Below are 45,866 nucleotides of genomic sequence, written 5' to 3' on the forward strand. Positions count from 1 at the left end.
AGTAAAAATTGTCGGGGATGAGAGGATTCGAACCTCCGACCTCTGGCACCCCATGCCAGCGCGCTAACCGGGCTGCGCTACATCCCGTTTACATAAAAGAGCCTAGTTTTTTTTGACTAGGCTCTTTTATATTTTATTTTCTAGTCTTTTTTAGTAATCTCCTAAAGTTTGTGGGTTTTGACTTAATGCTGCTTCTAATTGTTCTGCATTAGGTGCTTTACCATGCCAAGCATGTGTATGCATCATAAAGTCAACTCCGTTCCCCATTTCTGTGTACAATAAAATACAAACAGGTTTTCCTTTTCCTGTTAAAGACTGTGCTTCTTTTATTCCTGTAATGATCGCTTCAATATCATTTCCTTTTTCTACTTCTAATACTTGCCATCCAAAAGCTTCAAACTTAGCTCTTAAACTCCCCAAAGACAATACTTCATCAGTTGTACCATCAATTTGTTTAAAGTTTACATCAATTGCAGCTATGTAGTTATCAACACTCTTACTACCTGCATACATAATTGCTTCCCAGTTCTGACCTTCTTGTAATTCTCCATCACCGTGTAGACTGTAAATTAACCTGTCATCTCCGTTTAATTTTTTGGCTTGTGCAGCTCCAATAGCTACACTCATCCCCTGTCCTAAAGATCCAGAGGCAACTCTAATACCTGGCAAACCTTCGTGAGTAGTTGGGTGTCCTTGCAATCTAGAATCTAACAAACGAAACGTAGCCAATTCTGATACTGGAAAATATCCGCTACGAGCTAAAACACTGTAAAATACAGGAGAAATATGACCATTTGATAAAAAGAATAAATCTTCTCCTTTTCCGTCCATTTGAAAATTAGAAGCATCGTACTTCATTATTTCTTGATACAAAACAGTAATGTACTCTGCACATCCTAAAGACCCACCTGGGTGTCCTGAATTCACAGCACTTACCATGCGTACAATATCTCTTCTTACTTGTTGTGTAAAATCTTTTAGCTCTTGAATAGTTGCCATTGTATTAAATTTAGTGCCACAAAAATACAGTTTTATTTATCTGTGACAAATTATTTATTTTATATATCAAAGTTCATTTTGTTGCAAATTCCTTTTTATGAAACCAACGAATCTATCACATTTAAAATTATTTTACATCCTTTTGCTATCTCTTCATCAGAAATGGTTAAAGGAGGGCTTATTCTTACTGCTTTCTTTTCGTACAATAAAAAAAACAACAACAAGCCTTGGTTCATGCATTCTAAAACCAACTGAGTTGCCAAATTATCGTTTTTTACCATAATAGCTAGCATTAAACCTTTTCCTCTAATTTCTTGTATTTCTGGATGGTCTAAGTATTGCCTAAACAACTGTTCTTTTCTTAAGGCTTCTTGCATTAGGTTGGTTTCGGTAATCTCTTTTAATGTGGCCAATGCAGCAGCAGCAATTACAGGATGTCCTCCAAAAGTTGTTATATGTCCTAGTTTGGGTTGATTTTGTAATTTTTCCATCAGTTTAAAATCACTAATAAAAGCTCCAATAGGCATACCTCCGCCTAGTCCTTTACCAGTGATGACAATATCTGGAATACAATCATAGTTTTCAAAGCCAAATAGCTTTCCTGTTCTTCCTATTCCTGATTGAATTTCATCTAAAATTAACAAAGCTCCTACCTCATCACATCGTTTTCGTACTTGGTTTAAAAAACCATTTTTTGGTTCTATAAAGCCTGCTCCTCCCTGAATTGTTTCTAGAATGACTCCTGCTGTATCTTCTGTAATTTTTTGTAAATCGTCTAAATGATTAAAGTTGATAAAAGTAGTTCCAGGAATCAAAGGCCTAAAAGCACTATTTTGTTGTTCTGCTCCGCAGACACTCATTGCTCCTTGTGTATTTCCGTGATAGGCATTTTTAGCCGCAACCATATTTGCTCTTCCTGTAACTCTTTTTGCTAATTTTATAGCTCCTTCTGTAGCTTCTGTTCCAGAGTTTACCAAATAAACCGTATTTAAATTATCGGGAAGCAAATTGCTTAACAAGCTACACAATTCTGTTTGTGGTTGTTGTATAAACTCTCCATACACCATTACATGCATATAGGCATCTACCTGATCTTTAATAGCTTTGCTAACCTTAGGATGGTTGTGTCCTAAACTATTTGCAGAAACACCAGCAATAAAATCTAAATAAGCTTTTCCGTCGGCACCATACACATAAGATCCTTTAGCTTTTACAACCTCTAAAGCTAAAGAATGAGGCGTAGTTTGGGCTTGGTGTTTGTAAAATTGATCTTTAAGCTTAGTCATGAATAAAAATATCTTCTTTTTTCAACGGTTTTTCACTCTCTCGCCAAATAAATCCTTTTAATTTCCCTCTGTCTTTTGGATATTTTGAGGGTGGATATGTTTTTCCTTCTGGCTTTTTTAGAAATAAAATTTCTCGAATTTTATTATCAAATAATGAAAACTCAATGTTACTACACTCTATGTCCATAATGGCACTCAATTCTCCCTTTTCATCACGGGCGTAGTTAATTACAGCTCCATTTCCTTTGGCTAACAAATGAGATAATTTTTGATTGATAAACTTACCATACATGTTCTTTCCTTGAATTTGATTGAAACCTGCACTATCTTTCTGAACAATTAAAGCATTTCTTAAAATTTTTATAGAATCTAATTTATTGGTTTCCAGATTACTAATTAAACGAATACTGTCTCCGGTAATTTGATTGTTAGTAGACCATAACACAGGGTTTTCAAACAATTCTGTAATTCCTTTAGATTGATGAGATACCAAAGAATCGCACTTTCCGCTTAAATCCGATTTAAATATTTTTACATGATGATATACTTTCATCAGCTTATTATTTTCAGGGCCAGTAACCGATAATGTATCTCCGTGAATAAACATAGAATCTTGTTCCACAATAGAAATTGCCACAGGTTTTTTGGTAATAATAATAGAATCTTTTTGACGATACACTTCCCCATAATCTCCCGTAACCACTATATTGTTTACTGTATCAGTAATTACCAAATTCCCCGTTCCCGATGCAAAATCTGTTGCCTGATTGTAAAACAAACTATCTCCTTCTATCTCACTATTTTGATGGTAAATTTTAGAATTTTTTAAAAGATACCCCAAAGACAAACGGGTATCATAAATTCCTCGTTCTGTATACAAATCACTTTCTTTGTTGGTTACTGTTGATGGTCCATACAAATGCGTTCTACCTGTTTGGGTGTAGTAATCCATGTGCCCTGTTTTTAACGTCATATCAGGATTTACTACTTTTACATTTTGTCTGGCAGTTAATTTTTTTTCATTCGCATAATACTCGCCTACAATACTTGTTAGTGTATTTTCTTTGTTTACAATAGTTCCAAAGCAATCGTAATGCATTATTTGTGTGGCACGATTAAAGTGTAGTGTATCTGTGGTTAATATCACATCTTTATCTTTTACAATTACTTTTCCCCAAGACAATCCTTTCTGGGTTTCTCCGTCGTATTGTAAATGATCGCTGTTTTGTGTAAGTGTATCTGCTTGGTTGATAAGCACTTCTCCATAAGCATAGATTCTATTTTCGTTTCTATAAAAAAGTGCTCTTTTACAAGTTAAAATTGCCCCTTGATGTTTTACTCTAACAGCTCCATTTAGCACCGTTGCTCCTGGATATTGTTTTTGATCTGAGTAAGTTTGATCTGCGTGCAGTATTTTTATTTTTTGTGACTGTGCCATACTTGATAATCCTATCAACCATACACAAAAGACACCTACCTTAAAAATTGTTTTCATATACTAGCAAAGATACTTTATTCCCTCTATTTTAGAAATCTTTGTTGCACTATTGCTTTACAAGTACAATGCCAAAGGTATCTACTTATTATTTCCTTTTACAAACGTAAAAAGCTCAGACTTTTATCTGAGCTTTTTACATTTGTTTCTTATTTTGTTACAATATTTACATCAAAATAGTTTGTTTTCTATCGGGTCCTACAGAAACAATAGAAATTTTAATTCCTGTTTCTTGTTCTATAAACGTTACATAATCGTTTAATTCTTGAGGAAACTGATCTTTAGAAGTCATTTCTGTTAAATCAGCTTGCCATCCTTTTAACTCTGTGTAAATCGGTTTTACGTTTTCTGGCTCAATATTATAAGGGAAATGCTTAATAACCTCTCCTTTGTACTCATATGCTGTACATACTTTTAAGGTATCAAAACCTGATAAAACATCGGCTTTCATCATGTTTAGCTGAGTTACACCATTTACTTGACAAGCATATTTTAAAGCGACCATGTCTAACCAACCACATCTTCTAGGACGACCTGTTGTAGCTCCAAACTCGTGCCCTACTTTGGCCATAGTAGCACCGTCTTCGTCAAACAATTCCGTTGGGAAAGGCCCTGAACCTACACGAGTAGTATAAGCTTTAAAAATTCCATAAACTTCTCCTATTTGATTAGGAGCAACCCCCAATCCTGTACAAGCTCCTGCAGCAGTTGTATTAGAAGATGTTACAAATGGGTAGGTTCCAAAATCAACATCTAACAAAGAACCTTGTGCTCCTTCTGCTAAAATCTTTTTATCGGCTTTTATTGCTTGGTGTAAATACTCTTCACTATCAATAAAAGTTAACTCTTTTAGTTTTTCTACACTATTAAAGAAACATGTTCTTAAATCATCCAAGTCATAATCCAACTCTACATCGTAGAATTCAATCATCTTTAAATGTTTTTGAGTCAATTTTTCAAAAATTTCTTTCCAGTTGTCTAACTCTAAATCTCCCACACGCATTCCGTTACGACCTGTTTTGTCCATATACGTAGGGCCAATACCTTTTAAAGTAGATCCAATTTTATCTTTCCCTTTTGCTTTTTCTGAAGCAGCATCAAGCAAACGGTGCGTTGGCAAAATTAAGTGTGCTTTTCTAGAAATTAGTAAAACTTTTTTAAAATCTACATCAAACTTAGACAAGCCTTCTATTTCATTGTTAAAAATTACGGGGTCTATTACTACTCCGTTACCAACAACATTAATTGCTTCTTTGTGAAAAATCCCTGATGGAATGGTATGTAATACGTGTTTGTGTCCATCAAAAATCAAAGTGTGCCCTGCGTTAGGTCCTCCTTGAAAACGAGATATTAAATTGTATTTTTTAGTTAAAACGTCAACTATTTTTCCTTTTCCTTCATCACCCCACTGCAATCCTAATAATAAATCTACCGCCATTTTTAAATAAATGTATAATTCTAATTTTCTTTTCGTTTTCCGTAAAAATACAACGAGTGCTTGTCTATTTCTACGTTAAAAACTTCTTCTATTGTTTTTTTGATGGTCTGAATTCTTGGGTCACAAAACTCAATAACCTCTCCATCCGATAAAATCAAGTGATCATGCTGTTTGTCAAAAAAGCTTTTTTCGTAATGCGCTTGGTTTTGACCAAATTGATGTCTTCTTACCAAACCACATTCCAACAACAACTCTATGGTATTGTACAAAGTAGCCCTACTTACACGGTACTTTTTATTTTTCATATTGATGTACAAAGACTCAATATCAAAATGTTCTTCTAAATCATAAATCTCTTGTAATATGGCAAAACGCTCTGGCGTTTTACGATGTTTGTTATTCTCTAAAAACTTAACAAACACTTCTTTAACAGTTTCCTGATTTTTCTGTTTAGTATCCATACTATGTTGTTTAAAACAGCAAGGTGCAAATTTATAGTTTTATTTTTTATCGATAATAGAAAGATTTGCTTTTTTTTCTAAATTATCCTTTTTACTTGCTTTACTCCTTTTACTCCGTTTAATTGGTTGATTACTTTGCTTAATTTTGTTTTGTTTGGTACTGTAATTGTTACTTTTCCATGAAACAAACTTCCATCACCCGAAATATTAATGTTATTGATATTAATATGGTTGTTATTGGTAATAATCTTGGTTATATTTCCTAGCACTCCTTGTTCATCTTCTCCTTTAATACTTAGCGTTACTTTATATTCTTGCTTGGTAGAATCTACCCAAGTTGCTTTTAAAACACGATATCCGTAATTAGACTGTAAGCTAATGGCATTAGGACAGTTGTTTTTGTGAACTTTAATTCCCTCATTAATGGTAATAAAACCAAACACTTTATCTCCTGGTATAGGAGTACAACATTTGGCAAAAGAGTATTCTAATTTTTCGTTATCGTTTCCAAAAAGTAAGGTATCGTAATTGGTGTTTACTTCTTCTTTTTTTACAACTTTAGAACTGTCTTGCTTGGTTCTTCTAAACAGCTTGGCAAATGTACTGGTACGTTGATTGACGAAATTTCTAATCTGTGTATTATCAATGGTACCCACTCCTACTCTATAAAACAAATCAAAAGTTGTTTTTAGCTTAAAGTAAGACACCATGGCACCTAGGTTTTTGTCGGTAGGTTCAAACTTAAGGTGTTTTAATTTTCGTTTTAATATTTCTCGTCCTTCTTCGGCTACACGTTTTTCTTCTTCTTTTAAAGCAGCTCTAATTCTAGCTCTTGCTCTTGCTGTTACCACAAAGGTTAACCATCTTTCCGATGGTTTTTGGTTTTCGGACGTCATTACCTCTACCTGATCTCCACTATTTAACACACGATCTAAAGGGGTTAATTTTCCGTTTACTTTAACACCTCTACATTTTAGTCCAATATCTGTATGTACACTAAAAGCAAAGTCCAATGCCGAAGATCCTTTGGGTAAAGATTTGATATCTCCTTTTGGAGTAAATACATAAATTTCTTTGGCATAAAGATTCAATTTAAAATCTTCAACAAAATCAACGGCATTGTTTGTAGAGTGATTTTCTAAAGTGTCTTTTAATCTATTTAGCCAATCTTCTAAACCACTTTCGGTTACATTTCCTTGTTTGTATTTAAAATGGGCTGCATATCCTTTTTCGGCAATTTCGTTCATTCGTTTCGATCGGATTTGCACTTCTACCCATCTTCCTTCGGGTCCCATTACTGTAATATGCAAAGCTTCGTATCCCGTTGTTTTGGGTTGAGATATCCAATCTCTTAATCGGCTAGGATTGGGTCTAAAATTATCGGTAACAATTGAGTAAATTTTCCAAGCATCAAATTTTTCATCTTCTTTAGGTTCGTAAATAATTCTGATGGCAAACTTGTCATAAACTTCTTCGTAACGAACTCCTTGCGATCGCATTTTTTTACGAATAGAAAATATAGATTTTGTTCTTCCTTTGATTTCAAAATTAAAACCTTGCGATTTTAAAGACTGACTAATTCTAGATGAAAAATTTTCTATATAATCTGTTTGATTGTCTTTGTTTTCAATTATTTTGGTTTCAATATCCTTATAGACTTCTGGCTCGGTATATTTTAATCCAAGATCTTCTAATTCGGTTTTAATGTTAAACAGCCCTAATCTATGTGCAAGCGGTGCATAGATATACAGCGTTTCCGAAGCAATTCTTACTTGCTTAATTGCAGGCATAGAACCTAAGGTTTGCATGTTGTGAAAACGGTCTGCTATTTTGATTAAAATAACGCGTACATCATCATTTAATGTTAACAGCATTTTTCTAAAATTTTCTGCCTGAATAGAAACCATTTGGTCTTTACTCATTCTAGAAATTTTAGTTAATCCATTTACAATTTTAGCTATTTTATCACCAAACAAACGCTCCATATCTTCTATAGTATAGTCTGTATCTTCTACCACATCGTGCAACAAAGCAGCAGCAATAGATACGGCTCCTAAACCTATTTCTGAAGCAACAATTTTGGCTACAGCAATAGGATGATATATGTAGGGTTCACCTGATTTTCTTCTTTGTTCACTGTGTGCTTCTACAGCAATATCAAACGCTTTTCGAATTAATTTTTTATCATCATCCGACAAGTGTTGATAACTATCTTTTAGCAAGTCTTTGTACCTACGAGTTATTTCTTTGTTTTCTTTTTCAGTATCAACAACGTATCCCATAAATAGTGTGTTTTAAAAAACAAAATTTACTGATCGATTGTATGATACAAGCCATCAGTAAATTGATATGTTCTGTTATTAAATATACGGAATTTCTCTAAGATATTTGTGTTTTTTTCAAATTCAATACTCTTTGTAATAAGGTTGGGTGCGAATAATGAAAAAACACGTTCCATTTATGTGGAGTTAAGTTGCTCAAGCTATTCTTAGACAGTTTTTTAAGCGAACTTATCAAGGGGTTTGCTCCGTAGGTTTCTTTGGCAAAGTCATCTGCCTGGTATTCAAATTTTCTAGATAAAATATTCATCAACAAACTTGTAATTTCTGAAATTGGACTATACAGTACTCCAAAAGCCAACAAACCTATGTGAAAACTGCTATTTGGCACATCAAAAGCATCTGCTAATAATGGATTTCCTAACAACAAACCTAATATGTATAAGGTAACTCCTGTTAGCAATAATGACAAAAGCATATTGTATAAAGTGTGTTTCTTTTTGTAATGCCCTACTTCATGTGCAAAAACTGCTACAATTTCTTCTTCTGTTAAATCATGAATTAACGTATCGTACAAAACAATTCTTTTTTTTGCCCCAAAACCTGTAAAATATGCATTCGCTTTGGTCGATCTTTTAGAACCATCTATTACAAAAATATCCGAAAGTTTAAAACCTTGTGCTTTGGCATATGCTGCTAATTTTTGCCTTAGACTTCCTTCTTCTAGCGGAGTTTGTTTGTTAAACAACGGTACTATTAAATTGGAATAAAACAACGTCATTACTACCGAAAATAGCGTAAAAACTAGCCATGCGTACCACCAAAAATTGTTTTGCATTTGTTGATACAACCATACCACAAGGGAAAGTAAGCCCCCGCCAATTAATAAACTCATCAACAAGCCTTTTAATTTATCTAACCAAAATATTTTGGGTGTACTTTTGTTAAAACCAAAATTTTCCTCAATTACAAACGTGTGATAGTACGAAAATGGAACTTGTAAAATAGAACTTGCCAAGCCTATTATTCCAAAAAAGAGTAAACTTTGCAATAAGCTATGCTCTGTTAGTTGTTTGCTAATTTCATCCACCCAAGCAACTCCATTTAACATAAAAAACATAAGAGTTACCACAAAAGAAAACACTCCCGACAAAGTAGAAAATCTATAATTGGTTTGTTTGTATTTTTGTGATTTTTGATAGGCATCAGCATCGTAAACATCTTGTAATTCTTTTGGAATGGGGTCATTAAAACGTTTTGCATTTGCATAACTAATCCATTCTTCTTTTACATAATTTAGTACCAAAATGGCAATGATGGTATAAAATAAAAAGTCTCCAGTCATTTAGTTAAAATTTCGTTGTCTCTTGGCTTCAAATATCAAAATTCCTGCCGCAACAGATACATTCATAGAATCTATTTTTCCTTGCATAGGAATGATGATTTTTTTATCCGTATGGTTTAACCATTCTTCACTTAATCCTACTGCTTCGGTACCTACTACCAATGCTATTGCTTGGGTAAAGTCTTGATGATGATACGCTTCAGAGTCCTCTTTAAGTGCTGCTGCATACGTTTGAATATTCTGCTTTTTAAGGTATGCTAAAATTTCTTGCGTACTTCCTGTAGCTACTTGGTTGGTAAACAAGCATCCCACACTAGAGCGTATAATATTAGGATTGTACAGATCTGTTTTGGGGTTGGCAATTAGCACTGCATCTATCTTAGCAGCATCAGCCGTACGCAACATAGCTCCTATATTCCCTGGTTTTTCGGGGGCTTCGGCAACCAAAATTAACGGAGTTTTGGTTGCAAATGTCAGAGCATCTAACGCAATGGTTTTGTTTTTTACCACAGCTAAAATTCCTTCCGTAGATCCTCTGTACGCTATTTTTTCGTACACCTCTTTGCTTACTTGTATATAATCTTTTGCAGCTATGCTATCAACCTTAAAATCATCTGGTAATAGAGCCGAATAATAAACCAACTGTTCTATTTGATAACTACTTTCTATGGCAAGTTTAAGCTCTCTTTGCCCCTCTACAATAAAGGTTTGGGTTTGCTTTCTGTATTTAGACTTTTCGGTAAGCAATACCAAGGACTTTACCCAACTGTTTTGTACACTACTTATATGTTTGTGCATGTATTTCGTTTTATTCTGCTACAAAAATACATTTTAAATAGGTATCCATTTAGATTGTTTTTTATTGCCTGCTTAAGGCAATTTGTTTTGGATTAAATCTGAGCAATTAACTTTTCTATTATTTTTTCTACTCCGTTTTCATCATTTGATGTTGTTTCGTAACGGGCTATTTTCTTTACTTCTGGATGTGCATTTTGCATTGCAACACTAAATTTTGCTTTTTTTAGCATTTCCACATCATTCATATAATCTCCAAAAACCAATGTTTCTTCAGAACCAATTCCTAGTTGTTCTTGTATTTTTTCTATGGCATTTCCTTTGTGATTGCTTGGCAAAGCAATATCTAACCAACAAACTCCAGAAACTTTTATTTGCCAATCTTTGGATAAATGTTTTAAGTACGGATAAATATTTTTTTCTGAATTTTCTTGATTGTAAAGTGCTATCTTTAGTAGTTCATCCTTGGGTAATTCATCAAAACTATCTAGCAATTGATACTCGCTATAATATTCAGATACAATAGTTTCTAACTCTTTATTTCCTTTTAGAAAATAAGCTCTGTCTTTACCTGCCAAAACTGCATATGTGCTAGGAATATCTGCAACGATATTTAAAAAATAACGAATGTCTTTAGAATCAAATGCATTTACATACATCAATTGTTCGTGTGCTACTACAAAAGCTCCGTTTTCGGCAACTACAATTAAATCTTTTTTAACTGGTGCTAACTTTTGAACAATGCTATGGTACTGCCTACCGCTAGCTGCTACAAATTGAATGTTTTTTTCTTTTAATTGATGGAATTGTTTAAAAAACAATTCACTTACTTCATGATTGGAATTCAACAGAGTTCCATCCATATCCGAAACCACCAATTTTACATTTGATAAATCCATGTACACATATTTTTTAGTTACAAAGATAGTGGGTTTAACTGGGTTAAAAATACCTCTAAACCAAAACTAAACATAGTTTCATTCAATAACTTTTTGCTTCTTTTTTTATAGTATTCAAAAAGTTATCAACAATAAAAAAAGTTATCAACACTGGTGTCAATTCTTTTTTCTATGCTATTTTCTGTTCAAATCAATAATATCAACTAAATTTGTTTTTCCATGGAACAAACAAAGAACATCGCAGGAAAAAAAGTAGACAAGAGCAAAATTGTCAACTTAGCACAAGGAAAAATCCCTCCACAGGCAGTAGATATGGAGGAAGCTGCTTTGGGAGCTATGATGATTGATAAAAAAGGAATTGATGCGGTTATTGATATTTTGCACGCAGATGCCTTTTACAAAGAACAACATCAGGCCATTTACAGTGCCATACATACTTTGTTTCAAAACTCAGAACCCATCGACTTATTAACAGTTTCCAATCAATTAAAAAAAGATGGAAAACTAAGTTTTGTAGGGGGAGACTTTTACCTTATCGGACTTACACAAAAAGTATCTTCATCTGCACATATAGAGTTTCATGCACGTATTATTTTACAAAAATACATTCAACGACAATTGATTAGTATCAGTAGTGAAATTATAGAAAGTTCGTATGATGAAACAGCAGATGTTTTTGATTTGTTAGATATGGCCGAGACTAAATTTTTTGAAGTAACTCAAGGAAACTTGAAAAAAAGTTCTGAAAAATCGGACTCTTTGGTAAGACAAGCTTTAAAAAAAATAGAAGAAATGGGAGGTAAAGAAGGAATGTCTGGTTTGCAAACTGGATTTACCAAACTCGATGCATTGACATCAGGTTGGCAACCTTCGGATTTAATTATTATTGCCGCACGTCCTGGTATGGGAAAAACAGCTTTTGTTATCTCTATGGCAAAAAACATGGCCATCGATTTTAACTCTGGAGTTGCTATTTTCTCTTTAGAAATGTCTTCCGTACAGTTGATTACTCGTATGATTTCTTCTGAAACAGGACTATCATCAGAAAAACTTCGTAAAGGAACCTTAGAACCGCACGAATGGGAACAGTTAAATATTAAAGTAAAAAATTTAACCGAAGCTCCTATTTTTATAGATGACACTCCATCACTTTCTATTTTTGATTTAAGAGCAAAAGCAAGAAGACTTAAATCCCAACACGATATAAAAATTATAGTTATTGACTATTTGCAGTTAATGACAGCTGGAGGTGCTGCAGGAGGAAACCGTGAACAAGAAATTTCGATGATTTCTAGAAACTTAAAAGCCCTAGCTAAAGAACTTAATGTACCTGTTATTGCCTTGTCTCAGCTTTCTCGTTCTGTAGAAACTAGAGGAGGAAGTAAAAGACCTTTGCTATCTGACTTACGTGAATCTGGAGCTATTGAACAAGATGCTGATATTGTATCGTTTATATTTAGACCCGAATATTATGGAATGACAGAATGGGATGATGACGACCATTCTCCTTGTGAAGGACAAGGAGAGTTTATTGTTGCCAAACATCGTAATGGTGGACTGGACAATATTCGATTAAAATTTACCGGTCATTTGGCTAAATTCTCGGATTTAGAAGAGGATTTTGGAGGACAATTAGAGTCTTCTATGAATAGTAGTTTTAATGACATTGCCAGCAATATTAGCCCTAGTGATGCCTTTGATGCTCCAGTGCAACCCGATGCACCAGATGATGATGTTCCGTTTTAAAAAAAAATATAAACTAATACAATCTTTTAGCCTCTTGAACGTTCTCAATGAGGCTTTTTATTTGCCTACAATTAGTAAAATTCATTAATAAAAAACATTTAAGTACTCATGTCTTTTGTCTTTAACCGCATCAAAAGAGGATGTATAACTTTTTGCATCTTAGCAATGTCCACCTGTTTATACGGACAATATGCAAAAAATGCCAAGCCTGTAGAACGTGTGCTCTTTCCGTTTGATACCTTATCAAAAAGCAAGTCCATTGTTCACTACTACCAAAAGAATTGGGACAACTACCATTTTAACCCCTATCAAAAAGACCTTGTAAAGTTTCCTTTTGAAATTGTATTCACAGAAGACACTTATCACTCTCCTATTAAAAGAAAAAAATTAATTACCTCTAGATACGGATGGAGAAATAGAAGAGCACATGCAGGTATAGATATTGACTTGGTTACAGGAGATACTGTATTTGCAATGCTAGAAGGAAAAATTCGTTATGCAAACTACCATTCGGGACATGGAAAAACAATTGTGGTAAGACACAAAAACGGACTAGAAACCGTTTACGCACACTTGTCTGACTATATTGCTAAAGAAAATGATACCGTTCTAAAAGGTCAGGCAATTGGTCTTGGAGGCAATACAGGACATTCACACGGTAGTCATTTGCACTTAGAAGTACATTACCAAGGGATTACTCTTAACCCAGAAGCTATTTTTAATTTTGATGAAAGCAATACCCTATGGCAGCAACGCAATTGGATTACCAACTATTGGGCTACCCCATATCTTCACAGAGCCAGCAAACAAAGTAATATTCAGCTATACGCCACTAAAGAGGATGCTATTGCTAGCGAAATCAAAAAGAAAATTCAATATACTGTAAAACCTGGAGATACGCTTTCTAAAATTGCACATGCTTATAGTGTTTCTATTGCTAGTATTTGTAAAATAAATTCGCTTACACCTAAAAGTATTATACATATAGGGCAACACTTAACGCTGTTGCAATAACCTATTACAACGTATTTTTGTTGCTAATTAAATAAGTTGATTCTTTATATTATCTTCTACACTTGTCTTAAAAGTATATATCATAAAAGAGATGTATAGATTGCTACACCTCTTTTGTATTACATTATCTTACAACGCAGTGTCTAAGCCTCTCCTATAGGACCAAAATTAATAGGATAGTCTTGTTGCTCAAACTCTTTAATTTCTCCTACCTGAGCTTCAAATTTTTGAATGTTGTCTACCAAAGCTTGTGCTAATCTTTTGGCATGTTGCGGGGTTAAAATAATTCTAGACTTTACTTTAGCCTTAGGCAAACCAGGCATAATACTTACAAAATCTACTACAAATTCAGAATTTGAATGATTGATAATTGCTAAGTTAGAATAAACACCTTCTGCTGTTTCTGGTGACAATTCTATATTGATATTTCCGTCTTTTTCTTTTGATTGTTCCATACTGTGATATTGATATTAATTAAGGAACTAAAATACTATTAATATTCAGAGCAAAAAAAAATCAGCTCCTACAAAAATAGGAGCTGACTTTTATCTATAGATAACTTTTTGAAGTATTAACTATTCTTCAAAACTTTCTTCAATTTCCTCTTTAGGACCCACAATCATATTGTTATAAATTCTCATACCTGTACCGGCAGGAATCTTTTTACCAACAATTACATTTTCTTTCAATCCTTCTAAGTAATCTACCTTACCATTTACAGCTGCTTCGTTCAATACTTTTGTTGTTTCTTGGAACGATGCTGCAGAGATAAATGATTTGGTTTGTAACGATGCTCTTGTAATTCCTTGTAGAATTTGTTCTGCTGTTGCAGGTCTTGCATCTCTAGCCTGTACCAAGGTTTTATCTTCACGTGTCAATCTAGAATTTTCATCTCTTAACTGACGAGCTGTAATGATTTGTCCTGGTTTAAATGTTCCTGAATCTCCTGCTTCTTCTACTACTTTCATTCCAAAAATCTCATCGTTTTTCTCGATAAAGTCATTTTTGTGTACCAAAGAGTTTTCTAAGAATAAAGTGTCTCCAGAATCTATAATTCTTACTTTACGCATCATTTGTCTAACCACTACTTCATAGTGTTTGTCGTTAATACGCACCCCTTGCAAACGATATACTTCTTGAATTTCGTTAACGATATATTCTTGAACTTTTGAAGGTCCTTGAATTCTTAAAATATCTTCTGGAGTAATAGAACCGTCAGACAATGGCATTCCTGCTTTTACATAATCGTTTTCTTGTACCAAAATTTGGTTAGAAAGTTTAATTAAGTATTTCTTAATATCACCAAACTTAGACTCTACAATAATCTCTCGGTTACCTCGTTTAATTTTACCAAAAGAAACCACACCATCAGTTTCAGCTACAACAGCTGGATTCGATGGATTACGTGCTTCGAACAACTCCGTTACACGTGGTAAACCTCCTGTAATATCCCCAGCCTTACCAGACTTACGAGGAATTTTAACCAATGTTTTACCTGTTTCAATAGCATCTCCATCATTTACCATTAAGTGAGCCCCTACTGGCAATGAATATGATCGTAGTGCATTTCCGTCTTTATCTTCAATGATAATGGCAGGAATTTTTTTCTTATCCTTAGATTCAATAATTACCTTTTCTTGGAACCCTGTTTGTTCATCAATTTCAACCGAATAGTTAATTCCTTGCTCTAAGTCTTCAAAAGCAACTTTACCTGCAAATTCAGAAACAATTACTCCGTTAAATGGATCCCACTGACAAATAGCATCTCCTTTGTTAATACTTGTTTGACCTTTTACAAATATGTACGATCCGTAAGGAATTACAGTGTTACTTAACACTGTTCCTATCTTCTCGTCCATAATTTTTGCTTCAGCAGTACGAGAAATTACAATTTCTACATCTTCCCCTTGAGGATTTTTTCCTGGTACCGTTACCAAGTCATCAATCACCAATTTACCGCTAAACTTAGCTATCAATTTATTGTCTTCAGAAATGTTACCTGCAACCCCTCCAACGTGGAACGTACGAAGTGTTAACTGTGTACCTGGTTCTCCAATAGACTGTGCAGCAATTACTCCAACAGATTCTCCTATCTGAACCATTTTACGTGTAGACATCGATTGTCCGTAACATTTAGCACATATTCCTCGTTTAGACTCACAAGTTAACGGAGAACGTACTTCTACTGTATCCAATCCTGATTTTTCTACAATATCAGCCAATTTTTCAGAAATTTCAGTTCCTGCAGGTACCAATACTTCGTGATTTACTGGATCTTTGATATCGTGTAAAGCCACACGACCTACAATACGTTCGCTTAACGATTCAACAATTTCATCGTTTTTCTTTAATGGCGAAACATCTAATCCTCTTAAAGTACCACAATCATGCTCGTTGATAATAACATCTTGTGCAACATCTACCAAACGACGAGTTAAGTATCCAGCATCGGCTGTTTTTAATGCGGTATCGGCCAAACCTTTACGCGCACCGTGCGTAGAAATAAAGTACTCTAAAATAGATAAACCTTCTTTAAAGTTCGATAAAATTGGGTTTTCAATAATCTCTCCTCCTGATGCCGTTGATTTTTTAGGCTTTGCCATCAATCCACGCATACCTGTTAACTGACGAATCTGCTCTTTAGATCCACGGGCTCCAGAATCCAACATCATATATACCGAGTTAAATCCTTGTTGATCTTCACGCAAACGCTTCATCGACAATTCTGTCAACTGGTTGTTGGTAGATCCCCAAATGTCAATTACCTGATTGTAACGTTCTTTGTTGGTTAACATACCCATGTTATAGTTTTGTACAATAACATCTACTTCTGCGTTTGCATCGGCAATCATTTGCTTCTTTTCTTCAGGGATAATAATATCTCCTAATGAGAAAGACAATCCACCTCTAAAGGCAAATTTGAATCCCATGTTTTTAATATTATCTAAGAATCTTCCTGTTGTTGGAATATCTGTTGCTTTTAGTACTCTGGCAATAATTCCACGCAACGATTTCTTAGTCAAAACCTCATTAATATATCCAGCTTCTGCAGGTACGTGCTCATTAAACAACACTCTACCTACGGTAGTTTCAATAATTTTGGTGACTTGCTCTCCGTTTTCGTCAATATCTTGTGTTCTTACTTTGATACCAGCGTTCAAATCAATTGCTTTTTCATTATAAGCAATGGTTACCTCTTCTGGCGAGTAGAACGTTAATCCTTGTCCTTTAACGGTATATTTTTCATCAGTAACACGTAATTTGGTCATGTAGTACAGACCCAATACCATATCCTGAGAAGGTACAGTAATCGGTGCTCCGTTGGCTGGGTTCAAAATAGAGTGAGAACCTAATAGTAACATTTGAGCTTCTAAAATAGCTTCTGGCCCTAATGGTAAGTGTACTGCCATTTGATCCCCATCAAAATCCGCATTAAATGCCGAACATACTAATGGGTGTAACTGAATCGCTTTACCTTCTATCAGTTTTGGCTGGAATGCCTGAATTCCTAAACGGTGCAATGTAGGGGCACGGTTTAATAAAACTGGGTGACCTTTAATTACATTTTCCAAGATATCCCAAACTACAGGTTCTTTTTTATCGATGATTTTTTTAGCAGATTTTACTGTTTTTACAACACCACGTTCAATCAACTTACGAATGATAAACGGCTTGTACAGTTCAGCTGCCATGTCTTTAGGCAATCCACATTCAGACAAACTCATAGTTGGTCCTACAACAATTACAGAACGAGCAGAATAATCTACACGCTTACCTAATAAGTTTTGACGGAAACGTCCTTGCTTTCCTTTTAAGGAATCAGACAAAGATTTTAACGGTCTGTTAGATTCTGTTTTTACTGCCGATGATTTACGTGTGTTATCAAATAATGAATCTACAGATTCTTGCAACATACGCTTTTCGTTACGTAAAATTACCTCTGGTGCTTGAATTTCTACCAAACGTTTTAAACGGTTGTTACGAATAATTACACGACGGTACAAATCGTTCAAATCAGAAGTAGCAAAACGTCCTCCATCTAAAGGCACCAACGGACGTAATTCTGGTGGAATTACTGGAATGGCCTTTAAAATCATCCATGATGGATTGTTTTCTCTATTTTGTTGTGATTCACGGAATGCTTCAACAACATTCAAACGCTTTAAAGCCTCTGTTTTTCGTTGTTTTGAAGTTTCTGTATTGGCTTTGTGTCTTAATTCGTAAGACAATGCATCTAAATCAATACGATCTAACAATTCTATCAAACACTCTGCTCCCATTTTAGCGATGAACTTGTTTGGATCTTCATCATCTAAATAACGGTTTTCTGCAGGTACTGTTTCTAATATATCTAGGTATTCTTCCTCAGTTAAGAAGTCCATTTTTTGTAATGGAGTTCCATCCAACTGAGTAGCATTACCTGGTTGTATTACTACGTATCTTTCGTAGTAAATAATCATGTCTAACTTTTTTGATGGCAATCCTAAAAGGTATCCCATTTTGTTAGGCAATGATCTAAAGTACCAAATGTGTGCAATTGGCACTACTAAATTGATGTGTCCTACTCTATCTCTACGAACCTTTTTCTCGGTTACTTCAACTCCACAACGGTCACAAACAATTCCCTTATATCTAATTCTTTTATACTTACCACAAGCACACTCGTAATCTTTGATAGGTCCAAAGATACGCTCACAGAACAAACCATCTCTTTCTGGTTTGTGAGTACGGTAGTTGATGGTTTCTGGTTTTAATACCTCTCCAAAAGAAGCCTCTAAAATAGACTCTGGAGATGCCAAACCAATAGAAATTTTTTCAAATTTCTTTTGTGTTAGGTTTTTATCGTTATTTCTAGCCATGATCTTTTGTTTGTTTAGTATTTAGTAGTCGTACAGAGTATTAAGCATTGGTAGCAAGGCTACGCAACCAAAATGATTCTTAACTTAATACTCTATACTCATTACATATACTTTTTACTTTGTACTCTATAACTTAGTACTTATAACTACTCTTCTAATCTTACGTCTAATCCTAAACCTTTCAATTCGTGCATTAATACGTTAAAAGATTCTGGTAAACCTGGTTCTGGCATTGGTTCTCCTTTTACGATGGCTTCGTAAGTTTTGGCTCTACCAATTACATCATCCGATTTTACTGTTAATATCTCTCGTAAGATACTTGAAGCTCCGTAGGCCTCAAGAGCCCAAACCTCCATTTCTCCAAAACGCTGACCTCCAAACTGAGCTTTACCTCCAAGTGGTTGTTGCGTAATTAAAGAATATGGTCCTATAGAACGTGCGTGCATTTTATCATCAATCATGTGACCTAACTTAATCATGTAGATAACTCCTACTGTTGCTGGTTGGTCAAAACGTTCTCCAGTTCCTCCGTCGTACAAATAGGTATGACCGAATCTAGGAATCCCCGCTTCATCTGTCAATTCATTAATTTGATCTAATTTTGCTCCATCAAAGATTGGTGTAGCATACTTTTGACCTAATTTTTGTCCTGCCCATCCTAACACGGTTTCATAAATCTGACCAATGTTCATACGAGACGGTACCCCTAATGGGTTTAAGATAATGTCTACTGGCGTTCCATCTTCTAAGAACGGCATCTCTTCTTGACGTACAATACGAGCCACAATACCTTTGTTTCCGTGACGTCCTGCCATCTTATCCCCTACTTTTAACTTACGCTTCTTAGCAATGTAAATCTTAGCTAGTTTCAACACTCCTGATGGTAACTCATCTCCAATAGTAATCGAGAATTTTTTACGTCTTAAAGATCCTTGTAAATCACTTACCTTAATCTTATAATTGTGAATTAATTCTGCTACCAAATTGTTTATGTGGTCATCTGTAGTCCAAGAACCCTTTGTTAAATGAGTAAAGTCTGTTACAGAATTTAACATTTTTAAGGTATACTTTTTTCCTTTAGGGAATACTTCTTCACCCAAATCGTTTTGTACACCTTGAGAAGTTTTTCCTGAAATTAAGTTAAATAACTTTTCTATTAAAGTATCTTTTAAAGATTCAAAATCATGAGAGAATTGAGCTTCTAAAGCTTCAATCTGTTCTTTGTCTCTTACTCTCTTAGACTTATCTTTAACAGCTTTTTTAAATAATTTCTTACCAATTACAACTCCTCTTAATGATGGAGAAGCTTTTAAAGAAGCATCTTTAACATCACCTGCTTTATCTCCAAAAATGGCACGTAATAATTTTTCTTCTGGTGTAGGATCCGATTCTCCTTTTGGTGTAATCTTACCAATTAAGATATCTCCTGGTTTTACTTCTGCACCAATTCGAATCATTCCATTTTCATCCAAGTCTTTGGTAGCCTCTTCTGATACGTTTGGAATGTCATTGGTTAATTCTTCTGCTCCTAATTTAGTATCTCTTACCTCTAATGAATATTCATCAATATGGATAGAAGTAAAGATATCTTCTCTTACTACTTTTTCAGAAATTACAATCGCATCCTCAAAGTTGTATCCTTGCCAAGGCATAAAGGCAACTTTCATGTTACGTCCTAAAGCCAATTCTCCTTTTTGAGTTGCATAACCTTCACATAACACCTGACCTTCTTCAACAGTATCTCCTACTTTTACAATAGGTTTTAGGTTGATAGAAGTACCTTGGTTGGTTTTTCTAAACTTAATCAGATCATATGTAATTTCGTTAGAATCAAAACTTACTGATGCCTCTTCTTCTGTTCTCTCGTAACGAATGATAATTTTGTTTGCATCTACATAAATTACTTCTCCAGCTCCCTCAGCATTCATTAAAATTCTAGAATCTTTTGCAACTCTACGCTCTAATCCAGTTCCAACAATCGGTGCTTCTGGTCTTAATAATGGAACTGCCTGTCTCATCATGTTCGATCCCATCAAGGCACGGTTGGCATCATCATGCTCTAAGAAAGGAATCAAAGATGCAGAAATAGAAGCAATTTGGTTTGGAGAAACGTCCATATAATTTACTTCTTGTGGAGAAGATACTGGGAAATCTCCTTGCTCTCTTGCAATTACCTTTTCTGGTAAAATTTCACCATCGTTTCCAATGGAAATGTTAGATTGAGCAAACTTCATTCCTTCTTCTTCCTCTGCACTTAAATAAGATGGTTCTTCTGTTTCGTTTACCTTACCGTCTTCTACCTTTCTATATGGTGTTTCAATAAACCCAAGGTTGTTTACTTTTGCATATACAGCCAAAGATGAAATCAATCCAATGTTGGGTCCTTCCGGTGTTTCAATCGGACACAAACGTCCATAGTGAGTATAGTGAACGTCACGAACCTCGAATCCAGCTCTTTCTCTTGACAAACCTCCTGGCCCTAAAGCAGACAAACGTCTCTTGTGCGTAATTTCTGCCAAAGGGTTGGTTTGATCCATAAACTGTGACAACTGGTTGGTACCAAAGAATGAGTTGATTACAGACGATAAAGTCTTTGCATTAATCAAGTCAATTGGTGTAAATACTTCGTTATCACGTACATTCATACGCTCTCTAATAGTACGTGCCATACGAGACAAACCTACTCCAAACTGAGCTGCTAATTGTTCTCCTACGGTACGAACACGTCTGTTAGATAAGTGGTCAATATCATCAATCTCTGCCTTAGAGTTTACCAACTCAATCAAGTTTTTAATAATGGTGATGATATCATTTTTTGTTAAAACTTTCTCGTCCAAAGACTCGTTTAGTCCTAACTTTTTATTCATTCTAAAACGTCCTACTTCACCTAAGTTGTAACGTTGCTCAGAGAAGAATAATTTATCAATAATTCCTCTTGCAGTTTCTTCATCTGGCGGCTCGGCATTACGTAATTGTCTGTATATATGTTCTACCGCTTCTTTTTCTGAGTTGGTAGGATCTTTTTGCAATGTGTTGTGGATAATTGCATAATCTGCAGATTCATTATCCTCTTTGTGTAATAAAATTGTTTTTACACCCGTATCTACAATTTCATCAATATGTTCTTTTTCTAAAATAGTGTCACGATCAAAAACAATCTCGTTACGTTCAATAGAAACTACTTCTCCTGTGTCTTCATCTACAAAATCTTCGAACCATGTTCTTAGGACACGAGCAGCTAATTTTCTACCTAATACTTTTTTTAATCCTGATTTAGAAACTTTAACCTCTTCTGCCAAGTTAAATATTTCTAAAATATCTTTATCTCTTTCATAACCAATGGCACGGAAAAGAGTTGTTACAGGTAATTTTTTCTTTCTATCAATGTAAGCATACATTACTTGATTGATATCTGTTGCAAATTCTATCCAAGAACCTTTAAAAGGAATTACTCTTGCAGAATACAACTTGGTTCCATTCGCATGGAATGATTGACCGAAGAAAACCCCTGGAGAACGGTGCAACTGAGAAACGATAACACGTTCTGCTCCGTTAATGATAAAGGTTCCTGAATTGGTCATGTATGGAATTGTTCCCAAATACACATCCTGAACGATGGTTTCAAAATCTTCATGTTCTGGATCTGTACAGTACAATTTTAAACGAGCTTTTAAAGGTAAACTGTACGTTAAACCTCTTTCGATACATTCTTGAAGAGAGTATCTTGGTGGATCTACAAAATAATCTAAAAACTCTAACACAAAATTGTTGCGTGTGTCAGTAATTGGGAAATTGTCCATAAAGGTTTTATACAAACCTTCATTACTTCTTTCATCAGCCTTAGTTTTTAACTGGAAAAAGTCTTGGAAAGACTTGATCTGAATATCTAAAAAGTCCGGATATTCTGTACTTAGTTTGGCTGAGGCAAAGTTAACTCTTGTATTATTTTTCGTTGCCAAAGGTGAAAAAATTTAGTTGTGAATTAATAATTCTATTCTTTTTCTAGCTTTTTTTGGGCTTGCGTAAACAAGAACTGTATAAACGCAAAAAATGGTTTAGGTCTAACCCGTATGGGAAAGACCTAAACCTATAAGGTTTTGAGTAGTAAAAATTACTTCAACTCAACTTTTGCTCCTACTTCTTCTAATGAAGCTTTGATTCCTTCTGCCTCGTCTTTAGCGATTCCTTCTTTAATGTTAGATGGAGTTCCGTCTACTAATTCCTTAGCTTCTTTTAATCCTAAACCTGTTAATTCTTTAACAGCTTTTACAACTTTCAACTTAGAAGCACCAGCTTCAACCAATACTACATCAAATTCAGTTTTTTCTTCTGCAGCTTCACCAGCTCCAGCAGCACCACCTCCAGCAGCTACAGCTACAGCAGCAGCAGCAGGCTCGATACCGTACTCTTCTTTTAATATAGTTGCTAATTCGTTAACTTCTTTTACTGTTAAGTTTACTAATTGTTCTGCGAAATCTTTTAATTCTGCCATTTTCTCGTTTCTTTAAAGTTTTTATATTAATTTATTTGTGCGCTTAATTTATTCTGGACGCTCTGATAAAGTCTTAACGATTCCAGAAAGCTTTTGACCACCTGATTGTAAAGCTGATACAACGTTTTTAGCAGGTGATTGTAATAACGTAATGATGTCTCCGATAACTTCATCTTTAGACTTGATACTTACAAGTGCTTCTAACTGATTATCTCCTACATATACAGCTTCTTCTACATAAGCTCCTTTTAACAAAGGCTTTTCAGATTTTGCTGACTTACGAAATTCTTTGATTAATTTTGCAGGTGCATTCCCTACTTCAGAGTACAATACAGACGTATTTCCTTTTAAGATAGTAGGCAATTCTCCAAAGTCTTTTTCAGACTTCTCCATTGCTTTTTCTAGCAATGTATTTTTTACAACAGATAATTTGATACCTGCTTTAAAACAAGCTCTTCTTAAGTTTGAAGTTGTTGCTGCATCCAATCCTGAAATATCAGCAATGTAAATTACTCCATTATCCTCTAATTGGCTTGTCAAATCTTCAATTACTTGAAATTTTTCTTCTCTTGTCATTGTGTATAAGTTTTAACAGCTAATTAAAGTGATTTGGTATCCAACTGAACTGAAGGAGACTGTGTACTAGAGATAAATGCACTCTTGATGTAAGTTCCTTTAGCCGCTGTTGGCTTCAACTTAATTATCGTTTGAATTAATTCATTTGCGTTTTCCGTCAATTTCTGAGCATCAAAAGAAACTTTACCGATAGCAGCATGAACAATACCTGTTTTGTCTACTTTAAAGTCAATTTTACCTGCTTTTACTTCAGAAACAGCCTTGCTAATGTCCATTGTTACTGTTCCTGTTTTTGGGTTAGGCATTAAACCTCTAGGTCCTAAGATACGTCCTAACGGCCCTAATTTACCCATTACAGAAGGCATTGTAATGATCACATCAACATCAGTCCATCCTGATTTAATTTTTGCTAAATACTCGTCCAACCCAACATAATCAGCTCCCGCTTCTTTTGCTTCTGCTTCTTTGTCTGGAGTTACTAAAGCTAAAACTTTAACATCTTTTCCCGTTCCGTGAGGTAAAGTTACTACTCCACGAACCATTTGATTTGCCTTTCTTGGATCTACTCCTAAACGCAAAGCGATATCAACAGATGCATCAAAATTAGCTGATGTAATTTCTTTTACTAAAGTAGATGCTTCATTCAAAGAATAAACTTTAGAACGGTCAACCTTAGCTTGAGCTTCTTTTTGCTTTTTTGTTAATTTTGCCATGTCTTACTTGTCTATTAATTAAAATGGAGCTTCTCCACTTACTGTTACACCCATTGATCTTGCAGTACCTGCAATCATTTTCATTGCCGACTCTACTGTGAAAGCATTTAAGTCTGGCATTTTATCTTCCGCAATAACTTTTACTTGATCCCAAGTAATATCTGCTACTTTTTTACGGTTAGGTTCTCCTGACCCCCCTTTTAGTTTTGCAGCTTCTAAAATCTGAACTGCAGCTGGTGGAGTTTTTACTACAAACTCAAAAGATTTATCCGAGTATACTGTAATAGCAACTGGCAATACTTTTCCTTGTTTGTCTTGAGTTCTTGCATTAAACTGCTTACAGAACTCCATAATGTTAACTCCGGCAGCACCTAAAGCAGGACCTACTGGTGGTGAAGGATTTGCTTGCCCTCCCTTTACCTGTAATTTTACAATCTTACTTACTTCTTTTGCCATTTTAATATAAAATTAAATTAAGCCTTGTACTTATAAGTTGGAAGCCAGCACAAAACTAAATTGTAACATTCTTATTTATGATATTTTATCTACTTGCATATAGTTTAATTCTAATGGTGTTTTTCTTCCAAAAATCTTAACCATTACTTCTAACTTACGCTTATCTTCGTGAATTACTTCGATTATTCCATCAAACCCATTGAAAGGTCCATCTACTACTTTAACGGTCTCACCAACAGTGTAAGGTATTGCAACATTGTTATCTGCTTCTACAGTCAATTCATCTACTTTACCTAACATTCTGTTAATTTCACTTTGTCTCATCGGAACAGGATCTCCTCCTTTAGTTTCTCCTAAAAAACCAATTACTCCTGTAACCGCTTTTATTACGTGAGGAACTTCTCCACTTAAATTTGCCTGAACCATTACATATCCAGGAAAATAAACACGCTCTCTTGTACTTTTTTTCCCGTTACGTACTTGAACGACTTTTTCTGTAGGTACCAAAACCTGATCGACATAATCAGACAGACCAAATCTTGCTATATCTTGTTCAATATAAGACTTGACCTTATTTTCCTGACCTCCGATTGCTCTTACTACATACCATTTCTTTACAGAATCAGCCATAACTACTTTTTACTTTATAATATTAAAAAAACCTTCTAATGCCTTTTGAAAACCTTGATCTACAGCAAATACTACTACGGCAAATACAATAGTAAATACAGCTACTACTACAGTAGATTTCTGAGCTTCTTCTTTAGACACCCAAGTCATTTCATCTTTTAATTCTGAAAATGACGACTTTACGTATTCTATAATATTCATATTATTTTTCTTAAAAAGTGGTGCAAAGATATAAAATTATTCAACACGCAAATAACTTTATATCTTTTTTTAATTTTCTTGTTAAAAAAAGGAACTATATAAAATATAATTCCTTTGTTTTTGCACGGGCGGAGAGGCTCGAACTCCCGACACCTGGTTTTGGAGACCAGTGCTCTACCAACTGAGCTACGCCCGTAAAAAAGGAGCTTAGCTTATACTAAGCTCCAAATATTATAATATAATCTTTATGATTACAAGATTTCAGTAACCTGACCAGCTCCTACTGTTCTACCTCCTTCACGGATTGCGAAACGTAATCCTACGTTCATTGCAATTGGAGAGTGTAAATCTACAGTAATAGTTAAGTTATCTCCTGGCATTACCATCTCTACTCCATCAGGTAAATTGATAGTTCCTGTTACGTCTGTTGTACGTACGTAGAACTGTGGACGGTAGTTGTTGTGGAATGGAGTGTGACGTCCACCTTCTTCTTTTTTCAAGATATAAACCTCTGCCTTAAATTTGTCGTGTGGAGTTACAGAACCTGGCTTACAGATCACCATACCTCTTTTGATTTGAGACTTTTCAATACCTCTTAACAAAATACCTACGTTATCTCCTGCTTCACCTCTATCTAAAATCTTACGGAACATCTCAACTCCAGTAATAGTAGAAGTTAATTTTTCAGCACCCATACCAATAATATCAACAGCTTCACCTGTTAATGCAACTCCAGTTTCGATACGTCCTGTAGCAACAGTACCACGTCCTGTAATAGAGAAAACATCTTCAATTGGCATTAAGAAATCTTTATCTACTTCTCTTGTTGGCTCTTCAATCCATTCATCAACAGCATTCATTAATTCTAAGATTGTCTCAACCCATTTTGGCTCATCGTTCAATCCTCCTAATGCAGATCCTTGAATTACTGGAGTATTATCACCATCGTAGTCATAGAAAGACAACAAGTCTCTAACTTCCATATCTACTAACTCTAACAACTCCTCATCATCAACCATATCAACTTTGTTTAAGAAAACAACGATACGAGGAATACCAACCTGACGTCCTAACAAGATGTGCTCACGAGTTTGTGGCATAGGTCCATCAGTTGCAGCTACTACCAAAATAGCACCATCCATCTGTGCAGCTCCAGTTACCATGTTCTTTACATAATCGGCGTGACCTGGACAGTCAACGTGAGCGTAGTGACGTTTTTCAGTCTCATACTCTACGTGAGATGTGTTAATAGTAATACCTCTTTCTTTTTCTTCTGGTGCATTATCGATCGTATCGAAATCTCTTACTTGAGCTCCAGTTACTTTTGCCAATACAGTAGTAATAGCAGCAGTTAAAGTAGTTTTACCGTGGTCAACGTGTCCGATTGTACCGATGTTTAAGTGCGGTTTCGAACGGTCAAATGTTTCCTTTGCCATGATTCTTAATTTTTATTCTTAGTTATATATTTAGTGTTTATTCTTAAAACCTTTACGATTTTGAGCCAATGACGGGATTTGAACCCGTGACCTCATCCCTACCAAGGATGCGCTCTACCAACTGAGCTACACCGGCAATGGTATATTTGATATTAAATACTCGAACATAAGACCCATCATCTACTTCTTAACATCTCATATCTAAAATCCGATATAACTTTTTAGCTCTAAACAAAAACCATCTTATGAAGATAATTTTCTTAATGAACTTTTTTGAGCGGGAGACCGGGTTCGAACCGGCGACATTCAGCTTGGAAGGCTGACGCTCTACCAACTGAGCTACTCCCGCTTATTTCAACTTTAATAAAGTTTAAAATTGTGGTGAGAGAAGGATTCGAACCTTCGAAGACATAGTCAGCGGATTTACAGTCCGCCCTCGTTGGCCACTTGAGTATCTCACCAATCCAATAATGTTATGGAACTTAAACAAGTAATTACCTTCTTGTTTTCTTGAGCCGATGAAGGGACTCGAACCCCCGACCTGCTGATTACAAATCAGCTGCTCTAGCCAGCTGAGCTACATCGGCTTTTTTGTTATGTTAACAAGCCATAAAAAAACAGCCCGCTATCTTAACGGACTGCAAATTTATAAAGTTTTAGATATCATGCAAAAAAAACATTAAATATTTTATCTTTTTTTATTGCTGCAACTCTCTTTCCTTTTCTTTGGTCTTCATTACCTGCCTTCTCATAGAGTCTACACACAAACTAATCCCTTCCTCAAAGGTCTTTGCTTCTTTTTTAACCATTAGATCATGATTGGGAACATTCAGTTTCAATTCTGTCACTTTGTTTTCTTTCTCGCTGGTCTGCTTCACCTTTAAAAACACTTCTGCATCTACGATTTTATCGTGGAATTTCTCTAAGCCTGCTACTTTCTTTTGCACAAAGTTTACCAAATCTTTGTCTGCTGTGAAATTTACGGATTGAATGTTTACTTTCATACAGTTACTTTTTTGTGGCATTTCTAGGGTGTGCCTGGTTATATACTTGTTTTAACTTTTCTAAGCTATTGTGCGTATAAACTTGGGTAGCAGCTAAACTAGAATGCCCTAGCAATTCTTTTACTGAGTTTAGATCTGCTCCATTATTTACCAAAGTCGTTGCATAGGCATGCCTTAATACATGTGGACTTTTAACTTGCTTAGTGGAAGTCTCACTAAAATATAAATTTATAATTCGATAAACAAGTGAACTGTACAATTTAGCTCCTCTTTTTGTTACAAAGAGCGAACTGTCTTTTGTATCAATCTGACTTCTAAGTTTTAAATAACAAACCAACTCTTCCACAACTGCATCATAAAGCGGAATCATGCGCTGCTTGTTTCTTTTTCCTGTAACTTTTATGGTTTTGTTAGATAATTCTAAATCTTCTATTCTTAAGCCAATCAATTCTGCTTGTCTTATTCCTGAAGCATACAAAAGATGTATCATCATTTTGTTCCTATATTTTTCAAACTCAGACAGTCCTTTCACCTCTAAAGTTAGTGCTGCTTCTATTTCCTGTTCTGAGAAAGGAATCATTACTTTTTTTTCTTCGTTTAAGCTTTTTTGCTGTTCTACTGGGTTTTGATGGAGTTCTTCTATTTTTTGCAGAAATTTATAAAATGCTTTTAACGAACTTAACTTTCTATTGATACTCCTGTTGCTTAATTGCTTCTTTTTAAGAAACACTACCCAAGATCTTACTACATCTTTATCTACTTCCAAACAGTCTACTAAAGCCGTATTTCTAATATACACTAAAAAGTCTTTGATGTCTTTTTGATAAGCGGTAACAGTATGGCTGGAATTCTTTTTTTCCAAGCTCAGATAATCAATAAATTTTTGAAGTAATTCCATAAAACAATCTTAATAACTGGAAGATACAAAAAAAACCCTGTGGCAATCACAGGGTTTTAGTTTTTGAGCAGTTTAAGCTAATTATGCTTGTTCTGCATTTGTTTTCATACGTTGAACATAAGCTGCTTTGATTCTTTGCTTACGGTTTACAACAGATGGTTTGTTGTATTGTTGACGTTCACGCAAAGTTTTCATAGTCTTTGTACGGTCAAATTTTCTTTTGAAACGCTTTAAAGCTCTATCAATGTTTTCTCCGTCTTTTACTGGAATGATTAACATAATTTAGCACCTCCCTTCATGTCGTAATATATTTTTAGTGTTTTTTGATTCTTATTTTCGGACTGCAAAGATATACAAAATTTACGAAGCTGCAAGTATAAAAAATATAAAGTTTTTACTCTTACAACTTTAAAACATTCACCTTTTTCATCTTAAAAACTAGTCTTTTAATATGTCTCTAGAGATTACCACTTTTTGTATTTCCGTTGTTCCTTCGCCTATGGTACACAACTTACTATCTCTAAAAAATTTCTCTACAGGAAAATCCTTGGTATATCCATAACCTCCGTGAATCTGAATCGCTTCATTTGCTACCTTAACACATGTTTCAGATGCATACATTTTAGCCATTGCTCCTATAGTTGTCATTCGCTCTCCTAGTTCTTTTTTAGCTGCTGCTTTGTGTGTTAATAACTCTGATGCTTCTATTTCTGTTGCCATATCGGCCAACTTGAACGAGATTCCTTGGAACGATGAAATTGGTTTTCCAAACTGTATTCTTTCTTTAGCGTATTTTAAGGCAGCCTGATAAGCTCCTTTTGCAATCCCTAAAGACAAAGCAGCAATAGAAATTCTACCTCCGTCTAATACTTTCATAGATTGTACAAAACCTTCTCCAACTTCTCCTAAAATATTTTCTTTTGGAACCCTACAATTATCAAAAATAAGTTCTGCAGTTTCAGAAGCACGCATTCCTAATTTGTCTTCTTTTTTTCCTGATGTAAATCCAGGAGTTCCTTTCTCTACCGCAAAAGCTGTCATTCCATGAGAATCTCCTTTTGCTCCTGTTCTTGCAATTACAACAGCAATATCTCCGCTTATAGCATGGGTAATAAAATTTTTAGCACCATTTAAAATATACGCTTCTCCATCCAAAACAGCTGTAGTATTCATACCTCCTGCATCCGATCCTGTATTATGCTCTGTCAACCCCCAAGCTCCAATCCATTCTCCTGTTGCTAATTTCGGCAACCATTTCTTTTTTTGTTCATCGCTAGCAAACTGCATAATATGCCCTGTACAAAGTGAGTTGTGAGCAGCAACCGACAAACCAATAGCAGGATCTACTTTAGAAATTTCTTCTATCACCGTGATATATTCATGATAGGTAAGCCCTGCCCCTCCATAAGTTTCAGGAACTAAAACTCCCATAAACCCCATTTCTCCTAATTTCTTAAACAGTTCTACCGGAAATAATTGACTCTCATCCCATTGATTAACGTTGGGAGCAATATGAATTTTAGCAAAATCTTTTATGGATTCTGCTATCATTTTTTGGGTTTCGTTTTGCTCAAAGTTCATTCAAAAAAAGTTTTAGCTGTTTTAATGAGCGTGCAAATATAAACTTATTAACTCATATTTGTCCACTGGAAAATCTCTTATTGTTTTTAACTCTGCTAAGTTCTTAATTTCCCCCACTTTGCTTCTATAGATTACTATAGATTTTGCTTGTTTATAATTTATATAAACTATGCCTTTTAACTCATCTAACGTAGCCAGATTTACATCTATTTTTTGGATTTCTGGAGCAGAAAGCACTCTAAACTCTTTCTGAAGATTAACCAGAACCTCTTCTGGAATTCCCCAAACTTCTTTTAACTGAGCATCTGATGCAAAACCACCCAATAAGTTTCTATATTTAATAAGAGTAGCAGCTCTTTTTTCTCCGATTCCACTTATTTTTTTAAGATCATTTGTGGTTGCTTTGTTAATATCTTTTAAAACAACCTTATTTTTTATATGTTTCTTAGGCTTATCTCTTTTAATTGTCTTTTTGTTTTTTACCCAGTCTGGGAATTTAAAATACGGAGTGAGTTCTTTTAATAATGAATCTGAAATTTGAGTAATTTCCTGAAACTCTTTCCCAGAATTCACGTATTTCCCTTTTTGTCGATAAGCAAACAATCTATCTATCTGTTTGGCAGAAATTCCTAATTGGTATGCTTTGTAATCAGAAATATAATTGGGGTTAAAAGTGTAACGTTTTGGTTCTGCAGCTTGTTTCCTTAATTGATGTATTTCCTGTTGTAGTTCTTGGGTTATTACCATACTTGATTGTTCCTTTCTTGAAAAGGAATACAGCCATATAAATAGCTGTAATAGCAAAATCAAAAAAGCCAACGCAAAAATTCCATTGCGTTGACTTTTTGTATACTTTATTAAACTTCTTTTCATAACTTTTGTAAGTTATGAAAATTTCATCAATCTTCTACTTTGTGTTTGATTGCTGTTAAATATCGTTTAATTTCATGACGTACTTTAGGGGCTAAAATCACCAAACCTATTACATTGGGAAACACCATGGCAAAAATCATGGAATCTGAAAACTCTACCACTGAGTTTAACGAAGAAGAGGCTCCTACAATAATTACCAATAAGAACAATACTTTATAAGTTATATCTGCTACTTTCCCCTTTCCAAACAAATAGCTCCATCCTTGAATTCCGTAATAAGACCAAGACAACATCGTAGAAAAAGCAAATAAAATTACCGCAACCGTTAGTACAATAGAAAAATTAGGAATTGAAGAGTCAAAAGCAGCAGAAGTTAAATCTACCCCTCCTAATTGCTCTCCTGTTCCGTTCATTATTACATTACTTCCTTCAAGTTTTCCGTATTCAAACAAATTGCTTTTTAAATTGGTTATTACAATAACCAAAGCGGTCATTGTACAAATAACTACTGTATCTACAAAAGGACCTATACTTGCTACAATCCCTTCACTTGCCGGAAATTTTGTCTTTACAGCTGCATGGGCAATCGATGCAGATCCTACTCCGGCTTCATTAGAAAAGGCTGCTCTTTGAAAACCTACAATCATCACTCCTACAAAACCTCCTAATAAAGAACTACTATCAAACGCTCCTTGCCATATTTGCAATGCTGCATCAGGAATCATTTCAAAGTTTTTAAAGATGATGATTAACGAAGCTCCAACAAATAAAATTCCCATAAAGGGAACTACTTTTTCGGTTACTTGGCCAATCCTTTTAATACCTCCAATAATTACAATCCCTACCAAAACAGCTAAAAATACTCCAAAAAAGAATCCAGACTTCATTCCTGTAAGAGACATAAACTGTGCTGTTGCTTGATTGGATTGAAACATATTTCCACCTCCAAAAGAACCTCCTACAACAAAAACTGCATACATACCTGCCAATACTTTTCCTAATTTGGCTAAGTTTTTTTCTGCCAGTCCTTTTCTTAAGTAATACATAGGACCTCCGTATATTTTACCTTCATCACTTACCTCTCTGTACTTTACTCCCAAAGTAGCTTCAACAAGTTTGGTAGACATTCCTAAAAATCCAGCTAAAATCATCCAAATAATTGCTCCTGGCCCTCCTAAGGCAATGGCAACAGCAACCCCAGCAATGTTTCCTAGCCCTACGGTTGCAGACAAAGCAGCTGTTAAAGCTTGAAAATGAGTAACCACTCCAATAACAGGAGTTGTTTCTCTTTCTTTGTCAGAATCTGCTACGTCTTTAATTTTTTCGATAGAATCTCCTTCTTCAAAAGCATGATCTATTTCATCATAATCTCCTTTGGTGGCTTTAAAAGCTACTTTTAACAAACGGATATTTGCAAACTTAAAGTACAAGGTAAAAAACAGGGCTCCTACCAGTAAAATAATCAAAACAATAGGAACTGTTTTTGGTCCAATCTGAATGTCGTAGAACACTATTTGTGTAACTACATGAGATATGGGCTGAAACTTTTCTTCAATTAACTCATCAATAGAGGCAAAAGAAAATGTTGGAAAAATTACCATCAAAAATCCGACGATGGTTTGTACTTTTTTACGAATTGTTTTACTCATAAACTTCTTTAAATTTTTTAATTTGTTCAGGTCTTCCCAGTACAATGAGTTTGCAGTGGGGTTCCAAAATAGTTTTAGACGATGGGTTTACTATATACTCATCTTTTTGAGTGATAAAACCAATTACATTACAACCAGAGTTTCTTCTAACATCTAGGTCACTAATCGACTTCATCATATATTCATTAGGCAATTCTTCTACGGAAATTTCTTCTAAAAACGCATTGTTTTCTCCTTCTGCACTTAATCTATCTACAAACTTTACCAAATCTGGGGTTACTAACAAAGAGGCCATATGCTCTCCTCCTAACCGATCGGGCATAATTACATTGTTTGCTCCAGCTATTTTTAACTTTTCTACAGATTGATCGCTGCTAGACCTGCTTACAATGTTTAGTTTAGGATTGATTTGTCTTGCAGATAGTACAATATACACATTATTAGCATCTGAGGACGAAGCTGCAATTAAATGACTTGCTTTTTCTATTCCTGCATTTTGTAAAATTTCATCATTGGTTGCATCTCCTTTAATAATGGTTAAATTAGGATCGATAATACCATCTAAAATGGTTTCTTCTTTTTCGATAACCACACAGGTAATGTTAAATTTTTTTAGTTTTTCGTAGGCTTGTCTTCCGTTTCTACCAAAACCACAAATAATGGTATGTCCTTCCATTTTAGAAATCTTTTTTATTTTTTTTTTGCTCGGTAGGCTTGGGCCAATATTTCATTAGAAAAAAACTCCGAAATGGTAGTTACCAAATATCCGTATGCTACAATACTAATCAGCAATAAAAAAATGGTAAACAATTTACCACTTTCATCTAAAGGTTGTACTTCTCCAAAACCTACAGTAGTTACTGTAATAATGGTCATAAAAAAAGCATCTAACACGGTGTAATTAAACGCGATGGTAAAACCTATTGTTCCTATAATAAGAACAATCGCAAATAAAAACAAGCCTTTAAAAATTTTACTTAGCATATCGCTTTTTACAGATCAAAAACTGAGGTTCTTTTGGTGCGAATCATATCTTTTAATTTTAATAAAAAAGCTAAGGTTAAATACAATCCAAACGTAGCTCCTAGGGTTACAAAAGATATGTACACAAAAAACAACCGCACGTTTACAGTTCTTATTCCTAATCGGTCTGCCAATCTTGATGAAACATCAAAACCGTAACGCTCAAAAAAATAACGAATTTTATCAATCCAATTCATCTCAAAATTCAATATGTGGCAAGATACTAAATTGACTTTACTTTTGTAAATTCCGCTTTGTTAAATCTAACCAATCAGCAAAACTAAACCAATTAATAGTTTTAAAAACACTTAAAAACTATATTTACATCCCTTAAAAAACAGTTTTAATTACAGTATGGATTATTCGTCTTTGGTAGCACAATTTACCCAAATTTCTGACAAACAAGTTCGCGTTGTTTTGAACCTTTTAAATGATGGGGCTACAATTCCTTTTGTGGCCCGTTACAGAAAAGATCAAACAGGAGGTTTAGAAGATCATGAAATCTTTGGCATTCAGAAACAACATGAGCTGGTACAAGATCTTATTAAAAGAAAAGAATACATTATTCAAAGCCTGACAGCACAAAAAATTAACGAGAGTACATTGTTAGCCAAAATTAATGCTTGTTGGGATAAAAAAGAATTAGAAGATTTGTTTTTGCCTTACAAAAGCAAACGCAAAACCAAAGCCAGTGTAGCACGTGAAAATGGTTTGGAAGGCTTAGCCAAAATCATCATGTCTCAAAATAATTACAGTCTTAATGTTAACAAATTTGTGAAAGGCAGTATTGCAAATAACGAAGAAGCTATACAAGGAGCGTTAGACATTATTGTAGAATGGGTTACAGAGCATGTGTACAGTAGAAATCAACTAAGGCGATTGTTTGTTAGAGAAGGACTATTGTTTAGCAAACTAAAAAAAGGAAAAGAAACTGAGGCTCAGACTTACAAAACCTATTTTGATTTTGAACAAAAAGCCACCAAGGTGCCATCTCATCGCATTTTAGCCATTTTAAGAGGAACCGAAGAAGGATTGCTGAGTTCTGGAATTACTGTAGACAAAACCACTACCATAGCTCAATTAGAAAGAAATTTTGTAAAAGGAAACAGTGAATCTTCTGAATTGATACAACAAGCTTTACAAACTGCCTATAACAAAAGTTTAAAACCTGCTTTAGAAAAAGAATTGCTTAAAGAACTTAAACAAAAGGCAGATGCAGATGCCGTACAAGTTTTTTCTAAAAACCTAGAGCAATTATTGTTAGCGGCTCCTGTAGGTAAAAAGAAAACACTTGCCATTGACCCTGGGTTTAAAACAGGTTGCAAGGTGGTTTGCTTAAATACCCAAGGAGATTTGTTAGAAGATACTGTTGTTTATCCACATCCTCCGCAACATCAAACACATAAAACTATAGCTACTTTAACTCATTTGGTAAACAAGCACCAAATAGAAGTTATTGCCATAGGAAATGGAACAGCGGGTAGAGAAACTGAAAGTTTGGTAAAATCAATTCGTTTTGAGCATTCTGTTGAAATTTATATGGTGAATGAAGACGGTGCTTCTATCTATTCTGCTTCAGCAATTGGAAGAGAAGAGTTTCCTGAGCACGACATTACCGTACGTGGTGCTGTAAGTATAGGACGTAGGTTGATGGATCCATTGGCAGAATTGGTAAAAATAGATCCAAAATCTTTGGGCGTGGGTCAATACCAACATGATGTAGATCAAAGCATGCTAAAAAAAGAGTTGGATCATATCGTAGAAAAATGTGTAAACAAAGTTGGTGTTCAACTGAATACTGCTAGTAAATATTTATTGCAATACATTGCAGGTATTGGCTCTGGTTTGGCTCAGAATATTGTTGATTATAGGAAAGAAAATGGAATGTTTACCAACATCAATCAACTAAAAAAAGTACCTCGTTTAGGAAACAAAGCTTTTGAACAATGCGCTGGTTTTTTACGAGTGCAAGGCAATCAACCTTTAGACAATACTGGAGTTCACCCAGAACTATACAAAGAAACCGAACTGATAGCCAAACAGTTAAAAATATCTGTAAAAGAAATGATTGGAAACCAAAGTATTTTGTCTTTGACTAAAGATATTTATTTACAAGAGAAACTTGGAAAATTGACTTTAATCGATTTACTGAACGAATTGGCTAAACCGAACCAAGACCCTAGAAAACAAGAAGATCAATTAAGCTTTGATAAAAACATTACCCATATTGAAAATTTACACGAAGGAATGATTCTACAGGGGCAAGTAACCAATATTACCAATTTTGGTGCTTTTGTAGATTTGGGAATTAAGGAAAATGGGTTGATTCATATTTCTCAAATTACAGATCGATACATTTCATCTCCTAATGATGTGTTGCATCTAAATCAGGTGGTAAAAGTAAAAATTCTGCAACTAGATGTAAGCAACAAACGTATAGGATTAACAATGAAAATATAATGAGTTCGACTTAGAAACTAGAAATCAAGAAACTTGAATCAACAACGCTTATCTTCGTAAAAAATCAATTATGAAAAACTTAGTAGTACTTACAGGAGCAGGAATTAGTGCCGAAAGCGGAGTAAAAACGTTTAGAGACCATAATGGATTGTGGGAAAACCATAATGTAATGGATGTGGCTTCTATTGATGGTTGGCATAGAAACCCAGAATTGGTGTTGGACTTTTACAATCAACGAAGATCAAAAGCAGCAAGCGTTTTTCCCAATAAAGCACATACTTATTTAGCCTTATTACAAAAACAGTTCAATGTAACTATAATTACTCAGAATGTAGATGACTTGCACGAACGTAGTGGTAGTAAAAACGTAATCCATTTACACGGAAAACTCTCCGAAGTAAAAAGCTTTAACAACCCAGCTTATATAAAAGATATTGGTGGTGATAAAATACAGTTAGGCGATTTTTGCCCAGAAGGACATCAACTTAGACCTAATATTGTTTGGTTTGGTGAAGAAGTACCTATGCTAAACAAAGCTGCTGAAATTTGTGAAACTGCTGATGTTTTTGTGATTATTGGTACCAGTTTACAAGTATACCCTGCTGCAGGACTGATTTACAACGTCCCCAAAAATACTCCGGTATTTATTATCGATCCAAAAGTAGATGAAATAGAGGTACCCAAACATTATACTTGTATACAAGAATCTGCTGTAAAAGGAGTAAAAATTTTAGAACAACACTTAAAAGCTTTGTAAATTGGCCAATTTAGAACAATTAACATATCAATATCTAGGCTTTAAAGATCAACCTAATTTATGGTTAGACAACTCTTTTTTTGACTATCCGCAAATAAACCTGCCTTTTTCTGACACTATAAATCTCTCTGATATTGATACTACAAAACATTACAGGTTGGGAAAACTAGTAGAAATATTTTATCAAAAAAATTTAGAAAAACTTACCAACTACACTCCCTTAGCCAACAACATACAATTGCAAATAAACAAACACCAGACTATTGGAGAACTGGATTTTATTTGTAGTACACCTTCTGGAATTCAGCACATAGAACTCACATATAAATTTTACTTGTACAAAACAGATATTCCTTATGAAATTGATCGATGGGTAGGCCCCAACTTAAGAGATTCTTTAGTTAAAAAACTAACAAAATTAAAAGAAAAACAATTTCCTCAGCTATATCATAAGGCTACTCAAAAGTTATTAACAAGCATAGGAATTCCTGTGAATGAGATTCAACAATCCGTTCATTTCAAAGCACAATTATACATTCCTTTAAGCTTAGTGAATCATACTTTTCCAAACATTAACAAAAATTGCATTAAAGGTTATTATATCAGTTACAAAGAAATAGACTACTTATTTCCAATGGCCTTATATCATGTTCCTAAAAAACAAGACTGGTTAATTGACCCTAAATACAATAACAAGTGGATGACCTATGTAGAAGTCAAACCAATTATTTTAGAACAAATTGCTGTAAAACATAGTCCATTAATTTGGATAAAACGCAATGATAAATTTGAACGTTTTTTTGTTACTTTTTGGTAAACACTAGCCTTTGCGTATCATTCTTTTCTAATACATCTTTGTGTTATCTTTACCAACAAATAAAAACATGCACCCTAACAATCCTTTTCAGAACAATTACGACTTTGATAAGCTTACTAGAGTAAATTCAGCTTTGCAAAAATATGTTTTTGTAAATGCATACGGAAATCAAACCATAAAGTTTGCCGATAAAGATGCTGTAAAAGAGTTGAACAAAGCACTATTGCAGCTGTATTACTATTTAGATTACTGGGATCTTCCAAAGCAAAATTTATGTCCACCCATTCCTGGACGTTTGGATTATTTGTTACATGTTGCTGATTTACTAGACAACAAAAAAGACATTCATTTGTTAGACATAGGTACAGGAGCTAATTTAATTTATCCGATTTTAGGAACTTGTCATTTTAATTGGCTATGTACAGCGAGTGAGGTTGATAACGAATCTATTAATAATGCCAAAGATATTGTTAAAAATAATCCTCTTTTAACAACTATAACCATTAGACCACAACGTTTTAAAAACTCTATTTTAGAAAACATTATTCAACCCAATGACTATTTTGATGTAGTGGTATGCAATCCTCCGTTTTTTAAAAATTCTTTTGATGCAGCTCAAAAAAACAACCAAAAAAATAAAAATTTAAAACTCACCGAAAAAGAAAACCTCAACTTTGGAGGAACATCTAACGAATTGTGGTGCAAAGGTGGCGAAGAAACTTTTGTAAAAAAAATGGCCGAAGAAAGTGTTTTATTTAAAACTCAGGTAGGATGGTTTACTTCTTTAGTTTCTCAAAAAGAACATTTAAAAAACATTAAAAGAGCCATTAACAAAACCAATCCTACAGAAGTAAAAATTGTAGACATGCAACAAGGAAACAAGCAAAGTAGGTTTGTGGCTTGGAGGTATTAAAAACCCTCGTCATCTTAATAAAAATGCGAGGGCTTTCCAACTTTATTAAATAAAATCGAAGAACGACTACATGCTTTTTGCTGCTTCTAAGAAAGTAGCCAAACCGCTATCTGTTAAAGGATGTTTCATTAAACCTTCAATAGCTTTTAATGGTCCTGTCATCACATCGGCACCAATTTTAGCACAGTCTACAATATGCATCGTATGACGTACAGAAGCAGCTAAAATTTCAGTTTCAAAACCGTAATTATCGTATACTTCTCTAATTTCCTGAATTAAGTGCAATCCATCTGTAGAAATATCATCCAAACGACCAATAAATGGAGATACATACGTTGCTCCAGCTTTTGCAGCTAATAATGCTTGTCCTACAGAAAAAACTAAAGTTACATTGGTTTTAATGCCCTTTTCGCTAAAGTATTTACACGCTTTAATTCCGTCTTTTATCATTGGTAATTTTACCACAATTTGTGGATTTAAGGCTGCCAAAGCTTCTCCTTCTTTTACCATTCCATCAAAATCTACTGAAAGTACCTCTGCACTTACATCTCCATCAACAGCATCGCAAATATCACGATAGTGTTGTAAGATGTTTTCCTCTCCAGAAATCCCTTCTTTAGCCATTAATGATGGATTGGTTGTTACCCCATCTAACACTCCTAATGCTTGCGCTTCCTTAATTTGTTCAAGGTTTGCTGTGTCGATAAAAAATTTCATTTTTTCTATTTTTTGTTAATTATTTTTTCCAAATATGTTCCATTTCTTCTAGTGTTTTTCCTTTGGTTTCAGGTACAAACTTCCACACTATTAACGTTGCTAACAATCCCATCACACCGTAAATCCAATAGGCAAAACCATGGTTGAATTGCTCCACAAGATAAGTATTTTTATCCATCATAGGGAAAGTCCAAGAAACTAAATAATTAGAAATCCACTGGGCTGCTACTGCTACTGCCAATGCTTTGCCTCTAATTTTATTGGGAAAAATTTCTGCCAACAACACCCAGCATACCGGCCCCCAGCTCATGGCAAAACCTGCTACGTAAACCAACATACAAAGCAATGCAAAAACTCCCATAGATTTGCTATAAAAAGTTCCTCCTAAAGCAAACATCGCAGTTGCCATCCCCAATGCTCCAATAATCATTAAAGGTTTTCTTCCATACTTATCAACTGTTTGAATGGCCAATATTGTAAAGGCTAGGTTTACCCCACCCACAATTATGGTTTGCAACAAAGCGGTATCGGTTCCTGAGCCCATGCTTTTAAAAATTTCGGGAGCATAGTACAACACCACGTTGATTCCTACAAACTGCTGAAATACAGAAAGTAATACTCCAATAATAATTACAGGTACTCCAAAAGAGAACAATTTACCTGAGGTTGTTTCTATAGTTCCTTTAATTTCTTCTAAAATAGAATTTGCTTTAGAAGCTCCATTTACTTTGGTCAACACCTCTAATGCCTTTTCAGGTTGCTGTTTTAACACCAAAGATCTAGGAGTATCGGGCACCGTAAATAAAAAGAATAAAAAGAGAGAGGCTGGGATAATTTCCGAAGCAAACATCCATCTCCATCCTATAGTATCTATCCAAGAATCGTCTCCTTGTGAAGCAATGTAATAATTGACAAAATACACTACTAACATTCCAAAAATAATAGCAAATTGATTCATTGAAACCAATTTTCCACGAATGTTAGCGGGTGCAATTTCTGCAATATACAATGGCGACAACATAGAAGCTAGTCCAACACCAATTCCTCCTATAACCCTATACACAATAAAAGTACTCATAAAAGTATGATCGCCTTCACCTATGGTTTTTACTAGCATTTCTGGCATAGCAGAACCAATAGCTGATAGCAAAAACAAAATGGCTGCTAGAATCAATCCCTTTTTACGGCCTAATTTTTTACTAACCAACCCTCCAAACAAACCACCAATAATACAACCAATCAATGCACTAGAAACCAACATTCCTAAGGTAGAGTTGGCTGCAGATTCTTCCAATCCTTTGGGAAGTACAAAAAAGTGTTCTAAAGAACTAACAGTTCCTGAAATTACTGCGGTGTCGTAACCAAACAACAAGCCCCCAAGGGTTGCTACTAAGGTTAATTTGGTTAAATATGCGGATTGTGATGTACTCATAATAAAAAAATTAGATATGTATTGGGCTTACTAACGCTAGCATTTTTTATAACTTTTTTAAGGATTAAATATGGTTGTTTACAATATTTTCGAACAACTCTTGCTTACCACTTATACTTTGTAACTCTCCGTTTTCTTTAGCAATGGCATACAAATCTTCAAAAGTTAATTTTCCTTCTTCAAATGCTTTTCCTTTTCCTGCATCAAAAGAAGCATATCTTTTTTCTCTTAACGCTTTGTAGTCTGATTCTCTTAAAATTCTATCAGCAACCAATAAACCTCTTGCAAAAGTATCTGCACCCCCAATGTGTGCTAAAAATACATCTTCTAGGTCTGTTGAGTTTCTTCTTATTTTTGCATCAAAGTTGATTCCACCTCCTTGCAAACCTCCATTTTCTAAGAATACCAACATGGCTTCTGCCGTTTCTTGAATGTTATTTGGGAATTGATCTGTATCCCATCCGTTTTGGTAATCTCCACGGTTTGCATCAATACTTCCTAACATACCTGCTTGTGCCGCTACATCCATTTCGTGTTGCATCGTGTGGCTTGCTAAAGTTGCGTGGTTTACTTCTAAATTAATCTTAAAGTCGTCTTGCAGTCCATGTTTGTTTAAAAAACCAATCACAGTAGCAGCATCAAAATCGTACTGATGTTTGGTCGGTTCCATAGGCTTAGGTTCTACAAAAAAGTTTCCTTTAAACCCTTTATTACGTGCATAATCTCTTGCCATTCCTAAAAACTGTCCCATGTGGTTTAACTCACGTCCCATATCTGTGTTTAATAAAGACATGTACCCTTCACGTCCTCCCCAAAACACGTAGTTTTCACCACCTAATTCCATTGTTGCATCCAAAGCCAATTTAATTTGAGCTCCAGCTCTTGCTACTACTTCAAAGTTTGGGTTTGTAGAAGCACCATTCATATAACGTGGGTTAGAAAAACAGTTGGCTGTTCCCCACAATAATTTTACTCCACTCTCTTCTTGCTTTTGTTTAATGTAGGCTACAATTTCTTTCAAACGAGCTTCAGACTCTTCAAAAGTTGCTCCTTCTTGTACCAAATCAAAATCATGAAAACAATAATAATCAAATCCCATTTTGGTAATAAACTCAAAAGCGGCATCTGCTTTGTCTTTAGCTGCCTGGATTGGATCTGCATTTTGATCCCACTCAAAATTTTGAGTTCCTGGTCCAAAAGGATCAGAGCCTTGACCACAGAACGTATGCCAATACGCTACAGAAAATTTAAAATGTTCTCTCATTGTTTTTCCTGCAACTACTTGGTCTGGATTGTAATATTTGTAAGCTAAAGGATTTTTTGAATCTTTTCCTTCGAACTTAATTTCTCCTATTCCTTTGAAGTACTCTTTACTTCCGATGGTTAATTTTGACATAATTTATAAATTGTATATTATTTTAATTTTGATTCTAATGCTTTTAGCCATTTTTGATAAGCAGTTTCTAATGCTTCTTTTTGTTGACTATCTGCTTGGTGAGTTTTGATATTATTCTCCTGAGCAAAAGCTGCTTCTAAACTTTCTATTTCTCCTGCTCCATATCCTGCCCCTATAGCAGCACCTACAGCTCCCGAAGTTTCTTTTACCTGAATTTCTGCTTCTGTTAGTGTAGCAATAGTAGTTGCAAAAATCTGAGATTGAAACATATTATCGTTTCCTACTTTTATCACTTTAGGGTTTAGCCCCAACTCTTTCATACAACGAATTCCGTACACAAAAGAAAAAGCAATTCCTTCTAAACAAGCTCTAACCATGTGGTTTAGTCCATGTTTAGCAAACTGTAATCCTTCAAACTGAGCTCCTACAATTTGATTGTTTAGCATACGTTCTGCTCCGTTTCCAAAAGGTAAAAAAGACAAACCTTCTGCTCCTGAAGCAACCTCTTGAGCCATTTTTTCTAGCTCAAAATAATCTTTATCCGATGCCAAATTATTACGCAACCAAGCATATGCACTACCTGTTCCGTTAATGCACAATAAAACTCCTAACTTTCTATCGTTTATACTATGGTTGATGTGGGCAAAAGTATTTACACGCTGATTGACATCATATTTTAACTGATCTACTACTCCATACACCACTCCAGATGTACCTCCTGTAGCAGCAATTTCTCCTGCTTTTAATACATTTAAAGAAAACGCATTGTTAGGCTGATCACCTGCTCTGTAAGATACCATTGCTTTAGGACTAAAACCGAATTTCGTTGCCATTTCTGTTGAAATTTGTCCTTGATTTGCAAAAACAGGAACAATTTTCGGGAACAAATCCGTTGCAAATCCAAAATGATCTACTATGGTTTTACTTAATTCTTCTTTCTTAAAATCCCACAAAACTCCCTCTGAAAGTCCTGTAGCTGTAGTCGTTATTTGATTGGTAAATTTGTAGGCAATATAATCTCCAGGTAACATAATTTTTGCAATCTGTTGATACGCTTCTGGTTCGTTTTCCTTTATCCAAGCCAATTTAGATGCTGTAAAATTCCCTGGGGAATTCAACATACTTTCTAAACATTTTTCTGCTCCAATTTGTTCAAACGCTTTATTTCCTACCTCAACAGCTCTACTATCACACCAAATAATAGCAGGTCTAACTACTGCCCCGGTATTTGTTAAAGTAACCAAACCATGCATTTGGTAAGCAACACCAATAGCAGTTACTTTGTTTCTTGGTTCTTCTGTTTTTTCAAAAAGTCGATTGGTTACTTTTAATACATTTTCCCACCAATCTTCTGGATGTTGCTCTGCCCAGTTTTCTTTGGGGGCATTCATTTTCATTTCCCTATCGGGATAACTAGCTGTAGCCAGTACCTTTTTTGTCTGATTGTTGTACAAAACTGCTTTTACAGACGAACTTCCTAAATCAAAACCTATTGATAACATCGTTTCTTGGATTAATATGTTTAGTTTTGTTTCAAATCCACAAAACCAAAACAACTTAGTTTACTTTTTAAACAAAGTAAAAATAACAAAAAATACAATCAAAAATTAAAAGAGCAGCATATTTTTATGCACTATGTATAATTTTGACTTAAGAACACTATAAATATGATAGAAACCTCTGTAGACTGTGTCATTTTTGGATTTCAGAATGAAAGTCTAAAAGTGCTTCTGATTAAAAGAAAAAACGAACCTTCTAAAGGATTGATGGCCTTACCTGGTGATTTTTTAGACGAAGATGTTAGCATTTATGATAGTGCAAAAAACACTCTAAAAATGATAACTGATTTAGATGACATCTATTTGGAACAAATTAAAGCATTTGGAGAAACCCACCGATACCCTGGCAAACGAGTGGTTACCATTAGTTACTATGCATTAATCAACATAGAAAATTACTCGCCACACGCAGGTTATACTGCCGAAAAACTAGAATGGTGTGATGTGGACAAACTACCAGAGCTAGCATTTGATCATAAAGAAATTATTGAATCTGCACACAGAAGACTTAAAAGAAGAGTTAGACACGAACCTATTGGATTTAACTTGTTGCCCGAAATATTTAGTTTAACCAATTTACAACATTTGTACGAAGCCATTTTACAAATAGAACTAAATAAACGTAATTTTAGAACAAAATTAAATCAAATGAAATTACTAATTAATACTGGAAAAAAACAAAAAAATGTTGCCCATAAACCTGCTGTGTTGTATCGTTTTGATGAGGAAGTATATCAAAAATTAAAAGAAGACGGATTTTATTTTAAACTATAAATCATAAAACAATGAAAAAGTTACCTATAGCAATCCTTTATTTTCTGTGCTTAACAGTTCAATTACATGCTCAAAAAGAAGTAAAGTTGGCCTACAGACCTGCCGAAGATGTTAAATGGTCGGGAACTGTACATAGTGAAAAAACAAATATTTTACGCCTTTCTAACATAGCTGAACCCAGTATTTTAATTTATTCCCCAAAAAAGGAAATCAATACAGGGACTGCTGTGGTAATTGCTCCAGGAGGTGGTTTACGCATTAACAGTATAGAAAGTGAGGGAACTATGGTTGCCGATTGGTTGGTAAAAAAAGGAGTTACTGCCATTGTATTAAAGTACCGATTGGTTCCTTCGGAAAAAGGTAAAGTAAGCGGAACTGCTGAACAAAAAGAAGAATTGTTGCAAAAAGTATTTCCATACGCTATCTCTGATGCACTTAGTGCTATTGATTATGTAAGAAAAAATGCAGCTGATCTGGGTGTAGACCCTACTAAAATTGGAATGATGGGATTTTCTGCTGGGGGTGCTGTAACTATGGGAGTTGCTTACAATTACAAAACTACAAACAGACCCGATTTTTTGGTTCCCATATATCCTTGGACATCTAAATACTCCGTAAGAAAACCTCAAGATAACGAACCTCCAATGCTTATTGTTTGTGCAACAAACGATCCTTTAGATTTGGCTATGGGAAGCATACACCTGTACACCTCTTGGAAAGAAATGGGTTTTAGTGTAGCCCTGCACATGTATGCCAAAGGCGGACATGGTTTTGGTATGCTAAAACGAAATACTCCATCGGACACTTGGATAGAGCGTTTTTACGACTGGGCTTTAAGCGAAAAGCTGATTGTTCCTATAAGCAAAGTAGAATAATTTATAAAAAAAANAGTA

40 protein-coding genes and 6 tRNA genes are annotated in these 45,866 nt (G+C 34.7%); 8 read left to right on the plus strand and 38 right to left on the minus strand.

Annotation, left to right across the window (positions count from 1 at the left end; all coding sequences use genetic code 11):
• Positions 1-12: 12 nt before the first annotated feature.
• The 10 genes from FS85_RS0104220 to FS85_RS0104265 form a co-directional block, all read right to left on the minus strand.
• Positions 13-86, minus strand: a tRNA-Pro gene (locus FS85_RS0104220).
• Positions 87-150: 64 nt separating this feature from the next.
• The gene (locus FS85_RS0104225) at positions 151-999 is read right to left on the minus strand and encodes a transketolase (RefSeq protein ID WP_010134816.1); all 849 of its coding nucleotides are present in this window, start codon (positions 997-999) and stop codon (positions 151-153) included.
• A 95-nt stretch (positions 1,000-1,094) separates the two neighbouring features.
• A complete protein-coding gene (locus FS85_RS16600) occupies positions 1,095-2,285 on the minus strand; it encodes an aspartate aminotransferase family protein (RefSeq protein ID WP_010134817.1) in 1,191 nt (396 codons plus the stop codon).
• Complete coding sequence (locus FS85_RS15920) at positions 2,278-3,723, minus strand: OstA-like protein (protein ID WP_139062148.1); 1,446 nt, start codon at positions 3,721-3,723, stop codon at positions 2,278-2,280. Before FS85_RS15920 ends, FS85_RS16600 begins: the two co-directional genes overlap by 8 nt.
• 223 nt (positions 3,724-3,946) lie before the next feature.
• Positions 3,947-5,218 (minus strand): adenylosuccinate synthase, encoded by a 1,272-nt coding sequence (locus tag FS85_RS0104240; protein WP_010134819.1) that lies wholly within the window; start codon positions 5,216-5,218, stop codon positions 3,947-3,949.
• Between the two features lie 20 nt (positions 5,219-5,238).
• On the minus strand, positions 5,239-5,679 hold the full coding sequence (locus tag FS85_RS0104245; protein WP_010134820.1) for a Fur family transcriptional regulator: 441 nt from the start codon (positions 5,677-5,679) through the stop codon (positions 5,239-5,241).
• A gap of 77 nt (positions 5,680-5,756) precedes the next feature.
• Positions 5,757-7,961 carry a RelA/SpoT family protein gene (locus FS85_RS0104250; RefSeq protein ID WP_010134822.1) on the minus strand — a complete coding sequence of 735 codons (2,205 nt, stop codon included), beginning with the start codon at positions 7,959-7,961 and terminating at the stop codon, positions 5,757-5,759.
• 97 nt (positions 7,962-8,058) lie between these two features.
• Complete coding sequence (locus FS85_RS0104255) at positions 8,059-9,303, minus strand: M48 family metallopeptidase (RefSeq protein WP_010134823.1); 1,245 nt, start codon at positions 9,301-9,303, stop codon at positions 8,059-8,061.
• Positions 9,304-10,101 (minus strand): TrmH family RNA methyltransferase, encoded by a 798-nt coding sequence (locus tag FS85_RS0104260; protein ID WP_010134824.1) that lies wholly within the window; start codon positions 10,099-10,101, stop codon positions 9,304-9,306.
• Between the two features lie 92 nt (positions 10,102-10,193).
• On the minus strand, positions 10,194-10,997 hold the full coding sequence (locus tag FS85_RS0104265; protein WP_010134825.1) for a Cof-type HAD-IIB family hydrolase: 804 nt from the start codon (positions 10,995-10,997) through the stop codon (positions 10,194-10,196).
• Between the two features lie 219 nt (positions 10,998-11,216).
• Here FS85_RS0104265 and dnaB point away from each other — a divergent pair, with 219 nt between their 5' ends.
• Both dnaB and FS85_RS0104275 read left to right on the plus strand, forming a co-directional pair.
• A complete protein-coding gene (gene dnaB / locus FS85_RS0104270; protein ID WP_010134826.1) occupies positions 11,217-12,743 on the plus strand; it encodes a replicative DNA helicase in 1,527 nt (508 codons plus the stop codon).
• A gap of 165 nt (positions 12,744-12,908) precedes the next feature.
• Positions 12,909-13,757 (plus strand): M23 family metallopeptidase, encoded by an 849-nt coding sequence (locus FS85_RS0104275; RefSeq protein WP_160162387.1) that lies wholly within the window; start codon positions 12,909-12,911, stop codon positions 13,755-13,757.
• A 143-nt stretch (positions 13,758-13,900) separates the two neighbouring features.
• On the opposite strand, the gene FS85_RS0104280 is transcribed toward FS85_RS0104275, so the two are convergent.
• The 24 genes from FS85_RS0104280 to FS85_RS0104390 all read right to left on the minus strand — a co-directional run bounded on the left by FS85_RS0104280 (position 13,901) and on the right by FS85_RS0104390 (position 34,345).
• A complete protein-coding gene (locus FS85_RS0104280; RefSeq protein ID WP_010134828.1) occupies positions 13,901-14,212 on the minus strand; it encodes a DUF3467 domain-containing protein in 312 nt (103 codons plus the stop codon).
• Between the two features lie 120 nt (positions 14,213-14,332).
• The gene (rpoC, locus tag FS85_RS0104285; RefSeq protein ID WP_010134829.1) at positions 14,333-18,616 is read right to left on the minus strand and encodes a DNA-directed RNA polymerase subunit beta'; all 4,284 of its coding nucleotides are present in this window, start codon (positions 18,614-18,616) and stop codon (positions 14,333-14,335) included.
• Positions 18,617-18,762: 146 nt separating this feature from the next.
• Positions 18,763-22,575 carry a DNA-directed RNA polymerase subunit beta gene (gene rpoB, locus FS85_RS0104290; protein WP_010134830.1) on the minus strand — a complete coding sequence of 1,271 codons (3,813 nt, stop codon included), beginning with the start codon at positions 22,573-22,575 and terminating at the stop codon, positions 18,763-18,765.
• A gap of 152 nt (positions 22,576-22,727) precedes the next feature.
• Entirely contained in the window at positions 22,728-23,108 is a 381-nt protein-coding gene (gene rplL / locus FS85_RS0104295) for a 50S ribosomal protein L7/L12 (RefSeq protein ID WP_010134831.1), read from the minus strand.
• A gap of 48 nt (positions 23,109-23,156) precedes the next feature.
• On the minus strand, positions 23,157-23,684 hold the full coding sequence (gene rplJ / locus FS85_RS0104300; RefSeq protein ID WP_010134832.1) for a 50S ribosomal protein L10: 528 nt from the start codon (positions 23,682-23,684) through the stop codon (positions 23,157-23,159).
• A gap of 23 nt (positions 23,685-23,707) precedes the next feature.
• A complete protein-coding gene (rplA, locus tag FS85_RS0104305) occupies positions 23,708-24,397 on the minus strand; it encodes a 50S ribosomal protein L1 (protein ID WP_010134833.1) in 690 nt (229 codons plus the stop codon).
• 18 nt (positions 24,398-24,415) lie between these two features.
• Positions 24,416-24,853 carry a 50S ribosomal protein L11 gene (rplK, locus tag FS85_RS0104310; protein WP_010134835.1) on the minus strand — a complete coding sequence of 146 codons (438 nt, stop codon included), beginning with the start codon at positions 24,851-24,853 and terminating at the stop codon, positions 24,416-24,418.
• A 75-nt stretch (positions 24,854-24,928) separates the two neighbouring features.
• Entirely contained in the window at positions 24,929-25,483 is a 555-nt protein-coding gene (gene nusG, locus FS85_RS0104315) for a transcription termination/antitermination protein NusG (protein ID WP_010134836.1), read from the minus strand.
• Between the two features lie 9 nt (positions 25,484-25,492).
• Positions 25,493-25,684: a preprotein translocase subunit SecE gene (secE, locus tag FS85_RS0104320; protein ID WP_010134837.1), complete on the minus strand. Its 192-nt coding sequence runs from the start codon at positions 25,682-25,684 to the stop codon at positions 25,493-25,495.
• A 123-nt stretch (positions 25,685-25,807) separates the two neighbouring features.
• Positions 25,808-25,880, minus strand: a tRNA-Trp gene (locus FS85_RS0104325).
• Between the two features lie 55 nt (positions 25,881-25,935).
• Complete coding sequence (gene tuf / locus FS85_RS0104330; RefSeq protein WP_010134838.1) at positions 25,936-27,120, minus strand: elongation factor Tu; 1,185 nt, start codon at positions 27,118-27,120, stop codon at positions 25,936-25,938.
• Between the two features lie 63 nt (positions 27,121-27,183).
• Positions 27,184-27,256, minus strand: a tRNA-Thr gene (locus FS85_RS0104335).
• 140 nt (positions 27,257-27,396) lie between these two features.
• Positions 27,397-27,469, minus strand: a tRNA-Gly gene (locus FS85_RS0104340).
• Positions 27,470-27,499: 30 nt separating this feature from the next.
• A tRNA-Tyr gene (locus FS85_RS0104345) sits at positions 27,500-27,581 on the minus strand.
• 52 nt (positions 27,582-27,633) lie between these two features.
• Positions 27,634-27,707, minus strand: a tRNA-Thr gene (locus FS85_RS0104350).
• A 111-nt stretch (positions 27,708-27,818) separates the two neighbouring features.
• The gene (gene hpf, locus FS85_RS0104355; RefSeq protein ID WP_010134839.1) at positions 27,819-28,124 is read right to left on the minus strand and encodes a ribosome hibernation-promoting factor, HPF/YfiA family; all 306 of its coding nucleotides are present in this window, start codon (positions 28,122-28,124) and stop codon (positions 27,819-27,821) included.
• A gap of 4 nt (positions 28,125-28,128) precedes the next feature.
• Positions 28,129-29,022, minus strand: coding sequence for a tyrosine-type recombinase/integrase (locus FS85_RS0104360; protein WP_033194565.1), 894 nt, complete (start codon positions 29,020-29,022; stop codon positions 28,129-28,131).
• 81 nt (positions 29,023-29,103) lie between these two features.
• Positions 29,104-29,301 carry a 30S ribosomal protein S21 gene (gene rpsU / locus FS85_RS0104365; protein WP_010134841.1) on the minus strand — a complete coding sequence of 66 codons (198 nt, stop codon included), beginning with the start codon at positions 29,299-29,301 and terminating at the stop codon, positions 29,104-29,106.
• A gap of 159 nt (positions 29,302-29,460) precedes the next feature.
• Positions 29,461-30,603 (minus strand): acyl-CoA dehydrogenase family protein, encoded by a 1,143-nt coding sequence (locus FS85_RS0104370; protein ID WP_010134842.1) that lies wholly within the window; start codon positions 30,601-30,603, stop codon positions 29,461-29,463.
• 21 nt (positions 30,604-30,624) lie between these two features.
• Positions 30,625-31,476, minus strand: a complete 852-nt coding sequence (locus tag FS85_RS0104375) for a ComEA family DNA-binding protein (RefSeq protein ID WP_010134843.1) — start codon at positions 31,474-31,476, stop codon at positions 30,625-30,627.
• Between the two features lie 26 nt (positions 31,477-31,502).
• Positions 31,503-33,125 (minus strand): alanine/glycine:cation symporter family protein, encoded by a 1,623-nt coding sequence (locus FS85_RS0104380; protein ID WP_010134845.1) that lies wholly within the window; start codon positions 33,123-33,125, stop codon positions 31,503-31,505.
• A complete protein-coding gene (locus FS85_RS15925; protein ID WP_010134846.1) occupies positions 33,118-33,801 on the minus strand; it encodes a potassium channel family protein in 684 nt (227 codons plus the stop codon). Before FS85_RS15925 ends, FS85_RS0104380 begins: the two co-directional genes overlap by 8 nt.
• Positions 33,802-33,815: 14 nt before the next feature.
• Positions 33,816-34,109 (minus strand): potassium channel family protein, encoded by a 294-nt coding sequence (locus FS85_RS16845; protein WP_010134847.1) that lies wholly within the window; start codon positions 34,107-34,109, stop codon positions 33,816-33,818.
• 8 nt (positions 34,110-34,117) lie between these two features.
• Positions 34,118-34,345 carry a PspC family transcriptional regulator gene (locus FS85_RS0104390; protein ID WP_010134848.1) on the minus strand — a complete coding sequence of 76 codons (228 nt, stop codon included), beginning with the start codon at positions 34,343-34,345 and terminating at the stop codon, positions 34,118-34,120.
• A 157-nt stretch (positions 34,346-34,502) separates the two neighbouring features.
• Here FS85_RS0104390 and FS85_RS0104395 point away from each other — a divergent pair, with 157 nt between their 5' ends.
• From FS85_RS0104395 to rlmF, 4 genes are all read left to right on the plus strand, one after another.
• Positions 34,503-36,608 carry a Tex family protein gene (locus FS85_RS0104395; protein WP_010134849.1) on the plus strand — a complete coding sequence of 702 codons (2,106 nt, stop codon included), beginning with the start codon at positions 34,503-34,505 and terminating at the stop codon, positions 36,606-36,608.
• 70 nt (positions 36,609-36,678) lie between these two features.
• Positions 36,679-37,365: an SIR2 family NAD-dependent protein deacylase gene (locus FS85_RS0104400; protein WP_010134850.1), complete on the plus strand. Its 687-nt coding sequence runs from the start codon at positions 36,679-36,681 to the stop codon at positions 37,363-37,365.
• Position 37,366: 1 nt separating this feature from the next.
• Positions 37,367-38,182 carry a DUF1853 family protein gene (locus tag FS85_RS15095; protein WP_010134851.1) on the plus strand — a complete coding sequence of 272 codons (816 nt, stop codon included), beginning with the start codon at positions 37,367-37,369 and terminating at the stop codon, positions 38,180-38,182.
• Between the two features lie 67 nt (positions 38,183-38,249).
• Positions 38,250-39,095, plus strand: a complete 846-nt coding sequence (gene rlmF, locus FS85_RS0104410) for a 23S rRNA (adenine(1618)-N(6))-methyltransferase RlmF (RefSeq protein ID WP_010134852.1) — start codon at positions 38,250-38,252, stop codon at positions 39,093-39,095.
• Positions 39,096-39,161: 66 nt separating this feature from the next.
• Here the strand turns inward: rlmF and fsa are convergent, their stop codons facing one another.
• From fsa to FS85_RS0104430, 4 genes are all read right to left on the minus strand, one after another.
• Positions 39,162-39,812, minus strand: coding sequence for a fructose-6-phosphate aldolase (gene fsa / locus FS85_RS0104415; protein WP_010134853.1), 651 nt, complete (start codon positions 39,810-39,812; stop codon positions 39,162-39,164).
• Between the two features lie 19 nt (positions 39,813-39,831).
• The gene (gene xylE, locus FS85_RS0104420) at positions 39,832-41,244 is read right to left on the minus strand and encodes a D-xylose transporter XylE (RefSeq protein ID WP_010134854.1); all 1,413 of its coding nucleotides are present in this window, start codon (positions 41,242-41,244) and stop codon (positions 39,832-39,834) included.
• 64 nt (positions 41,245-41,308) lie between these two features.
• The gene (xylA, locus tag FS85_RS0104425; RefSeq protein WP_010134855.1) at positions 41,309-42,640 is read right to left on the minus strand and encodes a xylose isomerase; all 1,332 of its coding nucleotides are present in this window, start codon (positions 42,638-42,640) and stop codon (positions 41,309-41,311) included.
• Positions 42,641-42,657: 17 nt separating this feature from the next.
• Complete coding sequence (locus FS85_RS0104430) at positions 42,658-44,142, minus strand: xylulokinase (RefSeq protein WP_029489267.1); 1,485 nt, start codon at positions 44,140-44,142, stop codon at positions 42,658-42,660.
• 165 nt (positions 44,143-44,307) lie between these two features.
• On the opposite strand from FS85_RS0104430, the gene FS85_RS0104435 reads away from it, so the two are divergent.
• Positions 44,308-44,973 (plus strand): NUDIX hydrolase, encoded by a 666-nt coding sequence (locus tag FS85_RS0104435; RefSeq protein WP_010134857.1) that lies wholly within the window; start codon positions 44,308-44,310, stop codon positions 44,971-44,973.
• Positions 44,974-44,984: 11 nt separating this feature from the next.
• Positions 44,985-45,848, plus strand: a complete 864-nt coding sequence (locus tag FS85_RS15100) for an alpha/beta hydrolase (RefSeq protein ID WP_010134858.1) — start codon at positions 44,985-44,987, stop codon at positions 45,846-45,848.
• Positions 45,849-45,866: the final 18 nt, after the last annotated feature.

The organism is Ochrovirga pacifica (assembly GCF_000220525.1).
Lineage (GTDB): Bacteria > Bacteroidota > Bacteroidia > Flavobacteriales > Flavobacteriaceae > Ochrovirga > Ochrovirga pacifica.

Coding starts and splice junctions, on each gene's coding strand:
- FS85_RS0104265 (WP_010134825.1), bottom strand. CDS start 10,997: ATGGATTTATCAAATGTAAAATTGGTGGTTTCGGATATGGATGGAACT.
- FS85_RS0104370 (WP_010134842.1), bottom strand. CDS start 30,603: ATGAACTTTGAGCAAAACGAAACCCAAAAAATGATAGCAGAATCCATA.
- FS85_RS0104240 (WP_010134819.1), bottom strand. CDS start 5,218: ATGGCGGTAGATTTATTATTAGGATTGCAGTGGGGTGATGAAGGAAAA.
- rpoC (WP_010134829.1), bottom strand. CDS start 18,616: ATGGCTAGAAATAACGATAAAAACCTAACACAAAAGAAATTTGAAAAA.
- rplJ (WP_010134832.1), bottom strand. CDS start 23,684: ATGACAAGAGAAGAAAAATTTCAAGTAATTGAAGATTTGACAAGCCAA.
- FS85_RS0104430 (WP_029489267.1), bottom strand. CDS start 44,142: ATGTTATCAATAGGTTTTGATTTAGGAAGTTCGTCTGTAAAAGCAGTT.
- FS85_RS16600 (WP_010134817.1), bottom strand. CDS start 2,285: ATGACTAAGCTTAAAGATCAATTTTACAAACACCAAGCCCAAACTACG.
- nusG (WP_010134836.1), bottom strand. CDS start 25,483: ATGGCTGATTCTGTAAAGAAATGGTATGTAGTAAGAGCAATCGGAGGT.
- FS85_RS0104395 (WP_010134849.1), top strand. CDS start 34,503: ATGGATTATTCGTCTTTGGTAGCACAATTTACCCAAATTTCTGACAAA.
- rplA (WP_010134833.1), bottom strand. CDS start 24,397: ATGGCAAAATTAACAAAAAAGCAAAAAGAAGCTCAAGCTAAGGTTGAC.
- FS85_RS0104360 (WP_033194565.1), bottom strand. CDS start 29,022: ATGGAATTACTTCAAAAATTTATTGATTATCTGAGCTTGGAAAAAAAG.
- FS85_RS0104225 (WP_010134816.1), bottom strand. CDS start 999: ATGGCAACTATTCAAGAGCTAAAAGATTTTACACAACAAGTAAGAAGA.
- FS85_RS0104255 (WP_010134823.1), bottom strand. CDS start 9,303: ATGACTGGAGACTTTTTATTTTATACCATCATTGCCATTTTGGTACTA.
- xylE (WP_010134854.1), bottom strand. CDS start 41,244: ATGAGTACATCACAATCCGCATATTTAACCAAATTAACCTTAGTAGCA.
- rlmF (WP_010134852.1), top strand. CDS start 38,250: ATGCACCCTAACAATCCTTTTCAGAACAATTACGACTTTGATAAGCTT.
- hpf (WP_010134839.1), bottom strand. CDS start 28,124: ATGAAAGTAAACATTCAATCCGTAAATTTCACAGCAGACAAAGATTTG.
- tuf (WP_010134838.1), bottom strand. CDS start 27,120: ATGGCAAAGGAAACATTTGACCGTTCGAAACCGCACTTAAACATCGGT.
- FS85_RS0104390 (WP_010134848.1), bottom strand. CDS start 34,345: ATGAATTGGATTGATAAAATTCGTTATTTTTTTGAGCGTTACGGTTTT.
- rplK (WP_010134835.1), bottom strand. CDS start 24,853: ATGGCAAAAGAAGTAAGTAAGATTGTAAAATTACAGGTAAAGGGAGGG.
- FS85_RS15100 (WP_010134858.1), top strand. CDS start 44,985: ATGAAAAAGTTACCTATAGCAATCCTTTATTTTCTGTGCTTAACAGTT.
- FS85_RS0104275 (WP_160162387.1), top strand. CDS start 12,909: ATGTCCACCTGTTTATACGGACAATATGCAAAAAATGCCAAGCCTGTA.
- FS85_RS0104400 (WP_010134850.1), top strand. CDS start 36,679: ATGAAAAACTTAGTAGTACTTACAGGAGCAGGAATTAGTGCCGAAAGC.
- secE (WP_010134837.1), bottom strand. CDS start 25,684: ATGAATATTATAGAATACGTAAAGTCGTCATTTTCAGAATTAAAAGAT.
- FS85_RS0104435 (WP_010134857.1), top strand. CDS start 44,308: ATGATAGAAACCTCTGTAGACTGTGTCATTTTTGGATTTCAGAATGAA.
- FS85_RS16845 (WP_010134847.1), bottom strand. CDS start 34,109: ATGCTAAGTAAAATTTTTAAAGGCTTGTTTTTATTTGCGATTGTTCTT.
- FS85_RS0104250 (WP_010134822.1), bottom strand. CDS start 7,961: ATGGGATACGTTGTTGATACTGAAAAAGAAAACAAAGAAATAACTCGT.
- FS85_RS15925 (WP_010134846.1), bottom strand. CDS start 33,801: ATGGAAGGACATACCATTATTTGTGGTTTTGGTAGAAACGGAAGACAA.
- rpsU (WP_010134841.1), bottom strand. CDS start 29,301: ATGTTAATCATTCCAGTAAAAGACGGAGAAAACATTGATAGAGCTTTA.
- FS85_RS15920 (WP_139062148.1), bottom strand. CDS start 3,723: ATGGCACAGTCACAAAAAATAAAAATACTGCACGCAGATCAAACTTAC.
- fsa (WP_010134853.1), bottom strand. CDS start 39,812: ATGAAATTTTTTATCGACACAGCAAACCTTGAACAAATTAAGGAAGCG.
- FS85_RS0104245 (WP_010134820.1), bottom strand. CDS start 5,679: ATGGATACTAAACAGAAAAATCAGGAAACTGTTAAAGAAGTGTTTGTT.
- rplL (WP_010134831.1), bottom strand. CDS start 23,108: ATGGCAGAATTAAAAGATTTCGCAGAACAATTAGTAAACTTAACAGTA.
- FS85_RS0104280 (WP_010134828.1), bottom strand. CDS start 14,212: ATGGAACAATCAAAAGAAAAAGACGGAAATATCAATATAGAATTGTCA.
- FS85_RS0104380 (WP_010134845.1), bottom strand. CDS start 33,125: ATGAGTAAAACAATTCGTAAAAAAGTACAAACCATCGTCGGATTTTTG.
- dnaB (WP_010134826.1), top strand. CDS start 11,217: ATGGAACAAACAAAGAACATCGCAGGAAAAAAAGTAGACAAGAGCAAA.
- xylA (WP_010134855.1), bottom strand. CDS start 42,640: ATGTCAAAATTAACCATCGGAAGTAAAGAGTACTTCAAAGGAATAGGA.
- FS85_RS0104375 (WP_010134843.1), bottom strand. CDS start 31,476: ATGAAAAGAAGTTTAATAAAGTATACAAAAAGTCAACGCAATGGAATT.
- FS85_RS0104260 (WP_010134824.1), bottom strand. CDS start 10,101: ATGCACAAACATATAAGTAGTGTACAAAACAGTTGGGTAAAGTCCTTG.